Annotated in this window: 32 protein-coding genes and 1 pseudogene; 9 read left to right on the forward strand and 24 right to left on the reverse strand. The window is 62.5% G+C overall.

Annotation, left to right across the window (positions count from 1 at the left end; genetic code table 11):
* Positions 1-106 precede the first annotated feature (106 nt).
* The 10 genes and pseudogenes from ACFYOW_RS46145 to ACFYOW_RS46190 form a co-directional block, all read right to left on the reverse strand.
* Positions 107-352, reverse strand: a complete 246-nt coding sequence (locus tag ACFYOW_RS46145; protein WP_387297957.1) for a hypothetical protein — start codon at positions 350-352, stop codon at positions 107-109.
* Between the two features lie 309 nt (positions 353-661).
* Positions 662-1,045 carry a hypothetical protein gene (locus tag ACFYOW_RS46150; protein WP_387297959.1) on the reverse strand — a complete coding sequence of 128 codons (384 nt, stop codon included), beginning with the start codon at positions 1,043-1,045 and terminating at the stop codon, positions 662-664.
* Between the two features lie 810 nt (positions 1,046-1,855).
* On the reverse strand, positions 1,856-2,470 hold the full coding sequence (locus ACFYOW_RS46155; RefSeq protein ID WP_387298020.1) for a DNA-processing protein DprA: 615 nt from the start codon (positions 2,468-2,470) through the stop codon (positions 1,856-1,858).
* Positions 2,364-2,633, reverse strand: a pseudogene (locus ACFYOW_RS46160) (DNA-processing protein DprA); the annotation flags it as partial. The gene ACFYOW_RS46155 and the pseudogene ACFYOW_RS46160, both read right to left, overlap by 107 nt.
* A 644-nt stretch (positions 2,634-3,277) precedes the next feature.
* A complete protein-coding gene (locus tag ACFYOW_RS46165) occupies positions 3,278-3,661 on the reverse strand; it encodes a hypothetical protein (protein WP_387297961.1) in 384 nt (127 codons plus the stop codon).
* A 284-nt stretch (positions 3,662-3,945) separates the two neighbouring features.
* Entirely contained in the window at positions 3,946-4,968 is a 1,023-nt protein-coding gene (locus ACFYOW_RS46170) for a nuclease-related domain-containing protein (protein WP_387297963.1), read from the reverse strand.
* A gap of 290 nt (positions 4,969-5,258) precedes the next feature.
* Positions 5,259-6,020, reverse strand: coding sequence for a hypothetical protein (locus ACFYOW_RS46175; RefSeq protein WP_387297965.1), 762 nt, complete (start codon positions 6,018-6,020; stop codon positions 5,259-5,261).
* Positions 6,021-6,588: 568 nt separating this feature from the next.
* Entirely contained in the window at positions 6,589-7,227 is a 639-nt protein-coding gene (locus ACFYOW_RS46180) for an AAA family ATPase (protein WP_387297967.1), read from the reverse strand.
* Between the two features lie 169 nt (positions 7,228-7,396).
* A complete protein-coding gene (locus tag ACFYOW_RS46185; RefSeq protein ID WP_387297969.1) occupies positions 7,397-7,930 on the reverse strand; it encodes a hypothetical protein in 534 nt (177 codons plus the stop codon).
* A gap of 73 nt (positions 7,931-8,003) precedes the next feature.
* Positions 8,004-8,792 (reverse strand): methyltransferase, encoded by a 789-nt coding sequence (locus ACFYOW_RS46190; protein WP_387297971.1) that lies wholly within the window; start codon positions 8,790-8,792, stop codon positions 8,004-8,006.
* 2,274 nt (positions 8,793-11,066) lie between these two features.
* On the opposite strand from ACFYOW_RS46190, the gene ACFYOW_RS46195 reads away from it, so the two are divergent.
* Positions 11,067-11,636: a hypothetical protein gene (locus tag ACFYOW_RS46195; protein ID WP_387297973.1), complete on the forward strand. Its 570-nt coding sequence runs from the start codon at positions 11,067-11,069 to the stop codon at positions 11,634-11,636.
* Between the two features lie 742 nt (positions 11,637-12,378).
* Here ACFYOW_RS46195 and ACFYOW_RS46200 read toward each other — a convergent pair.
* From ACFYOW_RS46200 to ACFYOW_RS46260, 13 genes are all read right to left on the reverse strand, one after another.
* Complete coding sequence (locus ACFYOW_RS46200) at positions 12,379-12,981, reverse strand: hypothetical protein (RefSeq protein ID WP_387297975.1); 603 nt, start codon at positions 12,979-12,981, stop codon at positions 12,379-12,381.
* Between the two features lie 87 nt (positions 12,982-13,068).
* Entirely contained in the window at positions 13,069-13,224 is a 156-nt protein-coding gene (locus ACFYOW_RS46205; protein WP_387297977.1) for a hypothetical protein, read from the reverse strand.
* Between the two features lie 282 nt (positions 13,225-13,506).
* Complete coding sequence (locus tag ACFYOW_RS46210) at positions 13,507-14,610, reverse strand: recombinase RecT (RefSeq protein ID WP_387297979.1); 1,104 nt, start codon at positions 14,608-14,610, stop codon at positions 13,507-13,509.
* A 420-nt stretch (positions 14,611-15,030) separates the two neighbouring features.
* Positions 15,031-15,786, reverse strand: a complete 756-nt coding sequence (locus ACFYOW_RS46215) for a hypothetical protein (protein ID WP_387297981.1) — start codon at positions 15,784-15,786, stop codon at positions 15,031-15,033.
* 733 nt (positions 15,787-16,519) lie between these two features.
* Positions 16,520-17,077, reverse strand: coding sequence for a hypothetical protein (locus ACFYOW_RS46220; protein WP_387297983.1), 558 nt, complete (start codon positions 17,075-17,077; stop codon positions 16,520-16,522).
* 400 nt (positions 17,078-17,477) lie between these two features.
* Positions 17,478-18,383: a bifunctional DNA primase/polymerase gene (locus ACFYOW_RS46225; RefSeq protein WP_387297985.1), complete on the reverse strand. Its 906-nt coding sequence runs from the start codon at positions 18,381-18,383 to the stop codon at positions 17,478-17,480.
* Positions 18,384-18,678: 295 nt separating this feature from the next.
* Positions 18,679-18,942 (reverse strand): hypothetical protein, encoded by a 264-nt coding sequence (locus tag ACFYOW_RS46230; RefSeq protein ID WP_387297987.1) that lies wholly within the window; start codon positions 18,940-18,942, stop codon positions 18,679-18,681.
* Between the two features lie 7 nt (positions 18,943-18,949).
* Positions 18,950-19,447, reverse strand: a complete 498-nt coding sequence (locus ACFYOW_RS46235) for a DUF4192 family protein (protein WP_387297989.1) — start codon at positions 19,445-19,447, stop codon at positions 18,950-18,952.
* Positions 19,448-19,729: 282 nt separating this feature from the next.
* Positions 19,730-20,131: a hypothetical protein gene (locus ACFYOW_RS46240; RefSeq protein ID WP_387297992.1), complete on the reverse strand. Its 402-nt coding sequence runs from the start codon at positions 20,129-20,131 to the stop codon at positions 19,730-19,732.
* A gap of 202 nt (positions 20,132-20,333) precedes the next feature.
* The gene (locus ACFYOW_RS46245; RefSeq protein ID WP_387297994.1) at positions 20,334-22,307 is read right to left on the reverse strand and encodes a hypothetical protein; all 1,974 of its coding nucleotides are present in this window, start codon (positions 22,305-22,307) and stop codon (positions 20,334-20,336) included.
* A gap of 1,890 nt (positions 22,308-24,197) precedes the next feature.
* Positions 24,198-24,779, reverse strand: a complete 582-nt coding sequence (locus ACFYOW_RS46250) for a hypothetical protein (protein WP_387297996.1) — start codon at positions 24,777-24,779, stop codon at positions 24,198-24,200.
* Between the two features lie 51 nt (positions 24,780-24,830).
* Positions 24,831-25,508, reverse strand: coding sequence for a hypothetical protein (locus ACFYOW_RS46255; RefSeq protein WP_387297998.1), 678 nt, complete (start codon positions 25,506-25,508; stop codon positions 24,831-24,833).
* Positions 25,509-25,753: 245 nt separating this feature from the next.
* Entirely contained in the window at positions 25,754-26,347 is a 594-nt protein-coding gene (locus tag ACFYOW_RS46260; RefSeq protein ID WP_387298000.1) for a hypothetical protein, read from the reverse strand.
* Between the two features lie 924 nt (positions 26,348-27,271).
* Between ACFYOW_RS46260 and ACFYOW_RS46265 the strand changes: the two genes are divergently transcribed.
* The 6 genes from ACFYOW_RS46265 (at position 27,272) to ACFYOW_RS46290 (ending at position 36,983) form a co-directional block, all read left to right on the forward strand.
* A complete protein-coding gene (locus ACFYOW_RS46265) occupies positions 27,272-28,102 on the forward strand; it encodes a hypothetical protein (RefSeq protein ID WP_387298002.1) in 831 nt (276 codons plus the stop codon).
* On the forward strand, positions 28,099-29,934 hold the full coding sequence (locus tag ACFYOW_RS46270; RefSeq protein ID WP_387298004.1) for a hypothetical protein: 1,836 nt from the start codon (positions 28,099-28,101) through the stop codon (positions 29,932-29,934). Before ACFYOW_RS46265 ends, ACFYOW_RS46270 begins: the two co-directional genes overlap by 4 nt.
* Positions 29,931-32,012: a hypothetical protein gene (locus tag ACFYOW_RS46275; RefSeq protein ID WP_387298006.1), complete on the forward strand. Its 2,082-nt coding sequence runs from the start codon at positions 29,931-29,933 to the stop codon at positions 32,010-32,012. The genes ACFYOW_RS46270 and ACFYOW_RS46275 overlap by 4 nt, the downstream gene beginning before the upstream one ends.
* The gene (locus tag ACFYOW_RS46280) at positions 32,009-32,425 is read left to right on the forward strand and encodes a hypothetical protein (protein WP_387298008.1); all 417 of its coding nucleotides are present in this window, start codon (positions 32,009-32,011) and stop codon (positions 32,423-32,425) included. Before ACFYOW_RS46275 ends, ACFYOW_RS46280 begins: the two co-directional genes overlap by 4 nt.
* 171 nt (positions 32,426-32,596) lie before the next feature.
* Positions 32,597-32,971 (forward strand): hypothetical protein, encoded by a 375-nt coding sequence (locus tag ACFYOW_RS46285; protein WP_387298010.1) that lies wholly within the window; start codon positions 32,597-32,599, stop codon positions 32,969-32,971.
* A 121-nt stretch (positions 32,972-33,092) separates the two neighbouring features.
* Entirely contained in the window at positions 33,093-36,983 is a 3,891-nt protein-coding gene (locus ACFYOW_RS46290) for a hypothetical protein (protein WP_387298012.1), read from the forward strand.
* Positions 36,984-37,187: 204 nt separating this feature from the next.
* Here ACFYOW_RS46290 and ACFYOW_RS46295 read toward each other — a convergent pair whose 3' ends face one another.
* Positions 37,188-37,766: a hypothetical protein gene (locus ACFYOW_RS46295; RefSeq protein ID WP_387298014.1), complete on the reverse strand. Its 579-nt coding sequence runs from the start codon at positions 37,764-37,766 to the stop codon at positions 37,188-37,190.
* 459 nt (positions 37,767-38,225) lie between these two features.
* On the opposite strand from ACFYOW_RS46295, the gene ACFYOW_RS46300 reads away from it, so the two are divergent.
* Together ACFYOW_RS46300 and ACFYOW_RS46305 are read left to right on the forward strand one after the other, a co-directional pair.
* On the forward strand, positions 38,226-39,740 hold the full coding sequence (locus tag ACFYOW_RS46300; protein ID WP_387298016.1) for an RNA-directed DNA polymerase: 1,515 nt from the start codon (positions 38,226-38,228) through the stop codon (positions 39,738-39,740).
* Positions 39,722-40,411: a hypothetical protein gene (locus ACFYOW_RS46305; RefSeq protein WP_387298018.1), complete on the forward strand. Its 690-nt coding sequence runs from the start codon at positions 39,722-39,724 to the stop codon at positions 40,409-40,411. The genes ACFYOW_RS46300 and ACFYOW_RS46305 overlap by 19 nt, the downstream gene beginning before the upstream one ends.
* Positions 40,412-40,873 lie beyond the last annotated feature (462 nt).

Consider the following 40,873-nt stretch of genomic DNA (forward strand, 5'->3'; position numbering starts at 1 on the left):
GGGGGGGGGGTGGTTGGGGGGGGTGGGTGGGTGGGTGGTGGGGGTTTGTTGTGGTTTTTTGTTGTGGTGGTTGGTGATCACCCCCCCCCCCCCCCCCCCCACGGCACTATTTGCGTGCGTCGTGGAAAGTTGCTTCCAGGAGGTACAGGCATGCGATCGCTCCGTAGAGCAAGGACACGTGTGCCGCGGCGAGGACGGCGTGCGAGCCCGCGAGGCCGCCGATGACAATCGCATCCTTACGTTCCACCAGCGCATGGATGTGCGCAGTGTAGGAGGAGACGAGCGCCTCCTTGCGAGCCACCATGGCGTGGAAATGAGCGCTGTAGGAGGAAGGGCTAATCGGTGTGGTCATGTTGGTGTCCCTTGGATGCTGAGCAATGACAGTCAATTCGTTCGAATCGACGAGTGAAACGACGTCGGATGGACGTCACCTCACTCGCCGAGTCGACACCGCAGGCAGAGAAGCTGGCAGTGAGCGGATCGCTCCGTGGTCGTGAAAAAGTTGGTCTGCGCGCGTCCCTCCCACCGGTGGCGTTGGTCGGGTGGAGTTGGCCAGCCGGAATCGAACTCCCGATGAGCGTGGAGTTGAGCTGACCGGGCAGGGACGCACCCTTGAGCGCCCGGAGCGGGGCTGCTGCAATGTGGTCTGAACACGAACGGGCTAAATGAGGCCGTTCGTGATGGCGTACCCGGCCACGAGTGCCGAAGCGCCGGTGGCTGCGAATCGGCGGTTGGTTTCACGCTCGGTAGGCGAGGCGTGTGGGGACTCGCTGTCGAGGTGCTCGGCGACCGCAGCGCGCAAGTCCGCCATTCCTTCGTCCGCCAGCAGGTATACGACGTTGGCGGCGTGATGGGCGTCATCGACAGTCAGGAACGCGGGCAGAGGGATCTGCGCGGTTGCCGGATCGTCGTTGATGAGCAGTGTGGAGTAGCTGCATCGGGGATCTTTGATGGTTTGGATGGCGGCAAACGGAAAGTCGCTGTTGTGTCGGCTTGGGGTAATTGATTCTCGGTAGTCGTTGGTCTTCTCATCGAAAACGAGCATCGGTGGAGCACCTTTCAGGATGGAAGGGTGAGGTGGACGTCGAGTTGGCGGCCGCAGTGGCGTGAACCACCACAGGGCCGATTCGGTGTGATGTGTTCAGGCGCGGATATGAGGTCCGCCAGCGGCCCACAGGTCACATTTGGTTGAAATCGACTGCGGATTTGTCGATTTGGGGACACTGCCGGACTACGACAACAGTGCTCGTTCGAGTTGAACAAGGATGTCATCGGTGTTGGTGGCGTTGTGGTACCGCAGCGGCTGCGATTGAGGATGTTCGCCGTCGTTGTACACAACGGTCTCGACCGCCTTCGAACACGTCGCGCACGCAGGAAGCCACTACCCCCGTATGGGTCGATGCCCGTTGGCATCGGTCTCGGCGATGGCGAGATTCCGTTTACCGAGTTCGGCTGCGACGGAGTTGATATCGGCGCGGTGTACTGCGTCGGCTATTCAACTCCCTTTCCTTGCTTCATAACTTGATGAGTTGGTCGCCGAACCCGCTGGTAGCGGTCACACATGGGACCCGAGTAACGAGGAAGTGCGGAGGCTGGTTCGTCGCTGGACTGGGCAGCGCTGTTGAGCTGAGTTCTGTTGGTACGTTCGCTAATTCGTGCTACTGGCCATTGGTCGGCAGGGCGCGCGCGACGGGACCGCGGTCAGCAACTACAAACAGGCCAGTGACTCTTCATGACTGCTGATACCAGCCCGATCGGTGGATCGGATCTCGGTACGCGCTCAGTTGCCAGGCAGGGTGACCGGCGGCTGGTGACTGACATCGCCATCTGCCGCGGGTCGCCGTTCTGCGGTTGATCAGGTAGTCGGCAGCGCCGCTGGATCAGCGATGGCGGAGGGCGAAGTCGATTCGGATGGAAGGGATTTGAGGATGTCATGTGCAGCGCTGATCGGCGTGGCGACCCCGTTGTCGATCCATTCGCGACATCCTCGTGTGGTCGGCAGGTCCTGGTCGCTGGCGAGGGCGAATACCGGCCGGTGCAGTTTGCGTGCGGTGCGGACGGTATTTCCTGTGCCGCTCCGGATACCGGCTTCCACGACGGCTACTGCGGTGGTAAGTGCCGCGGTCAGGCGGTTGCGGTCGAGAAGGCGGTCCCGAATACTGTTGACCTGAGGCGGGTACTCGCTGACGAGCAGTCCTGATTGTTCGATCTCGGCGAAGAGCGCCCGATGTTGGTGGGGATGAAAATTATCGATGCCACACGGCAAAATCGCAATGGTCGAGCCCCGGGCATCGAGCGCGCCTCGATGGGCAGCGGCGTCAATGCCCAGGGCACCGCCAGAGGTGACTGTCCACCCCCGCGGACACCAGGTCCGCGGCGATCCGCCTGGCGCTTTCGGCTCCGTCGGAACTGCACGCGCGAGCGCCGACGATTGCGATTGCGCGGGAGGCGGTCTGGCGAAGGGACGCAGGTCCGCGCACCCACAATGCCAACGGTGCAGCTGGTCGTGGCTGCCGGTCGTGGGCGGAGGGGGTGAAAACCTGCATCAGTTCGTGCGGCCATTCATGGTCATCGGGTGTCACCAATCGTCCACCGAGTTTGTCCGCGGTCGTGAGATCCTCGTGCTTGGGCAACCGAGGCGCGGTCGAAGGCTACCTGGGGCAAGCCGAGCAGGGGACTACGGGAAAGCACGGCGGACGCGGTTGCTTCGGGACCGAACTGGCAGATCGCGGTAAGCAGCGACGGTGAAGGCCCCATCGCGACGCGCGAGAGCATCGCCCATGCCAGACGGCGCAGACCCTGGTCATCGACTGGTGCGGTGTGAGGGGGGACGGTCGAAGGATTCGATAGTGGAGTATCGGACATGAGTAGCTCTCCTGGCGAGGAATTGTTGGGACAAGCGACTGCGCGAATGCGATCGACGCCGCGATGGCTGCCAGCCGAAAAGCCCTGCGGTGAAATGCATGTCGGCTGGCGGGCGACGTGGTGGGAATTCCGAAGCCGGGCGCATCACCGTGTTTCGGTCCACGCCGAGTCTGCCGACCACGCCAGATCTCGCGGGCCAGTTTTGGGTGTAGGTGGTGAGTGCGACGCGCGAGTCGGCAGGGGTGGACGTCACCTGGCTGGGAAATGATCGACGCGGGAGCTGAGTTTGTTGTGGACCGCGGTTTGTCGCGGCAGCTCTAACGCTGTTCCTCTGTTTGGCTACCGTGCCACGACGCCGGTTACCGTGTGTAATACCGGAAATCCGAATCGGGCGTGGCCTTTTCGCGGTTTGCTACAACAGACGTTGTTTGATCGCGTAGCCAGCAATGGTCGCGGACGGGCTGTCGCTGGCAAACCGCTGGCAGAGATGCTGTTCGTGCGGCAGGATGTTCTGGTAACTGGCGGCCAGGTGGTCGGCGACGATGGTGCGTAACTTGGTCATCGCGGCCGCTGACAATTGATAGACGACATTGGCTGCTCGCTGGGCTGCTGTGACGGTCTCGAACACCACCGATGGGATATCGAGTGCGGAAGCATCATCGTTGATCAGTAAAATGCAGTACTCATCGTCGGCCTTGCTGGCATTCCTGATAGCCGCGAATGGCGACCGTGGACCCCAGGCTCCCCGGGTCGGAGTCTCGAGATAGCCGGGAGCTATCTGTTCGAAAACCAGCATGGTGGGGTGCCTTTCGAGATCGAGTCTGGGTTAGTCGCTCCGTACGCTCGGAATCGGACGTTGGGCCTGCCGGATCAACAACGAGCGCCGGGTTCATGCATGCGTGCTATCCCGGCTTGCGCTGTGTTCACGATTTGGAAGGCGTCTATGGCATATCCCAGTTGCATTGGGTAACAACACTTTCCGCGCTGTTGGCATTTGGTTGGTCGGATCGACGTCGGAATCGGACCATGGTCGCCGACCAGAATCGGCAGGCGTAGGCATGCTTGCGGAGGTGCTCGTACTCAGCGCGTAGCGGTGTCGGAGCCTGGTATTGCAACGGGGTTGTGAATGGTGGAGTGTGTCGGCTTGTCCGGGATGGGGGTGGGCACCGGAGCCGGGTTGAAGTGGTCGACGAGCCACCAGGTCGCGGCCGCGACCGCGGCGATGACAAGGATGGCCGCCGCCTGCTGCAGGCGGTGCCCGCGCGACGGCGTGGAGCGGACGTGACGTGGAGTCGAGGCGACCGCAGCATGGGATTTATTGGGAGACACACTGATTCGACGAGTTGCCGATGTCGGTGAGAACTCGGTTACGGGCCTGTCGTGGCGGGTGCGAAGTGGGACGGATCGGCGAGCGCGGCCGGGCCTGGGCGTCGATGCGGTGGCCTGAGGTGGTGGCGTCCAGGTGGAGGTTACGGCGTCGAGGGTGGGGAAGCCTTCGGAGGTCAGGTCGGCGATGGTGAGAAGGTGGCCGAGGTTCATTGCGTTGAGTAGGGAATATGCCTGTTCGGCTGTCCAGACGGGGGGTTCGTGGCCCGTTTTGTGGAAATGGGCGCGGAGCCCTTTGTTGCCGAGCACGACATCGCAGCCGGTTGGCATCGCATCGACCCGCAACGTCAGTGTCGACCGGTACGGGGGCACGATCGCCACGACCGCGCCGACGAACGCGCCGGGATTGTGTTTGCCCGCTAAGGCTTTGAACAGGAAGGCGGCTCTGAGGACCTGGTTGATCGGGTTGGTGTCACGCTCGAGGGTGTGGACCGGTTCGACGTCGGATTCGCTGTGATGCCAGGGGCCGTTATCCTCGGCGGTGAGGACGCCGGAGGTGAGCGTGGGGTGAGTTCCTTTCACCTCGACGACCGTGACCGTCTGGGGGGTGAGGATGATGAAGTCGGCTTGCTGGCTGCGAGAGGTGTGCAGGTTGGGAATGCGGTAGTTCGCGATCGCCACTCCGGACATGAAGTAGGCGCCAGTCCAGCCACGCAGCCAATACGCCACGCGCGATTCACTATGCGTGCTCGTGGTGGTGTCGTTGATGACAAGCATCACGGCTCCTCGGGATAGTTGGGGTCGAGAGCCGCGCTGGCGATCGGGAGACAGCGCCGCTCAGGCAAAGGGGTTGTCGTGGAGCGGCGACAGTGGCGCGCCGTCCAACGGCATCGACGTCCGGCGTTGAGGCATCGGGCCGTAGATCCGATTAGTACCGAGTACGCTGGTGATGGCCTTTCAGCGTCACTTCGGTGCTGACCGCCCCTGAGACAGCGCGATCTAAGGGCCAAACCCGGCCCCTGCTCGGTTGGGGAACCGAGGCGGCGAGCGGTGGGATCAGTACGCAGCTACGCGCAGCGGTCGGTCACGATATCGGTGGAGCAGGGCGGTGACGGTGGCTTATCGGAGCGCCGCCGCAATTCCGACAGGGGCAGTGGATATTTCACGCCCTGGCGTTGTTCGACGAGGATCGACCGGTCGCCGAGCAGTTCACGCAACTGGGCCTCTCGTCGTTCTGCCTCTGCGAATCGGTCGGGGAACACACGCAGGGTGCGCCGCCACTGCGCCTGACCGGCGCGGACACATACACCGCCGCAGTTGTTGTGGCGGTAGCCAAGTTCGTAGAGTCTCGGCGGCATGAGCCCGCGAGCCCGGCAGTCGTCGAGCATTTGCTCTTTGGTCAGGTACGGGGCCTCGGCCATCGGGAACTCGACTCGCCATGGCGTCCACCCGTGCACCACGCCGGGTTCACGACGCCGCTCAGCCCAGTCGAGCCCGACATATAGGACGGTGTCAGCCGGATCGCAGTTTTGTTCCAACCACCGGCGACACGGGATCTGCTTGAGCCACTTCGAACACGGGGCCAGCCTTGAGTTCCCGATGAACCGTACGTCGGCGAACACTTCCCACGGCGTGCGCCCGTCACAGACCCGCACCAACGGCATACCCAGGTAGGCCACGGCATCGGAGAGAAACCGGTATAAATCCTCGTCTTCGGCAAGAGTATCCGCGAACAGCAACACCATGTCGCTGGTGCCGTACCGCTGCGCGACGCGAGTCGCGGCGGCGAAAGATCCGATGCCGCCCGACATCTGCACGATTCGCTTCACAGCCAACACTCCTGGCCGATCTCGGTGGACCTGCTTAGCCGAGCACCTGGCCTGTTGCACGGGTAGTCGGCAATTGCCTTGTCGCGCATGCGCATGACTATTCGACGAACATTTCTGCAATGACGGGCGAGGTGGTCGACTTCTTTCCCGAGCGATCGAGCAGTGCACCGTCGATGACGAGACGGTCCAGCAGCTGCTGCGGCGCCCGGTAGTTTCTGTCGATTCGCAGAACCTTCGGTTTCGGATGGTAGGGGCGTGGTCGAGAGGTTGCGTTCGGCGGTCAGGTTGCGGATCTCGTGTAGCAGGCGGGTCTCGTGTTGCTGGCCAGAGACGTCTGTACGGATACACGGATGTCGGCGTGGTGCGCGGCACTTCTCATAAGGGCACGCGATGCGCAGGCCCAGTCGGCGTCTGGCGGCATCCTTTTTGTCGAGCCGAACGCCGGCGCGGCGGGGTAGCGCCTTCACAGAGGCGTTGAGCATCGCTTTTCTCACTGTCTTCGGACGGGTTAGCGCCAACTGGGCACGGATGAGCGGGATAGCTTTGATGTGCTGGTCCAGGAACTTGCTCATGACGCCTTTTGGCGTCTCCTGGGCCGGCGGTGGCGTCGGGCTACTGGGATCTGTGGCTTGTATCGGATCGTCGCGGGGGGATCCCAGGTTTCGGGTGGATGTTGGCGCGCGGTGGCCCGGATGATGTGTTTGGGGACTGGGCGCCCGCCGGATGCCGTGCGGCGCTGGACGTTGGCGACACAGATGTCCTCCGGCGTGATCACATCGATCAGGTTGAAGTCGACATCGCGCGCCTCGGCCAGAGCTTTCCAGCGCAGCACGTGTTCGGGCTTGAGGTGGGTAGCGTCGATGATCACGTGGAAGCCGTGGTCGAGGAATTCGATGACCTGCTGCATTTCGAGGTCGCTGACGGCGTCTTCCTCGGCGGGTTCGAGGAGCCCCTGTCGATGGAATACCTGTTCGCGGATGGTGTCTCGGCACACGATGCCGGTGTTGGGAGATGCGGCGGCAAGGCTAGCGGCTAGCGTCGATTTGCCGCTGCCGATGAGGCCGCGCAAGACCACCATCTGCAGACGTTTGCGCTCGGCTCTTTCTCCGCCGGAGCGGTCGTCCGAATTCATCAATTTCCTTCTCTCAGAACATAATTCAGATGCAGTACGGCGCTGGAGAGGCGCGCCTGTGACAGACAAGCGCACAGGGCTTCTCCTGGTGCCCGATTTGTGACGGGCAGGCGGGAGTCTCGGTGGCCATGAACAAGGGGGGCCACCGAGAGGCCTTGCGCCGCAAGGAATCCGACACGGCTCAGATCGCTGAGGTTGCGACGCTGGTCGCGTCGCTGTTGGCGCGGTTGCGTGATGCTGGCGGCTACGAGACCAAGCAGAGACTCGGGCGTCCGGTGACGGCAACGCGAGCGTTCCGATGGCGCCGGAGAGGACTGCACTCACGGCCTGACGCCGCCATGTCGCATCGGTGTTGCAGGGCGAAGGCCGGAATGAACGGCTGGGAGCGTTGACTGCGTTCGTAAAAGTAGCCGCCGACGAATCGGGTCGCCAGACCGTTCGCCTTGGCCAGGTCCGTGGTTGTCTCGTGGACCTTTCGCAGCGTCTGGCCGGTGTTGAGGAAGTCGTCGACGAACAGCCATTGCTGCCCGAGATACCCTTCGGCGGGGCTGTCGCTGTGGCTGTCGTGTGAGGTCTTACGCACGATGAGATAGCTGACATCGAAGGTGTGGGCGAGCAGCGGAATAATCAGGGCGCCAGAGAGTCCCGTGCCGATCAAAGTGTCGAATTGGACACCACGATCGATCAGGTGTTCGCGTGCGTCTTCGATGACAAGGCCCGGGGTGAAGACATCGCATAGGTAGTTCGAGCCCACCCTGGTGGGGGTGGTCGTGATCACGTCTTTCCTTTCTATTGCTGGTTCATGTCGATCCATCAGGTCGCAAAACGGTGTTTGCTGGCCGGTGGCCGAGTCACGCCGCGGCTGCCACGAGTTGCCGTGCTGATGCCGCGATGCGTAAGGCGGTGAAATCGCAGGTGACGATCTCGGTAGTGGGCGGCCGGTGGTGCCACAGTTCGTCGAAACACGTTGTGTCGGTACTCGTGCCGTCCAGGACGATTCCGGTGGTTCGGGTGAAGTAGTGGTAGTCCAAGCTCGGATTGTCCCGGCGGAACGTGACACCGCTGAAGTCGAACGGCGCCGAAGTCTGGGGAACCAAGAACGTCCCGAATCTGGCCAGCCTCGCGGCGGCCGTGATGACGTGATACTCGAACAGGGAACCGTCGTAGCCCGGTGCGTCGGTCGCGCGCCGAATGTGGCGGCCGTAGGGTGGATTGCTGATCGCGCAGTCGAACGGCCGGAAGTTCGGGCGAAGCGTGAGAACATCGGCGCAGCGCCAAATTGCCTCAGGGACGATCTTGCGGCCAACCTGAACGAAGTCGGGATTTCGTTCGACACAAACGAGCTGACGTTGCGGCTTGCCGCCGTGTTCTTCCCAGATGGTGTTGCGGCAGGCGAACGCGAGGTGTCCGATTCCTGCGCACAGGTCGATGATCCGCGGCCCGCTGACCTCCATTTCGAGATGGAGTGCCAGCTTGGACGGGGTGAAGAACGCGCCGTCGAGCACCTGAGCGGGATTGGTCGATTCCTGATAGTTATCGAGAACGAACTGCTTCTCGTCTTCGGAGAGGTCGCGGTGCAAATTCACGAGTTGGCACGCTTGGCGGTGGGCCTGTTCGGCTTGCCTGGTGAGTTTGGCCATCGTGATAACTCCTGATCTGGACTTGTTGTGCAGCAACGGCATTGACAGAGGGCGGATGCGGGCAGCGGCTATGGGAGAGCCCGGTGGTGGTACGGCGCTGAACCAGTTGAGTTGATCTGAAGGACGGCGGCCGGTCGGCATCGCGGGCACCACAGTCGGCGGTGCCAGCGCTCGGCGCCGCAGCTGAGAGCGGTGATGAGAGCGGCGGTGCTAATGACCCACGGCAGCGCGGTGAACGGTGTCGGGGAAAGCAGTTCCACGAGGATTGCGAGCAGGACAGCGATCAGTGCCCATGCACGCACGTAAATCACGACGGCATCGAAAACATGTGTGTAGCTGCGTATTTAAACAGATCCCGTCGGTAGTGCCGAGGGATGCGCGGGCCGATCACAACGGCGGCACCGCTGTCGGCCGTGTAGCGCGAACAGGCCGAAGACGAGGAAGATCATCGGTCCGAAAGTGAAGGCCAACGTGTATGCGTGAATCGTCGTCAACCAGGGGACTACAGCGGCATAGACGATCGCGATGGTTGGCGTGGCGCGGCTGAAGCGACAGAAAGTCACATGTCATGCGCTGCCGCGCAGCGAGATTCAGCTCAGATGTCCCGGTGAGAGCTGTTCGCGCCGATGGAAATTGACAGCCCGAAGAAGTTGTCTGATGCACTTGGGATAGGAAGTTGGCGGCGCGTGTCACCGACACCGTGTGATGGCCTGCGAGGAAGGCCTTCGTGACGGAGTAGCCAGAGAGTGTCGGATCGGGCAGTCGATAGCGCTCACAGCCGCTACGGACGTGACGGTCCTCGATGTCGTGGGTTGCGGCCGTCCCGCAAGACACACCCTTGTGAGACCTAACCCGAGAACCGGCCAATCGGAGAGTGGGCACCATGACCGAATATCGTCTGCGGGTCCCCGCTATCGACTACCAGTTCACCGCACAGTTCAGCGATGGAGGGGCGGTAAACTTTCCGGAGGTTCGGAGTCGTTGGCTGTATGCAGTGAGCGGCGTGGCGTTGGGAGCGCTACCGGGTCACCCAGTAGCCCAGTCGTCGATGAATTCGGGGACTTGGATACGGGTTTCGGCGTCATGGTGGTCCTCAGGATGGTTGTCATGGATCCACCAACCACCAGTTGGACAGGCTTGCCAATACACTTCGCCGCGGCAGTGAATGCACTTGGACCGGTACGGCGCAGCCTCGTCGCGTACGAATCGGATGCTGAGAATGTTTTCTCGGTCGCGAGAAATAACTGTGGAATTCGGAGTGGACCGCTCACGCCAGACCGTGAGAATGAATCGCCCGACACTGCGGTGAACGTAGATATGGAAGGGATCGCGATGGTGGTTGCGCACACACCCTTCGCCGAGCTCGTCTTCATGAAAGCAATGAGACATGTTGTCCTTCTCTCCTGGGTGGTTGAGGATCGGAATCGAGCGGGGTTGGAGGTCCTCACAACGGCGGGGGTGATCGCCGACATCCCGCCTATACCCACGTCTGAGGCCTCGTCGGCGAAACGGCCAATCCGAAATTGGACACGATGACCGAATGCTGTTTGCGGGTCCCACCATTCGCCTTCAGACGCACAGCACAGCTCGGCGCTGATGGCCGTATCGCTTCTATGTGCTCGGTGCCGCAATAGGTCTCGCTGACCATTTTTGACAACACCCCGCTCTGGTTGTGGTGCTGTTGAACTATAGCTCTGCCCCAGCCGGATATCTCGACATCCTGAGCTCGATCATCGCCATCGCGATCGTCTGGATCACCTTGCACGGCTTCACCTGCGAATAGCTGTCGGCACAACAAACCCGCGAAATACCTCCGATATCCGACCACGGATTCTGGCGGACTCGGACGCGACTGAGCTGAATATCCCTGGCGTGTTTTGCGTCAGCCAAATGATGGATATCGCTACGGGGGTGCTGCCTCGCAGTAGCACGGGAAGCAGGACTCGGTCGTCGGACACTAAGCAACAGGTGGGCCCTGACTGAGAGGGCCCACCTGCGCGCTGCCACGCAGAGGTCCGGGGACCTGTCGCCAGGGGGGTGGCGGCTCCAGGCAAGGACTGCCGGCACCAGGCGGCCGCAAGGTCGCGAAACCCTTTTCCAGCCCGGTGGACTCATTGTAGCGATCTCGCGCGCCAAGCTCGTTGGCCGGTTTGGTTGTGTTGCGTCGTACTCTGTGTGCAGGGGACTGACAGCAGAGACATCTGGTCAGTCAGGAGTAATTGCATGGAGGACAAGGCAAAGCCGCGGCGTGCTGGACGTCGGCGGCCCGTCGCGGTGGCCGAGCAACTGGATCAGCGCAAGGCACGCAGGGTTGAGCGGCTGGCGGCGGCACGTGAGCGCCAGCGTCGTATTGATGACGCGGAGAAGACCTTTACCGACGCGTGGGCAACGATCGAGATCGCCAAAGAGGATCTAGACGGTGAGCTCGCAGCACTGGAAAAGCGCGCAGAGCAAGCACGTGCGAAGATAGCGGAGAAGATCGGCGAGAACGAACGGATGCAAGCTGCGGCCGCAGCCGCGATCCGCGCCGAGGGATGCAAGGTCGACGAGATCGCCGCGATACTACAGATCGCCCCGGCACGAGTGCGTTCACTGCTGGCGGAGGATCGCCGATTACATGGTGAGGCTGCCACAGGGGTTGCCGACGGTGGTGGAGATGACTCGCCGGTCGCAGTAGAGAGCAATCCGCCAGGATCCGAAACTGTGCTGGTCGTGGTCGACGAAGGATCTGAAGTCGACGATGCAGGCGAGGATGGGGCGCGATGGCAGTCCGCCGGGAGCGGCGAGGTGGCGGCCACAGCCGAATTCTCGGCGTTCGGTAGCGCCGCGTTCGGCCAACACTGATCACATTTCTGGCCGATCGATCACACGTAGGCGTGTCCTGGTTGTGGCTGAAGGCGCGGACGAGGCCTGAACCGCAACGTAACCCCTCGGTCCACAGATCCCGTCGATCTCATCGATCCGATAGGTTGTCGGCTGCCAGGCTGGCAGGCGACAGATAGGTCAGGTTTGAGGCGGGATCAGCTGCGACGGCGAGCTCGCCTTGGCGGAGGAATTCCTGGATGCTGACGACCGGACGGAAGTAGTGGTGGTCGGGCACCCTGGCCGCGGACGCGTAATGCTGCGGAGCCCATGCGCCCCGCGACGGCTGGAGTGGTTCTAAGGTATGAGTTTCCGACGCAGGCGCACGTCCAACGCGGCCGGTCGGATTGTTTGATCGGCGACCGTGGTCGGGGATGCGCACGGAAAGAGCTAATGCGGCGAGGACTGCTGGTGTGGTCGTGACGCCAATGGTCACGCCAATGGAGGTAGCGTGCGTGCCGCGGGCTTAGAACAGTGCCGACGTTCGAGGGTGAGCCGGTTGGCCTCGCCGGAGATGTGTTGTGCGCGTGACTGTTCGGCGCGGCCGCGACGACAACTGGTGTTCGATCTGTGTCAGTGTGGAGGCTTGGCGGAAGAGTGAACGGGCTTCACCGGCCAGAATGGCCAGCTCCAAATTTGTGTACCCGCCGCTGATGGAGCTCCCCCAGACCCAGCCATCGGATCATCATGGCACAGAACGGAATCCACCAATGGTCAACCCGGATCAGAGAAGTTTGTGTATCAGTGAGAGCCATTCCAGACCGGTGCGGTCTTGTGAGGGGTCGGCGGTGTCGCGGATCTTGCGAACCTTCAGTGCGCTGACGCCGCGGAGGTCGACACCGGTTATCGCCGGATGTGAATCGTTCGCCTCCAGAGTGCACACGGAGTATTTTTCGACGGGGAGCCAGTACGCATACCAGGCATCGGCCGGCATGCCACTTCGAATGTCGGTGGTCGCTGCGCCGTTGAGTGGAGCCCAGCCATGGCAGTGGCAACCGGGTTCGTTGCACCGACCAAGACGGCGCTGAGAACGTGTTGCGTAGTGGTCGGTTTTGCCCGCCAGCATGGGGCACGCTTTGCGCGAGTAGGCCGCGCAAGCCGGATGCATGCCCAGTTCGGGAGCAAGCCGGAGATCCAGATCGTAAGGCCTGAGGTAGATGACGACACGATCTTCTGTCCGCAGTGATCGGCCGCAGATCTGACACAGTTCCAGCTCCGCGGCCAGCCGGTAGCGGATTGGGTCCTGATATCCCCAGACGGGTTGATTGATATGGCAAGCAGTGACAAACGGGATTACCAGACCGCGGTAGGTGGGCGCGTTCTGCAAGCAGGAGGGCACACCTGGGTGAGAAGGGTCGGCTAAAGGCATTGAGGATCTTTCGTTCAGGTGAATAGGGTTGTCGAACAACGAGTTTCAATCGAAGTTGATCAGTTCGTCGTGTACCTGGACATCGGTGAGCGCGACACCGTCCTCGTCGCGCGCCTTGATCAGGGTGTCGAGCAGGTCGTCGTGATCCAGGTTCGGATCGGCGGCCAGACCCGCGCGGGGGAAATGGGCCTGACGTGGCACGTCCTACTGAAGAGTCCCGATGGATGGGCTCGTCGGGCTTCGGGCCGCTACGGTCAACGACGCGTTGGACCGGGCGGCTAAGGTGCTCGGAGCGTGTGCGTCCATCGCGTCGACCCGGGAGGTTTGTACCGACTCAGTGGTCCTCCGAGACGTTACGAAGATCCAGCACCATGTCGAACTCCGGCCGGATCTGGTGCGTAACCCTGAAACTGGCTGCCGCGCTGGCGAATTGATCGAAGAAATACCGCTCACCGTCACTGCTTCCCTTATCGGAACTGCGAGTTACGCAGCGAGGCTTGGTTCGTGTTGCCGCGAGTCGCTGCGGGCAGGCGAAGTTGCGGAGGCATCGGGACTGCGCTGATCAGACTGCTGCAAAGCCTCGATCAGCTGGGCGCCTTGGTCGCGGGTGAGTTCGCTGGTCTTGCCGATATCGCAGCCGATGACCTTGGAAATGAATGCCAGGGCTTCGTCGGAGTCCGCATCGATGTACCCAGCGTCACGTAGCAGCGTGTCGAGGTTGATCGACATCGTCTTGGTGATGGCGCCACGCGCGGTGTCGGCCGCTTTGTAATCGCTTGACGTCGAAGCCGCTTCATCGATGATGGTGATGGCCCGACCTGGACCACGCCGAGCCGTCATTGGCGACTGGGCGGTGGCGGTGAGTTCATCAGGGGCGGAGCTTCGCAGCCTCGCAGCGGACTTGAAAGATGCTGCGACATTACCGTTTTGGTCTGATTCGGCCGTCAGATCAAGACCGGTAGGGAGTGTGTCCTGCAGCTCGATTCCAGCGAAGTCGGCTGGGTAGGCGTGGCGCCATGCCTGGGCTTCGGCACATTTCGCGATTTGGTGGGCGGGCCTTTGCGCCCAGACAGTGTTCGGACCGCCTTCGCTGTTGTGCTGGACGAACTCTTCAAAGTGGGCGATGCCGACGCATCGGGCGGTTCGGCCGTCGGCATGGTGGATGGTGATGGCGTACTTGGCGGCGGCAGGTTGGAAGTCGCGGGGAACCCAGACCTCGACCCAACGGTTTTCGTTTCCGTCGTACCAGAGCGGTTCGGGCATATTGATGGTGTCGCGGCAGTGGCGGGCGGCGCGGTGTCCTATAGCGCGGTAGCCCTCGATGCTTGTGACGATCGACCACCGGATGTCGTTGGTCCAGTACTCATCCCGGTCCTTTAGCTGGTACCGGTCCGCTTTCAGGTAGATCTGTTTGCTGAAGGGGTCGAGTCCGGAGCGTTTGGCCACGTGGAAGAACAGGACCAGCTGGGATTCGGGCAAATCACGATAGCCGAGCTGTTCCAACGCCTGCCGTTGCTCGGTGGAGAAAGACAATTGGTCAGGTTTGATCGTCAGAGTGGTTGGCGCTTTGTCGGGTTCAGGCCGCACGGTGGGACCTCCTGTTGCTGGTAGTGGCGAGGTGAAAGGTCGATGCGGCAACGACCGCGCCGTTTGCGGGCCACTCGCTTGCGGCCACGCAGGGCGTAGAGGTTGGTCGCTCGCCGGTTGGCGGCCGCCGAGTTCGCCAGCTGGCGCGGCGGGTTCGCCCATCGATTCGGTGCAGGGGTGATTTGGTTTCCGGAGCCGTTGCACAGGTGCGACCTTCAGCAGCCGACGCATCCGATGAGCAGAAGGGGTGCTGGTCCCAAGAAAGTGCACGTTGTGGTCGCGATCATCATCGAGCGGCGATGACATCTGCGATGCGCAGCGGTGGATCGGGCCACACGTGTGGTCCGATCCAGGAGCGGCTGAACCGAATCGAACCGTGTGCGCGCTAGTGACTACGCGGGCACCGGTTCGCGCCGGTTGTCAGACAGTGGCATCTGCGGGGACCAGGTCGCTGGCGTCTGCTGGTACCAGGTCGCCGCGCTTTGCGAGCTCACTGACAATGTGGTCAGCGACGGCGGCCCTGAGGCGCTCATCAGTGACCTTGCCAGCGCGGGTGAGGTCAACCGCCACGGTGACCTCATCGAATCCGGGAACTGGCACTGTGATCTCTTTGGTGGCGGGCGGCATATAGTCGCCGAGGCCGAGCGCCGAGATCGAGTCCTCCACCTCGCTGCAGAGACGCCGGTCTTGGCCGTACTGGAGAATCGTGCTGACCAGATCGCGGCGGAACTTCTCGACTTCCTCGGAACCAGCCTTCGGCAACGGGGAGCGGCTGTCACCCCACTCGGCGATGAGCGCATCGACGTCGACGGCCTTGGACTGCTCCTCGACGCGCGTGGAAGCGACCGTGCGGTCGCGGACCGAGGCGATGAACTTGAACACCTGCTCGATTGCCAATCGCTCGATTCCCTGTCCGATCTCGTAGAGGTCGGGTTCCTCAGAGCTGCCCAGGGCATCGGCGCGGATCTCAGCGCGCTCCGGCAGGCTGGCAGTGAGGTCCGTCAGGTCAACGGAATAAAGAGCCTTGGGGTTCGGGACGAGGTCACTGAGTCCGGCCAACGTGAAGATGTCGTCGGCGTAGCTCTTGTACCTGCTGTATGTACGGGACTTCAGGATGCGAGCGACCATGATCTCCTGGTCGGTCTCGACGTCCAGAACAATCTTTGTATCGGTCATGATTTGTTCTCTCTTCTTGCCGGATGGGGCCGTTGGCCCCGTGTGCACGGAGCTGGCACACTCCGCAACTCACAGACCGTGGAGGGCTGTGGGGTGCGGGGAGCGTCAGCGGAGACGTTTCATTGACAGGTGGTGCGGGGAGTGAAGTGCGGAAGCGTGAGCGGCGAATCATCCAGGCGTTCAGACAGCGTCAAGTGCCATCTCGACTGCGCGCAGGCACAGCTAGGTGGGGCGTCAGGGTTGATTCATGTGCGGGTTTCGGCATGCCGAGTGCGATGTCAGTGCCTTCGCGGCAGCGGGGCGCGAGTGCGTCGGTCACATCTCGTGTCTGGGCATGGCCTGCCCGCGGAGATCGCTGACGCTCCATGCCACGCGCAGAGTGCTGTTGGCGTTACGGCGCACGGTGAGCCCAGTTGAATGACTGCTTGGATCAACTTGGCTATGTAGTGGGGTAGTGGGAATCGCTGGCGCAGAACGTGTCCGGGAACCGTGGCGTTGGTCGTGCAGCCGCAGTCTTGCCAGCGTTGAGTTGCGACGCGACCAGTGGCGCGGTCCGTCAACGAAGGTTGGTCCCGGCGAGCCCGCAGTTGGTTGTGTTGTTCTCGGAGGACCTGGTGCGGATGCTGGACTTGCGTTCAAATTCGCGTCCTGGTGGGCTGTTAAGCCATGCGAGGCGGCGGTCCACGTTCATACGAGTGCCTGAGGGGAGGACGTTGTTGCGGACGGCTGAGTGCTATTTGCGATTGGCGGTGACAGCGCGGATGAAGTCGCAGTCGCGTTCGTCCGCGCCGGAGGTGTGGCGGGTGGTTTTGCAGGTCAGTTCGAGGTCGTCCCCGACGCGCAATGCGGCGCAGCGGGCGTCGCGGCATGGGTAGGCCTGGTCGCTGCCGGTGAAGGTCACCACGAACACCATCGACTCAGAGGTCTTGGATTCGGTGGCGCTGTCGTGGTGGCCACCGAGGGCGTCAATCTGGGTGATTTGGCCACGCACCGGGCGCCATTGATGGTGTTCGCCGTCGAAAGGCCCCCATACGACAATCATCTTCATGGTGGCCAGCACCACGGCCGCGGCAAGCATGATGGCGAAGAAGGCCATCAAGCCGGTCTCTTTCACGAAGTAGTCGGAGCGGAGTTCTCGCACGAAACCGAAGATTGCGAAACCACACGCCACGGCGAGGGCGACGATGATCAGCGTGACGAGCGGGATCCAGGTGTACACCTCGATCGAGTACCGGGCAGTGGAGGTAGGGGCGGCAGCCGCCGACGGGATGTCGGCAAGTGGGTTGGTCATGAGCGGACCTCGGTGGTGCTCGAGGCGGTGCTCGTGCCGGAGTCGTTCGGCTGCGTCAGTTTGAACATGAATTCTCCTGTGCAGGTGCAGGTTTGAGCTGGAGGCCAGAAGGTGAACGAGCCGCACTGATCAGTGCGGCATACCCCGCACTGATCAGTGCGGGGTATGTGCGGCTGAGGCTCCGCGCGGCAGGTGTGGCCGCACACGGTGCCGGGATGGATTCAGAGTTGGGTCAGACCAGGAATTCGCATGGTGCTCACGTGAGTCCGATCGGTGCCGGATCAGCACATAAGTTCGGGAATCGGGCCGTCCGCAAAAGGATTACGCATGGAGCGGCACTAGATCCGCTGGCAGGGCTCCTGCCGTTGATCGGTTGATCGATGGTGTGGTCGTGTGTTGTTCAGGGGTGCCGGAGATTCACGAGTTGGGGGCGAGTCGCACCGTGACGCAGGCCATCGGTGATTGTTCGGTTGGCCTCGAGGTCGGTGAAGTTCGCAACGCCGATATGCTGTCGGGCCGCGTCGTAGAGCATGGCGTAAGCATCGTTATGGGTCAGCATCTGGGCTCCGACGAGACGGCCAAGAGCATTGGCGGCCGATAGCAGGGTGTAATGGCGTTGGCTGACCGGCGCATTCCGGATTCGAGTGGTCTGGGAGTGGACTGCTTTGCTTACGTAGGCGTTGGCTTGCAGAAGTGTTAGTTCCACCGGCGGGCCGGGAGGCGGCGCCGGTGGCGGGGTCAACGCGGTGATCAGCCATTCCGGTATTGGTTCGGGTCGGCGACCGTCCAGGACGGTGTAGAAGCCATTCGTCAGAACCGACCCGGCGCCAACTACGTAGCCGCCGCTGCCACGGGTGTCGATGTGCCAGCCGAGGCCTGCGACGGTGTTGGGTAGTTCAGGTGCCGCGGGTGCGCTGTAATAGAGGTGCAAGCCGCCCGACGGTGTTCCGACAGTGTAGGTGTCGCCGGGAAATGGTTGTCCGGCCTCGCGTGCCACGTGATCGAGGACCTCCCGTCCGTGAGTTAGCCCGGCCCATCGCGCGGGAGCTGGTTCTCCGCGTGAGTCATCGAGGTCAAGTACATAGAGCCCGCTTGGCCCACAAGCGATTCCGATGTTGTACGGCAGTTGCTGCCAGATGTGTCGGATTCGCGCAGGATCGTTTGTGGCATTGAGTTCCCAATCCTTGGTCACCGCTGGACGTTTGGTGCGAGGCCACAGCGGAAAGATGTGATGGCCGCGGGCCGCGGCGCCGAGCGCGGCGCGCATGAGCCGCGTGGATCGGACGCCGCGGTCGATGCCAGCCACGTCGCCGCGATAATGCGGCGAAGGACGTGCTGAGGGTCTGCTCGACTTTGGCCGAGGCCCGGCTGGGGACCTGGCTGCTCCCCTGATCACGTCGCCGCCGGGCGCGGTAGCGATGCCAGGACAACGGCAGGATTGATGTGCAGGAACGCGGAGACGTCTATTGGCATGAGACCTCCTGACATTCTCTGCAGCGGTTGGTGATTCGAGGGAAGTGCACGATGATGGAGGCGCGCGCCGCTGCGGTCCGCAGTGGACTTGTGCGACAAGTTGGTTGATGTCCGTCGTGATTGATGCGTCAGTATTGTCCTACTGCGTTGTCGTCGGTGTGTGTCATGTTGCGGACGGATCTGATGTCTTTGTCCGGCACGGTCAGGATCAGTGTCCAACGGCCCTGGATTTGTGAATGGATTGTCCACCTGCCCTTGTTCCGGCCCGGAAAGATGGATGTGGATACAGGATGGGGAACCGTTATCTGGTGGGCTTGCAGGTAGGTGATTCGGCCATCGGACCAGGTGATTTTGTAGGTGTCGAGCGGGCCGTAGTCGAAGGTGTCACTCATATCCGGGTCACTCCGTCCGGTTTTCGATTAATTCGAGGGTGTTTTTGGCTCGGTTGGCCGTTTTGGTGACGGTTTCGTCCGCAAGATGCGGGGCGACGAGGTTCTCCATGCATGCCTGCAGAAGCCGCGCGTATTGCCCGGAGGGGTTGGCTTGCAGCGCGGCCACGGTTGTGGCATCGGCGAGTGGTCCCCCGCCTTCCGGGATATAGCTGGTGTAGGCCAGCAGCGTGGTGGCCGTCGCGCGATCGCCAGCGCTGAGCGCACGAGTCAACAATGCCCAAAGCGACTGGGCCGCAGTGCCAGCGTCGCCGGTGATGGTCGCCTGCAGGATGTCTCGTACCGGTCGATATCGAAGCGCCACAGCAATTTCCGCGATCGCAGCTGCCATAGGAGTAGCACCCGATGCGACATCAGCGAGGTGGGCATAGACCGTGTCGATCTGAGCGCGATGAAACGCTGCTGCGTCGGGAGTGTCGAGGAGTTGGCGGGCGAGGTGGTCTGTCATCGACAGTGGTCTGCGATTTCAGCCAAGTGCGGCTGCACCTGGTCGTGCAGTGCACCGTCGGTAGCAATGTGTTCGGCGGCTTCGGTGGGGGATAACCGGGCCTCGGGAAGTCCGATGACCTCGTTCTCGAGCCGCTGTGCGGTATGGGCGAGGTTTGCGACGGCACCTGATTCGAGGCTGCAGGTCAGACTCCACCACGGCGGTGCTGCTCAATGGTGGTGACAGCCCACGCCCCATCGATGCTCAGGTGGCAGCGCCTAAGCACCATGTCTACTTCCTCGATCAGCAATTGGTGCCGGCGGTCGCATTGACCAGTGGTCTTCGGTGTGGCATTGCGATCGACCACGACAGCGAAACAGTCGTGGGTTCGAACACACGGCAGAGCTGCCCGATCGGTTGTGCCGGCAGGTGTTGTGGCGCATTAAGAAATGACGCGATACCCAGCTCGAGTACAGCGAACTGGGCGCGGGCCTCGGTAGGGATCGTCTTGAACATGATCAGCACCACGACCTGATGCTCTGGAACCAATCCGAGCAGGGCGGGAACGGCGGCGATGACGGCGCTGGGAGCGAGTGATGGCTTGTAGCGGGACATTTTCAGCTTCCTCATGGCCGTGACGTGTGATTGTCCTGGCGTATGGTGGATTGTCGGATAATGAGTTCGACGGCTGACGGCACTGATCACGGCTCTTGCTGGTGCCAGCACCCTCGAACCGCGCGCTGGTCTCATGGCTTCCATGAGCGGGTTGTTTCCAGGACGGGGCGAGTGGCTAATGGGCTAGCACCACTTCGGCTCGCCCCTGAAGCAGGGGCAGGCCGAAGCGCGAGACAATCAGCGGTGATCGCGTGCACCATGATTCGATTGCTCGTGTGGTGATTCGCGGTGACTATGCGGCGTGTTCGAATTCTGCGGATGCGAACTCGGTAGCATCGGAGTCGTTGTCACCGATGGCGAACTCCGTGGTGTCGAAATCCGAGTCTCCCACGTCGGGGCTCATCGGGCTCTCGGGCTCACTCTCCTCTAGAGTTTCGGTCGATTCTGGCCTGTCTTGCAGCGATTCCACGCCGGAATCGGCCTCAGGGTCATCCGCATCAACGGAGTCGATCTCTTCGACGGCCTTGGGGGCGGGTGCCTCGGTGAGTCCGGCGAGGACCTGATCGGGGGTGAGCTCCCCGGTCAGGATCTTCTCGTAGGGCTGCGGTTTGTAGTCCAGAGAGGTCTCCAGTAGCCGGAAGTACGCAGCCCATAAGGGATTTCGGCGCCGACGCCAAGTGGCTGCCTCGGTCTTGAGGTTGGGTACGATGTCGGCCTCGACAGCAGCGACCGCCCGCAGCGCTGCTCGGAGTCCGCCGTGGTTGTCGCGTGCCTTGACTCCGTCGCTACTCGGTGTGGCGGGAACCTGTTTGCCGAATTCTTTGACGAGTTCCGCGGCGGCGAACCTGTTGAGTAGCTCGGGGTGGTCGTTGACCATGCCGATCAACTCGAGCATCCCGGGGTCGATGGTCTTGCGCTCGGTGAACCACTTCTTGATCACTTCAGAACGCCGAACCTTGGTGGTGGAGCGTGATTTGACGTTGAGCTTCTTGGTCCGATCGTTTGCAGCGGCTTTCGCACGGGCGTCGGCGGCCTCCTTCTCCTCACGTGCTGAGCGGGCTTCGATGGACTCGGAGTTCGAGTTGATCGAGCGCCCGACATTGTCACCAGACTGGTCGTCGTCGGGTTCGACGATGGAACTCAGGCCAGCTGCGTCCAGGTCGATGCAGAGGTACCGAGGAAGGTACTTCTCGTGCTTGATGACGTCGCGAACGTGGAAGCAGCCGACATCGGGGTCTGCGTCGGGATAGATCCCGGTGTGCTCATCGACATCAGCGGGGTCGATGAGCTCACCCGTTTCCGCATGCGTGATGTGCTGGATCAGGACTACCGCGAATCGCTCAGGGTGTTCGATGACGTCCTGCTCGGTTGGCGCGACCCCGTCCGCAGTGACGAGTGTGCCCAACGGGCGGTAGCCGGGGTCGTCGAAGTCGGGCTCGTCGGCGAGCACTGTGAAGCCTCGGCCTGTGAAGTCCTCCACGGCATGGTTGTAAGCAACTTCGAGCCGCTCGGCGGTTGCGGCCGCCTCGATTTCAGCTTGCTGTTGCGCGGCGAGCAGCTCCTGCTCCTCGACCAGCTCCGCGAAGAGATGCTCGAATTCGCCACGCTGTTCTGCGTCGATGAGCGCCCGCATCGCGTCCGGATCATGACCGAAGCGTTCTTCTGCCATGCCTGCATGAAGGATGTTGAGCTGGTGGGCATTGACCGCCGCCGTTGCCGCCGGGGATTTGGCAATGACCTTAGCGGCCTTGACCTCCTGCTTGGTCATGCCCAGCCGCTTTCGGACTGTGGTCTGGCTGACGTTGACATCGAAGAGCATCGCCGCGGCGCACAGACGGTCAGCCTCGGTCTGATCGAACCGGAATTTGCCAGTGGAGAACTGGCGGCCGACGCGATCGATGACCTTCTGCTTCTGGTCCTCGGTCAGATCAGGGGGCAGGACCGCGATCCAGGCGCGACGTTTGGCGTCGCGCAGTGCGAGTGTCCGGTGCCACCCGTCTTCGACCTCGAACCGGTTGTCCGAGCGGCGCCACGAGACGACGATCGGGACATAATTGCCGTTCTCGGCGATATCGAGATTGAAATCGTCCGACCGGGGCTTCTCCGGCCTGTTGGGAGCACGAACCAGGAGGTCGGGGTTGATGTAGAACGTCCGCCCGGCTGGCTCGAGATCAGGGTGGCTGTCTTCGAGGGCGGGCGCGATGTGGGTAGCGTCATCGAAGTCGAGGTCCTCGACTTCGAGTGGTGCGATGGTGGCGATGGTCATGCCGGTTGAGACTCCTTTCGATGGGATAGGTGAGAAACGTCCGCGGCTTTGAAGTCACGCGGGATCCAGCAGGGAAATACCGAGAGTCGGTGAGCTGGGACTCCAGCGGCCGTCAGCGCGTATACGCCCTCGCAATTGCGGAATGCTGGGGCGCCCGATGAGTCGATTCGCCTACTGCCGTTTCCGGTTCCGCGCCCGAACGGATGTCCTCCTGGCCGGAGGAAGTGTTTGGTCGCTGACCGTCTATCAATCGCGCGAATAGGGCGGGGCTCGGGTAGGACGCCTGGGTCTCACTGAGCCGAGCAGATCTCGACCGCGGCCGCGCGCGACGATCGTGACGGATTGTGAAGCTGGCACAGTGCGGTGTGCAGCGTGCGATGAACTGAGCGAGCTTCGGCACGCGCGGGGCGGGTGACCACGGCGAAGGCGATCCACATCGTCCTGAGAGTTGCGATGCAGACGACCAACTTCGTCCTGTCCTGCTGGGTTTGTCCCTACGTTGGGGCTGACGCAGAGCCGGAAGCTGTCGCCGTGAGTGATGTGAATCGTTCTGTCAGTGCGGCGGTTGTCGAAATCGAAGCTGCGCCGTGGCGCGGGTGTGTGACGAGATCCGTGATCGCTTGCTCCTACGTGGGTGCGATCAGGTACTGGTTGTGCTGCTTGGAGGCAAATCTCAGAGGGCGGGAATTAGGTCGGTGCTGTCGGCGAGGAGTTGTTCACGGATGGGAATCGGCCCTGTCAGCCGAATCCCGAGCATTGTCTCGAGTGCATCAGAGAACTCGCGTTTGTCGGTGCCGGCGTAGTGGCCTGCGAAGCGAGGGCGGCCAAACCGGTTTATGCCCGTGGGTTCGATTGCTACCGGCTCGAGGCAGACGTCGGGCATTGCGCAGGTAGTGCGCTCTCGCACCACGATCGCGACGGCCGCGGATCGCGCGGCGAGGAGTGGGACGTGCGGCCACTGTGCTGGTGTGTGGAAGGTAGAGGTGCCGCTGCGGGTGTCGAACAGTCCCACGAGGAACAGCTGCGCATGGTGCAGGCTTACACCGGGACGCCAGCGTGCTGTGTGTTCGGGATAGACGGTGGGCCGGTACACCGTGAGAGGAAGTGCCCGGACACCCTCGAACAGATGTGATGCGGCTGCGGGTTGGTCAGTGTGCGTAGTGGTCACAGATCGTTGTCCCTTTCGGTTCAGTGATGCTGGGGCTGGGCGCATTGTTTCGCGATTCCCGGCCCCGCGGGTTAGTGCCCGGTTTCGATGGGGTGAGGTCGGCGAGGACCGATCCCTCGGCTGGTGGACTCGACCGTGTTGGTCTCTCGCGGGTTGGTTCGTGGTCATATCGATCTCCGAGGTCTGTGTGGCCGGGATTGGGTTTGTGGTGGCTCGCCAGGAGCTGCAGCCGTAGAGTCGGCCACGCCCGGCGTCAGTTCTGCTGGTCCCGCCACTGATCGCCGTGGTCGGCGATGCCTTGCTCGATTGCTGCGACGGCCATCTCCTGCGTGTTGTGCCGGGTGAATCCACCGAATTGATTGGTGGAGTAGAAGTATCCGAACCGTTCTTCGATGTGCCAGATCCGCTTGGCTCGATTCAGCGTGGTTCCCTTCGGGATCGTTGCGGCGGAGAATGCCGATGTCGGTCATGATTTGATGGGCGGGGCCGTACGGTGCGGTGAGACGGAGCCGGACGGTGTAAGCGATCGATAACGCGAACCGTTCCGCCGTCGCGCGTGATGGCCCCAGACCCTCAGCCGGCGCACTACATCTGACGGCATGCCGTCGCGGCGGTAGCACTGCTCGACCAAGATGACGACAACCAAGAAGCAGAACCTGATCGGTGGTGCAGCCATACCTCTCAGGTCGGGGCGCTCTCGTGTTGCGGGGCTGCATGTTCGGTCATGGTTGTTGGTCCCTCCGCGAGGCGACCCGACTGTGCCGTCGGGTGCGTTCGGGCTCGGCGGAGGTGGATCCGGCTTCCTGCGCTTGCGCGGGTCGGTCGATGCGGGATTGGGCAAAGGCGATCTTGGCGGCCTGCAGTCGTTGCGGGGTGTGCCATTGCTCGAGCACGACACGGTGCAAGCCTGCTATAGCGTTGGTGACATCGGCCCGCGATCGACTGTCGGGACGAGGTGATGCGGATCCGTCTCGTGCTCTAGGCGTTTCACCCGCATTCAGGTTGTCACCGACCGGTGTTGGATCGGGGTGTGGGGCGAGCCAGAGGTAGGAGAAGGACCCGAGATCCTCAACGCCGTCGACGGTGACGGCCGCGGTTAAGGCTTGGCTGGAGTGGTGCTCGGCGGGCAGATGTGGTGCGAGTTGGATTCGCAGGTACCAGGCCCCTTCGGAGCCGCGTGGATACTCGTAGTAGTTGTAGCCCAGGGCGATCAGCCCGGTGACGGGTCCTGATGCGATGAGAACCGCGGCACCGTGTATATCGACTTCAGTTGTCTCGGTGATGGTTTGGTCTGATATGAACATGACTGTGTCGCTATGATCTTTCGGATCGAAGGAATTGACAGCACTTAACGGCTAATGCCGGTGTCCGGCTCGCCGGAGGAGGTAGTCGAGCAGGACATCGACGGCAGCGATGTCGGCCTGTCCAGCCCAGGGATCTCGGCCGCGGTTGAGCGCATCATGCAGGCGGGTCGCATCGCGGATGACGAATCGTGGATCGATGGCGAGGACGCCCGGTGGGCTGTGCGCCCAGAAGGCGAGGCTCGAGCACACACGGTCGCTTTCTGGCAGTAGTGCTGAGACACCAGAGCCGTCGCTGAACCAGTGGCGGGCGATGACCTTCGCGGCGGTGTCAGTGAGGATGTATGCCGGCCCCTGCTCGGTGATGTCGCTCCGCACACGCTCGTATCGGCGCTGCCACCAGTGAGCGCAGGCGTTGTCGGCGCATTTGCTGATGGTGTACGTCAGGCGGTGTCCGCCGATGAGGATGTCTTCGGTGAGGTCGGCGGCCTCCTCAAGAGTGGCTTTCGTGGCCGTGAAGATCAGAGAGGCGATGGTGTCGCAGGTGCAGTAAAAGTCGGCGAGCAGTCGTGGTTGGGCGCTGCCCGGGTTGTCGGTGTGTGCGTCGGCGAGTGAAAGTAGCTGGTGGGCAAGATGGTCCAGGGCGAGGTCGGCGGAGTCGAACAGCGTGACCTCGAAATCGCCGGGCTCGGATTTGCACAGGTGGTAGTGCGGGACGGTAGGGGTGTCCACGGAATAGGCTCCTGAAAGTTGCGGACGTCGAGCCCCAGCGGCCTGTGATGGGGGTGTGGTCGCGCGTGGGCCGGAAGCGACCGTGACGGGATTGCGTTAGTAGAGAAAGGATTTGGTTGTTGGCTGAGGCGCTGATGGATTATTCGGCGTTCGGTCGTGGCGGGCAGTCAGAGCCAGCTGAGGTAGGGGTTGGGGCGGGATGTATGAGCGCCGATCTTCCGGTCACAACGAAGTTCGCGTGTAACTCACGCCTCGGCTTGCGCGGTCAGGCGGGGATGAGTTCGGTGTGCGGGGTGTGGGTGGCTGTAGTGTCGAGGTAGTCGGTGGCGTCGAGGTCGAGTGCGCGTATCCTGTCGGGAACGCGTGCGGCCCAATGGGTTTCGAACCCGTTCCTTTGTTTGGCGTGGACGGTGGCGGTTGGCGGTATGTGGGTAGGCGTCGGCGGGGTCGTGCTCTTCCAGCCACAGCCGGGTGTGCGCCCTGTCGGTGGTCGATACAACCCGCAGGTGGGTGGAAAGGTCATCGAGCAACGTGCGCGTGTCGGTGCGTGTTCCGCGGCGGATGATGTCGATCGACCGCCACGCGGTCGCGCGTTCGAAATACACCCGCCGTACCCGATACAACGCCCACTGAATGGTTTCCATGTGCCGGTCGGCCAGCTGCAGCACAGGTGTCGCGTCGTCGGCGGCGAGCCGGTCGGTGAGGCTGCCAGCTCTGCCGAACAACGGCGTGTTGCGGTTGAGGGCGAGACTGACGTACTCGTCCACGACGTGCCGGTAGCTTTCCTGTGGGGCGGCGCGGAAACGGTCGAGCTGCGCCGGCCAGCTTCGCTTGGACACATAGCAGCATTGGCGGCAACAGGATTTGCCCCACTCCACCCCGAATATGTCCATGAGATAGTCCGAGCAGTCCTGCCGTGTCCAGCCCGCAGCGTGCAACGGATAGATCGTGTGGCGTCGCCCGCCGAGAGTGACCGAGGAATCGGTGTGTATGCGACGTTCCTCCTCGACGTATGTATGCGCGGACGGTGTCCGCGTTGATAGCTTCCCGCGGTGCAGATCAGTGGGTGGCAGGTTCGGTTCACGCGTCGAGCTCGTCGATGTCCGACGGAGCCGCGACCGTTACTGGTGGAGTTGGGGCCGATTGCGGATTGGCTTGACACTGAGTCGATTCCGGACGGGACACCATTCCTGGTGGCGCCTGATGGTAGCTACGACGTAGTGCTGAACGGGTATTTCCTGTCGTTGCGGATGGCGGCAGCGTCGCGGCACACCCACGATGCGGTGGCTCGGGATCTCGCTCGTTTTCTCGAATTCCTGTGGTTTCACCGTCCTTGCGTTGATGGTGGGGGTGGAGTGGGGCGTCCTCGGACGTGGCGTGATGCCGACGCTGAGGACCGGCGTGTGTTCGAGTTGTGGCGCTGTCGTGATGAGGCAGGGCCGCTGGTGGCGGCATCGACGTGGGAACGTGAGGTGTCGTCGGTGAATACGTTCTATCGGTGGGCGGTTCGGGCCGGGCATGTGGCGAGATCGCCGATAGTGCAGCGGCGCAGTCGAACTCGAGCGAATGGAAGAGGATCGGGCGAGCTGGAAACGGCAGCTGAGCGTCGTCCGGATGTGCGTCGGGATCGGGTGGAGTGGTTGACGCCGCGGGCGTATCGGGCATGGCGGGATGTGGGGTTGCTCGGATACGGGCGGGACGGTATGCCGGATTCGTCGTTTCGGGGGGCACGAGGGGGCCGCAACTCCGCATATGCGGACATCATGATCCGTACCGGGTTGCGGCTGGAGGAGCAGTCGAGCCTGACGGTGCTTGAGCTGCCGAGCCGGGACGGCTTCCACGGTTACCACCGGCAATGGCTGCCCGCGGCGATTGCCAAATTCGGATCGGCCCGCAACATTTACTTCCCGGACAGCGTGCTGCGCGATGTGTGGTCCTACGTTGAGATCGACCGGGCGGCGGCGGTCACGGCGGCGCGGGCGGCTGGTCGTTACGAGTATGTCGTCGATCCGCTGATCATCGACCATCCGGAGCGAGCCGCGGTGCGCTTCGGTGGTCGGTGGGTCGGGGTCGAGCGGTTGAATCCAGCCCAACGAGTCCGGCTGCTGCGGTTCACGCCGGACGGGTTGGAGCCGGCGGCGTTGTGGCTGGGGGAGGATGGCACACCGTTGAGCCTCTCGGCGTGGAAGTCGGTGTTCCGCAGGGGAAGTGAGCGTTGTGCCGGGCAGGGTTTAGCGGTGTATTGCCATCCGCACATGTTGCGTCATAGCTTCGCCGTGACCACTTTAGAGCACTTGCAGCGCGGGCACCTCGACGCCTTGGCGTCGATGGATCCCCAGCAGCGTCGTCACTACCGGATGGTGTTCGGTGATCCGCTGGACTGGGTACGGCGTCGACTCGGGCATCGGTCCGTGGAGACCACTCAAAAGTACCTGCACACCCTGGCCGAATTGGAGATGGAAACAAGGATGGCGCTGGTCGGCGACGCATGGGAGGACCCGCGTTTGCTGCGTCCGGCCGACCTCACCACCGAGACGCTCGTCCATGGTGCGGCCGGTTCGCGGGAAGCCGAGGGCGAGGAGCAGGCGCCGTGAGCGAGACAGCTGGCGGGCGCGGTGGTGCGGCCGGTACGCGCCGGGGCCGTCCCTCGCGCCAGCCCGCATCCGTCTACGACCCCGCCCCGCCGGTCATGGTGGCCGGGGACCGCTTGGTGGTGGAATTCGTCGGCCGCGACAACAGACGCAGGACCTACGACTTCACCGAAGTGCCGGTGCCGGGAATGCGGGCGGACCTCGCGGCGGCGTATGCCATCCGGGTCGGTCATACCGGCACGCTGCACACGTTGGCCAGTGCGAACAACGCGTGGGTGGCGGTCAAGCGGTTCACGAGTTTTCTCGCCGCCCTGACGACACCGCCGTCGACGATTGCCGATATCACCGTCTCGCACTTGAAGCGGTACCGATCAGCGAAGTTGGAGACCACCACCGAAGTCGCAGTGCTGGCCGAAATGCGTCGGATCTGCCGAGTGCTGATGGAGATCCCCGAACAACGTCTTCAGCCCGATACGCGGTCATATCTGCGGGTTGTGCAGCTCGCGACGGCGCCCGATCGGCATGGAGTGCCTGGATACTCCGACGAGGTCTTTCATGCGATCATGCGCGCCGCACGGTCGGATATTGCGGCCATTCGCGCCCGCATCCGCGCGGGCGAGCAACTCCTGACTCGGGCGGGGAAGCCGGGGACGCTTACCGAGGCACAACAGCGCGAGGCCGGGGAGTTGGCGCAACTCGCCGCGACCGGTGAAGTGCCGCTGTTGCGGTTCCCCAACGGCTCACCGAACCCGCGAGCACGACGCGACTACGCGGCACGGCTGTTCCTTGTCAGCGCTGACCTGGCACCGCTGGTGCTGCTCGGAGTCGGGCTGACCGGCCGCAACGGTGAAACAATCAAAGAGCTGCCCGCAGCGCACCGGCTGCTCGACGATCGCGCTGTGCAACTCGAGATCATCAAGCGCCGCCGCGGTGCAGGACACTGGTTTGCCGACGTCGCCTGGGAGATCGGCGACGACAACCGAGCCCTGCACACCCCGGGCGGGTTCTACCTGCTGCTGATGGGACTCACGGCGCGGTCACGTCGGTTCAGCGGATCGCGCACTGTGTGGTCGGTGTGGTTGAACGGCACCGTCGGCGACGGACTCCGCGACCACGGCGGGCATGTGGATCCCTTCGCGAAGTCTCTGACCCGGAGCATGTACCTGAGTCGGTGGGCGCGCCGCCACGGATTGACCGAGAACGGAAAACCGCTGGTGCTGACCATGAACCGGGTCAAGACCACAGTCGAGCGACGCGTCACCCGCGCAGCAGGCGGGCACCTGCCCTCAGCGGTGCGCACCAACACCCAGGACGTATTGTTCTCCAGCTACCTCGCTGGCGACCCCGAGGTCCGCGACTGGGCGCAGCAGGTGATCACCGAGGCGATCGGCGATGCGGAAACCGCTGCCCGCGAAGCGCATCGGCGAATCATCGCCGGGAACAACGGCCCAGTCCCGGTGCTCGGCACCGACGCCGATGCCGCCGCAGGTGCCGTGACATCGACGGTGTTCGCGTCATGTCGCGCGATCGACGACAGCCCGTTCAACGACGGTGTATGTCGAGCGTCGTTTCTGGCCTGTTTCGCATGTCGGAATGCTGCGGTGACCGCAGAGCACCTGCCCGGCCTGCTCGATCTACTCGCCGAGTTGGAGCGCCGATGGAACGACAGCACCGCCGAGGACTGGTGGCGCCGATACGGGCAGGTGTGGCTGTCGATCACCGAGGACATCCTGCCCGCCTTCACGCCAAACCAACTCAACGACGCTCGATCATGCAGCGATGGACGCAGCGCGCGGCTGCTGGATCTGCTGGAAGGACCGAAAGATATTCGATGACCACCGCGATCCCAATCACCAACGCCGTCGACCGGATCGACCCCAACGCCCTTGTGCTGGGCCAACGACCGCTGCGGCAGGGCGCCGATCTGGCAGGTACGTCACGTTACAGCGAGGACCGATGGGACCTGTCACGCGCGGTGTTGCAGAAACAACAGCCATCGTGGGTATTGGACTTCACCACCCTGCCGCCGTCGTTTCTCGCCACGGCCAAGCAACTGTTCTATTGCCAACTCACTGGTGATCTGCCCGAGGGAGAACGCCCAAGGAGCATCGCTTCGATCCGGACGGAATTCAGCGCGTTCAAGGTTCTGTTCACCCGGCTGCACGAGCGCGGCCGCCGAAGCTTGGCCGAGGTCGTGCCCGACGATATCGCGGCGGTGCTCAAACATCTTGTCCACGAAGGCAAATCGAGGAGCTGGCGTGGCACCGTGCGCAGCAGCGCGGCCGATCTGTGGACCTACCGCTGCCGGCTCACCGACGCGCTGCGGTTCGACCCGGCGACCGTGTTGGACGGCATCGAGGAGGTCCGGGGCGGCCGGGGCGAGAACACCACCGACCGCATCAGTGAACCCGTTCTCGGTCCGCTGCTGGGGTGGGCGCTGCGGTATGTCCAAGAACTGTCCGGCGACATCCTCGCCGCCAGAACGGAATGGGCGCAGTTGTTCGCTCGCCACTGGACACGACGCGAGCAACGTCGCCCCGCTGGCAGCAAGACGGCCACTCCGCTGCTGGTGACCGTGCTCGACCGATACCTGCGCGAGAAGCGGCCGCTGCCCGGCGGCCCAGTCGGTGTCAACCACTCGCACCTGGCGCGGGAGGTCGACGCCACCCGCAGCAGCCTCAAGTGCATCAGAAACCTCGCCTTGATCGACGCGGCCGCGCAACAGGTCGGCGTCGACGACGACTCCTATCTATGGTCGCCGATGACTGCGGTGATCGCTGGGCAACCATGGCTGCACCGCATGGGGTATGCGGACTACGCCGCCTACGAACAGCGCCTGAGCACCGCGTGCTACATCGTGATCGCCTACCTGTCGGGAATGCGAGACAGCGAGGTCAAACACCTGCGACGCGGCTGCTTGACCACAACCTCCGACAGCAGCGGACGGTTGACCCGCCACCAGGTGACCAGCAGAGCGTTCAAGGGTGAAGCCACGGCCGAGGGCGTCGAGGCGACCTGGGTCGTCGGAACCCCTGTGGCCCAGGCGATCGGAATTCTCGAGCAACTCCACCCCGCCGACCAGCCCTGGCTGTTCGCGCCGCTGTCCACTGGCCAACACCCCAACCGACGGCGCGGCGGACGCGTCTTCGTCAACGAGGCGCTGACTAGCAAAGCCACCAACCAGGACATCGCCGGATTCATCGCCTGGGTCAACACCTACTGCGCCACGCGGAACCTGCCCGACGCGATCCCCGACATCGACGGGCATCCGGCTCGGGTGACGACACGCCAATTCCGACGGACCCTGGCCTGGTTCATCGCAGGCCGCCCCGGCGGCTCCATCGCAGGCGCCATCGCCTACCGCCACCACAGCGTGCAAATGTTCGAAGGCTACGCGGGAACCTCCAGCTCCGGATTCCGCGCCGAAGTCGAGGCCGAACAGGCCCTGGCCCGAGGTGAAGACCTCGCGATGATGGTCGAACGTCACGAACACGAGCACCTGACCGGCCCCGCAGCCGACGAGGGACGCCGCCGGTTGGTCGAATACGATCGCCACATCCGATTCCAGGGCATAGTGCCACGCGACCGCCGTCAATTCGCGAAGTTGATCGCCCAGCACGATCCACACGTCCACCCCGGACGCTACGTCACCTGCATCCACAACCCGGACAAAGCGTTGTGCCACAACGGAAACAACACCAACCCGACCATGGGTGACTGCCGTCCGCTGGCATGTCGCAACGCCGCGATCACAGCCGACAACGCCACCGCCTGGCACGAGCACCTGCGTGACATCGACCGAGAACTCGACACCGACATCCTCACCCCCTACGTCACCGCGCGGCTGCGAGCTCGCCGCGACCAGATCCGGCGACTCATCGACAACGGCGACGAACCCCGAGGCGACCAATGACCGCACCGACGCAATCGCAGGTTCAGGCCGCAGCCGCCGAGGTCCTGGCTCGCGCTCGCGAAACCGGAGTCCGCGCCACCGTGACCGCGCTGGCTCAACACGCGGGCATAACCCGGCCCACGCTCTACCGTAACCATCCCGCCCTCGTGCAACGTTTCCTCGCCGACGCAGCCGAAGCCGCAGCACCGTCACTGCGCCTGCACCACGCCTCACCCAACGACGAACTGCGAGAACGAAACACCCGATTACGGGAGCAAAACCAGCAACTGCGATTACACCTGGACCTCTACGAGGAGCACATCCGCCGACTCACGATCGAAAACACGCGACTGTATACCGCCCTCTCCGGCGCCGGGCACATTCCGGATCTATCCCTACACCGCCAACAGCGAACGATCAACGACAGCCACTGACCTCGGTCGGCGTGCGGGTGTTGTCGACGATGAGGCGCGCCGGTCGTGTTCGGCTGCCTCGGGCCGGGTTTCGTCGCTGTGCCCGATTCTGGGTGCAATCCGGCTGTGAAGTCGCACCCGAAGGTCTCGGCTTGTAGCCTTGGCGCTCAACGTGTCTGGGAGGGACCGACTATGGATCCATTGACCATCATCGTCACCGCTTTGATCGCGGGAGCCGCAACTGGGGGCAGGGACGCTGCGTCCGCAGTGGTCCGTGACGGGTACACGGCGGTGCGCGACCGTATCTTCCGCGGTGGCGCCGATTCCGAAACCACTGCGGCGATCGAAGCCAACGAGGCAGCACCCGGTAGCAATGTCGCCGAGATCGAAGCGGCACTGACGCGTCGCCGTCTGGTCGACGACTCCGAACTACTGTCCGCCGCAGCCGAGTTGCTGGCGCGGCTACCGTCCGACCGCGTCGAGCGGGCCGGCAGCCGGATCGATCTGAGCCACGCCCAGGGTGTTCAGATCGGTGACCACACTACCCAGCACAACACCTTCCGGTGACGGCACCGATGCCCAGCACACGCCCACCGGTCCGGTGGTGCCGGGCTGCCACGGTGGGGGCTGGCCTAATCGGTCGAGTACTGCATCTCGATGAGCGGGGTGCGGGGTCGTTTGGGGCGGTGTGGACGTAGACGATGTCGGTCACGAGTCCACCAACGCGGTGGCCGGCGCCCAGCCAACAATGGACCTACGTGGTGCGCAGGGTGTGGCGGTCGGCAATTTCAATACGCTGTACATCTATAACTATCGCGGGACGTGGACTGATGCTGTCGCGCCGTCGCCGCTGATCGATGTCCGCGGAGACGTCGAATCGCCCTACCGCGGATTGGGGTCGTTCACCGAATGCGATGCGGGGCTCTTCTTCGGCCGTGACGCCGCCATCGCCGCTGTGCTGCAGCGACTCTCACACTGCGCGCGGCAACCGTCGATTCTGATGGTGTCCGGGGTGTCGGGCGCGGGCAAGTCCTCGTTGCTGCGCGCAGGGGTCCTGCCACGCATCCGCGGCGGGGGCCTGGCCGGGGCACCGCAGGCGCACACATGGCCGCGCCTGGTGCTCACCCCCGGGCACACCCCGCTCGACAGGCTCGCGCTGGGAACCGCGCAGTTGGCCGGGCTAGACGCTGCCACGGTGCGGCGAGAGCTGCGCGCCGATCCCGCCGCGTTCGTGCTCACCGCATCCCAGGCCGCACAGACACCAGCGGGGTCGCCAGCAGATGGGGATCACAAGCGACTGCTGCTCGTCATCGATCAGTTCGAGCAAGTATTCACCCAATGCCCTGACCCGGCCGACCGCAAGGCGTTCGTGAACGCCCTCCACGCCGCTGCGACGGTCGACCACACCCACTCCGACGTTCCTGCGGCATTGGTGGTGCTGGTGGTGCGCGCCGATTTCGAGGCCCGTTGCGCGGACTACGAGCATCTGGGCGAGGCGATCCAGAACCGCTACCTGGTCACCGCGATGACCGAACGACAGCTGCGGTCGGCGATCACCGAACCGGCCAAGCAAGCCGGACACCGCGTCGACGACGACCTCACCGAGCAGCTGATCCGCGAAATCCGCACCCGCACATACGATCCGGCTTCGACCGCGACCTCGGCGACGCTGTCGAGCGCCGGGGTGCTGCCGCTGCTTTCACACGCCCTGGACCAGGCATGGCGCATCCGCGCCGGCGACACCCTAACCGTCACCGACTACGAACGCACCGGCGGTATCGAACGCGCCGTCGCCGACAGCGCGCAACGCGCCTACGACGGACTCACCCCGTCCCAGCAGACGGTGGCGCGGCAGATCTTCACCCGACTCACCGTCCCCGGCAGCGACGGCGCCGACACCGCCGACCGCATACACCGCCACGAGCTCACCCCTACTGGCACCGACACCAAAGACATCGACGCCGTGCTTGAGGCGTTCGCCGCCGAGCGTCTGCTCACCTTGGGCGCGGACACCGTCGAGATCAGCCACGAAGCGCTGCTCACAGCCTGGCCGCTGCTGCGCGACACGTGGCTGGCCGAAACCCGCGCCGACCGCGCGATCTGCGCTCGCCTGCACACCGCTGCCACCGAATGGGCCCGCCACTCCCGTGACCCTTCCTACCTCTACTCCGGCAGCATCCTGGACTCCGCCACCATGACCGCCGCCCGCGTCACGGACAACCCGGCACGGTACGCCCCACTCAGCGACACCGACAAACAATTCCTCACCGCCGCCACCCGCGCCCAACACGCCCGCACCCGCCGACGCCGAGCCCTACTCAGCGTCCTGATCCTGCTGGTCGTCGCCCTGACCGCCACCACAATCATCGCGCTACGCGCCAGCCAGGAACGAGCCGCGCAGCTGCGGCTGCAGACGGGGCGGATCCTGGCCAGGGAATCAATGCGCGTTGCCGACACCGACGCGGGCGCGGCGCTGCAGTTCGCTCAGGCAGCCGGTCGATACGCACCCGACGACCCGGAGGTCCAGGCGGCACTGTTGTATCAACAGGTCCGGACCATTTCGGAGGTCTCCCGAAAACCGGTGCCGTGGAGCCAGCCGAGACTGGCCCACGCGAACGCAGACGGATCCCTCGTCGCGATCACCGAAGGTGACCACGACACCACTATCTGGGCCGATCTCGATTCCAACCCACGACTCATCTGGCGGCTGCCGCCGGCAACCTCCAAAGTCGAGGATATGGGTCTCAGCGCAAACGGTGCAACGTTTGCAGCGATCACCACGAATGGCAACGTCGTGGTCTGGAACCTACGGAATCGGACCGGACCGAAGACTGTCCGCTCCGCCCAACCCGACGCGATGCCGGGAGCTACCAAGATGGCCATGTCCGAGGACGGACGCTGGCTTGCGCTCTCCTTCGACCAGCACCGCGCCCGCGAACCAGAACCGGCACTTACTCAGACGAGGCCTATCGGTGATCCCGACCTGCTTGAGCTCTATGACCTGTCTCCGACCGAGCCGCAGCGGGTCACGGTCACCCCACCTGACGACAGCGTCGATCAATACCCGCAGTACATCGATCCTGATGGAACCTCGATCTGGTTTGCTGAACGCCCAGCGGTGGGGAGTACTCGCCGCGTAGTCCGCGATACCGCGTCGGGCAGGATCCTGCGTGAGCTGCCGTCGGGCTCGCTGAGCCGCGACGGCACGATCGTCGACTGCGTGGACGGCAAGCGGATTGTGTGGGACGGAAAAACCGGTGCAAAACGCTTCCAGTGGGATCTCCCAAAATATGCTCCATGCAATTTCAGGGAGAGCTTCGACCTGTCCAGCAGGTATCTGATCATGAAGAATGGTATCGATGGTGATTCACTAGACCTGATCAACGTCCTCGACCTGAAGACAGGCAAGTACTACAGACACGAAACGCGCTATATTGACCGCCTGAATACACTGATGCGGCCTACCGACCGCGGGCCGCAGATTACAGCCCTAACCGGGAGTGACCTGATCACCTTCGCTCCTGCGGCTCCAATCGCGAACCCGTACGAATTCAACCAATCAGGGGGCGAAGTCGTTTGGGGCCGCGATCCACGAGTCGTCGTGGTAGTCGAGAGGAACTGGCCTGAGCCAGAGCGTCTACATGTGATCGAGCTCTGGCCCGAACAGCGGGAAGTCGTGAATACGACGGTAGAACGCGGACCTTACGCGGTCGATGACAGTCGTGTCACCCGCGACGGCCGGTTACTCGTCATCGCCGGAATACACGGCGACGTGACGATCTACGCGTTGCCGGAGCTACGAATCGTCGGGCGGTTCTCACTGCCGATCCCACACGAGCTTGAGCCACGAAACGACTGGGAGAGCCATGCCTCGATCATCCAGTCGGACGGCAACGAGATCGGATTCCTGTACGCCGGCCTACTGACCCGGTGGCGGCTCGACGACAGCCAACAGATCGGTACAGCGTTGCCGATGTGGCGCAACGACACAGAGATTCAAGCGGTCGCAAGATATGCGAAGGCATTTCCGGTACCGGACCACCCAAACGAGTTCGTGATGGTCACCCCCGACGAGCTTGTCGTCCGACATGTTCACGATGGCCACGTAATTCATTCGATGCACTTCGAACCGTACGATCTCCCCCAGCAATCATCTTTCCTGAACGCCTCAACGATCTACACCGTGACCAAGAGCGGAAGGACCGCGCTGCTGAACCTGGAAAGCGGTACCATCTCGCAAGCCCCGCAACCGATGCCACATGGCGATACGGTCCGGATGACTCCGTCCGGTCTGCTCCTTGCCGTGAGCCGTATGGGTGATTCCGTCGAGGTCTGGGACTATGCTCGCAGCACCCGGCTGTTCGCCATCAAGTTGCCCGGAAGCGGTCTGGAAGGGCCCGCAAAGCTCGTCGGCGAAACACTGTATGTGTTGAGGCAGAGCGGCCTCGTCACGATCAACCTCGACCGCTCGGATATGATGCGACGACTCTGCGCGATCAGCGACCGCGACTACACCCAGACCGAACGGGACACGCTTCCCGTTGGCGTGGACACGACGCCACCGTGTCGCGGCAAATGAGCGACTCTCAGGGGGATGAGCCCAAAGCGGCCACAGCCTGATCTCTATGTGTTCGGTTGTGGGAGTAGCGACCCGCTCACCGGCATGGTCGATATGTTTCGCGCCGAACGGCACCCACCTTGGCCACCAGCGGCGGTGACGGGTGAGGTTGTGGGATGTCAGGTTCATCCTGTCGCGGTCCTCTGCAACAAGGTAGAGGCACTTTCACCCATGACCAGTGGAAGCAGTACGCGCCACCAGGAACGGCATACCGGCAGCTGTGCCTCTGACACATGCCATGCCACCCTCCACGAGCCCGCCGAGGTTCGGCCCCCTGACCAACGGAACTCTAATGGACAATGGACACATAACAATTCGGCGACATAAATCAACGTTGTAGCCGATCGCGTGGAAGTACGGTCGATCGCCGAGTTCGCCGGCCCGCCATGTATCCAGCGGCCAGCCCTTCGCTTTCTCCGAACAGCTGCGGCTGTTCAGAGTGGGCATCACGCCGTTGTCGCGGTGCTCGGTGCTGAGCGCGAAGATTTTCTCCGAATGCGGGTGCAGCACTGTCGGTTGGCGGGTGTCCTGCAGGACGTGAATCCCGTCCTCGCGGCGCGGCCCGGCGCGCGCGACCTCGACGGTACGAATGTTGTGCTGACGCAGCAACGGCAGTACGTGCTCCTCGGCCAGATCGCACGTACTGCGCCATTCGTCACCTGTCTGCGCGGTGATGACTAACAGTTGGGCGGACAGGTCGTGCAGATGCGGAGGCCGGAACCCTGAATCCAGGATGGTGCGCACGATAGCCGCCGTGCTCTCGGTGCCGAGCCATCTCGCACCGGTTCTGAATTGTTGCTTGTCGGTCCATTCACCCGCGTGTCTGGGAGGCGCCTTGGAAGAGGCATCGGTGCTGACGCATTCCTGGCCTAGCCCGGATACGTCCGGTGTGGTTCGAAACGGACTGCGAGGTCTGTGCTTGAAGCCTATTTCACGGCAGAACCCCGGCTGTTGGTGTAACGGAGCCCGTCGGCAACCCGATGGACGTGGACAGTCGGTGATCTTGGAAGATAATCAACGGTGCGCAAGCCGGTGTACTGAGGATCGCCAGCTGAAGTATGATCTTCGACCTGGTCACTAGTAAGTAAAATAGGGGATAGATAAGTGCCTCTTCTGGATTCGGCGGCTATCGAGCGGGCAGTCCATAACGTCGCGCACTGGGGAGACACGGATGTCTTTCCACTACCATTCGAGAATCATGTCATGCACGACTTGCCGTCAGAAGTATCGGCGCTGTTGTCGCAAGTTGAGCGGACATTCGACACTCGAATAAAGAACGAGGTAATAGACAGTTATTCGACTCTGGCGCCTGTGGGGTACGCAGGGTTTCGATGGGCAACTCAGATTGATCCTATGTGGAACGCTTATCTTCTCGCGCTCGTATTGAGCATATCTGACCAGATCGAGTCAGCTCGGGTGCCTGAGCTAAGAGAGAACGTCTTCTCCTACCGATATCGGTCGACACCGGGTGAGGGGTTGTTCGCCCAGGAAAGCTGGAAACAGTTTCAGGATAAGACAAGGGAGCTTGCGGGCGGAACGGGTTATGTGATCGCTGCCGACATCGCCGATTTCTACTCTCGAATATATCATCACCGGCTCGAAAACGCCTTGCGGGACGTGGATATCGATGGCGGGATAACCCGCCAAATAATGGAGATCCTAAGCAAGCTTTCGAACAATACATCTTATGGACTGCCGGTTGGTGGACCGGCAGCAAGAATTATGGCTGAGCTGGTCCTGAACCGGGTGGATCGGCTCTTGCTGGCAGAACCGGCCACACGAACGTTCTGCCGATATGCGGACGATTATAGGTTTTTTGTCCCCGACATGGAATCTGCCTACAGCGCCATTGGATTCCTGTCTGAGAAGCTTCTTCGCAACGAAGGTCTTTCGCTACAGAAGAGCAAGACGCGAATTATGACTTCAACGGAGTACCTCTCCACGCTGGATCCGCCAGCTGCTGTCCGTGGTAGTGCTGCCCGCTTCCTTGGGCTACATTTGCACTATGATCCATACTCCGCGACAGCCGATGAGGACTACGAAAACCTTAAGAATCAAATTGAGGAGTTTGACATCCTCGCGCTTCTTCGAGCTGAAATGGATAAAGGCCGCATCCACACTGCACTCACACGCCGACTGGTTGCCTCTCTCAGCTACCTAGATGACATACCGAGACGTCAAGCGGCACTATCGCTATTGGAGAACCTTGAGACGCTCGTGCCGGTGACGCCGCAGGTAATGGTTGCCCTCCGGGGGGCCATTGATCAGGTAGGGGACGACGATTTTTCAGAAGAGGTCACACATCGCCTGAGGGAAATGATTGAAGACTCTCATTTCATTTCCAGGGTTGACCTAAACCTTGCGTATATGATCAGGACTTTGGCTGGAAAGAAGTCGTTCGAGAATGAGCAGCTTTTAATAAACCTGTTCAATGCATCGCATGGGTTCAGGGGCGGGCCAGCGCCTATTATCCAGCGAGACATAGTTCTTACGCTGGCGCGCTGGCGGACAAGTTACTGGCTTAGTGACCAAAAGAACTATATTGCTTCTGCGCACCCGTGGGTGAGGCGTGCCTTCTGGGTTGCGTCGTACACTCTCGGTGATGAGGGGAAGCATTGGAGGCGGGCGAACGTACCCGGCGAGGGAACATTAGAGCTTGTTGTGCGGGACTGGGCGTCTAAAAAGGTGCAGGAAAATACATGGGAGGTTCCGGTGTGATTTCGGTAGGTATTTTCGCGCGCCAGAACTCTATCTGGGAGCGTGTTGCGCCGACGCTAGATGAAGTATCTAGATGGGCGAATGAGAATTATCGATCGCTCGGGAATCCGGTGCGTGGTCAGTCCGATCCCGGGCGGCATTCTATTATCTCAGAAGTAGCCTTTCTCATGGCTAAGAATGATACGCTGAGCGCCGCGCTGGATCAAGCTGAAATAGAGCGGCAAGCGCGGGAGTTCGTTACCCGGCTTCCCCGGTCTGAGATGGCTCACGCTGCGTTGACTGAAGCCGAGTGGGATGAGGCTCATAAACTTTCTGTCGAAATCATCAAGTACACTCATTGGAAAAAGGGAGTCGAATTCAGTCCTTCGATTCCGGGTTGCGGGATAGTTGATTCGGCTGTGGCCGATGTCCTTTCCGGGTCTGAGCTAATTGAGATCAAGGCCGTTGCAAGGCCTTTTCGTAGCAAGGATTTCCGGCAGGTCTTGACATATTCGGCAATGCTGTACGGTTCGGGGGTGACATTAGGGGCCGTGACACTGCTGAATCCGCGAAAATCTCGGGTAGTTACGCTGAATCTCAACGACCTGGCAGTATCTGGCAGCGGAAAGTCGAATGTTGAAGTGATGCAGGATCTTATGATGTGGATGACCGGATTACAGATATCCGCGTAAGTCGAGGTCCGCTCCGAGCTTGAGCATCTCGCGATGCCATCGTCTGCATGGTCGAACACGCTCTATCCACAACGACGGAGTTATCAGTCAGCGCCCCAAGGCTTCTGGTAGCGATGTCCAGGCTGCGGGGCTTCGGATAACGCCGGCGCAGTCGCAAAGTGCGGGAATTGGTCTGCTTAGAAGCAGTCGCCAGACTCGGCGAAGACCTAACGCTGACGCGCGCAAGTGGGGGCCTGGTTCGCGTGGATTGGGTACCGAGAACTCGCAACAATTCGAAACTGGCTAGAGACCAAGCCCCCATGACCAGACGAGGGGCCAATCATCCATGTCGACTACGGCGGTCGGTGAATCCGGCAGGTCGAACAGTCCTGGGCTGCTCCCAATGAATGAGACCATCTGGTATTAGAGTCCCGTTTGGCCTGATGAGGGCCGAGAAGGGACACTGATCGACATGGCAGGACG

Source organism: Nocardia sp. NPDC006982 (assembly GCF_042869435.1).
Classification (GTDB): domain Bacteria; phylum Actinomycetota; class Actinomycetes; order Mycobacteriales; family Mycobacteriaceae; genus Nocardia.

Coding starts and splice junctions, on each gene's coding strand:
- ACFYOW_RS46165 (WP_387297961.1), bottom strand. CDS start 3,661: ATGCTGGTTTTCGAACAGATAGCTCCCGGCTATCTCGAGACTCCGACC.
- ACFYOW_RS46215 (WP_387297981.1), bottom strand. CDS start 15,786: ATGACCGATACAAAGATTGTTCTGGACGTCGAGACCGACCAGGAGATC.
- ACFYOW_RS46300 (WP_387298016.1), top strand. CDS start 38,226: ATGCACGACTTGCCGTCAGAAGTATCGGCGCTGTTGTCGCAAGTTGAG.
- ACFYOW_RS46305 (WP_387298018.1), top strand. CDS start 39,722: ATGGGAGGTTCCGGTGTGATTTCGGTAGGTATTTTCGCGCGCCAGAAC.
- ACFYOW_RS46275 (WP_387298006.1), top strand. CDS start 29,931: ATGACCACCGCGATCCCAATCACCAACGCCGTCGACCGGATCGACCCC.
- ACFYOW_RS46250 (WP_387297996.1), bottom strand. CDS start 24,779: ATGTTCATATCAGACCAAACCATCACCGAGACAACTGAAGTCGATATA.
- ACFYOW_RS46285 (WP_387298010.1), top strand. CDS start 32,597: ATGGATCCATTGACCATCATCGTCACCGCTTTGATCGCGGGAGCCGCA.
- ACFYOW_RS46170 (WP_387297963.1), bottom strand. CDS start 4,968: ATGCTTGTCATCAACGACACCACCACGAGCACGCATAGTGAATCGCGC.
- ACFYOW_RS46150 (WP_387297959.1), bottom strand. CDS start 1,045: ATGCTCGTTTTCGATGAGAAGACCAACGACTACCGAGAATCAATTACC.
- ACFYOW_RS46190 (WP_387297971.1), bottom strand. CDS start 8,792: ATGGCCAAACTCACCAGGCAAGCCGAACAGGCCCACCGCCAAGCGTGC.
- ACFYOW_RS46230 (WP_387297987.1), bottom strand. CDS start 18,942: ATGAGTGACACCTTCGACTACGGCCCGCTCGACACCTACAAAATCACC.
- ACFYOW_RS46235 (WP_387297989.1), bottom strand. CDS start 19,447: ATGACAGACCACCTCGCCCGCCAACTCCTCGACACTCCCGACGCAGCA.
- ACFYOW_RS46220 (WP_387297983.1), bottom strand. CDS start 17,077: ATGACCAACCCACTTGCCGACATCCCGTCGGCGGCTGCCGCCCCTACC.
- ACFYOW_RS46245 (WP_387297994.1), bottom strand. CDS start 22,307: ATGACCATCGCCACCATCGCACCACTCGAAGTCGAGGACCTCGACTTC.
- ACFYOW_RS46145 (WP_387297957.1), bottom strand. CDS start 352: ATGACCACACCGATTAGCCCTTCCTCCTACAGCGCTCATTTCCACGCC.
- ACFYOW_RS46280 (WP_387298008.1), top strand. CDS start 32,009: ATGACCGCACCGACGCAATCGCAGGTTCAGGCCGCAGCCGCCGAGGTC.
- ACFYOW_RS46265 (WP_387298002.1), top strand. CDS start 27,272: ATGATCCGTACCGGGTTGCGGCTGGAGGAGCAGTCGAGCCTGACGGTG.